56 protein-coding genes and 1 tRNA gene (1 of these 57 only partly in view) are annotated in these 56,805 nt (G+C 67.5%); 37 read left to right on the top strand and 20 right to left on the bottom strand.

Annotated features, from left to right (window positions below; all coding sequences use genetic code 11):
- Positions 1–95, top strand: partial view of a phosphoketolase gene (locus tag ACFVWR_RS05205; RefSeq protein WP_387208716.1) — the end only. 2,338 nt of this gene lie to the left of the window's left edge; the window shows 95 of its 2,433 coding nt (coding positions 2,339–2,433); its start codon lies off the left edge, out of view; it ends in the stop codon at positions 93–95.
- A 58-nt stretch (positions 96–153) separates the two neighbouring features.
- Here ACFVWR_RS05205 and ACFVWR_RS05200 read toward each other — a convergent pair whose 3' ends face one another.
- A complete protein-coding gene (locus ACFVWR_RS05200) occupies positions 154–951 on the bottom strand; it encodes an SGNH/GDSL hydrolase family protein (RefSeq protein ID WP_387208714.1) in 798 nt (265 codons plus the stop codon).
- Between the two features lie 57 nt (positions 952–1,008).
- Here ACFVWR_RS05200 and ACFVWR_RS05195 point away from each other — a divergent pair, with 57 nt between their 5' ends.
- Positions 1,009–1,482, top strand: a complete 474-nt coding sequence (locus ACFVWR_RS05195; protein WP_387208712.1) for a VOC family protein — start codon at positions 1,009–1,011, stop codon at positions 1,480–1,482.
- 76 nt (positions 1,483–1,558) lie between these two features.
- Here ACFVWR_RS05195 and ACFVWR_RS05190 read toward each other — a convergent pair whose 3' ends face one another.
- From ACFVWR_RS05190 to ACFVWR_RS05175, 4 genes are all read right to left on the bottom strand, one after another.
- Positions 1,559–2,044, bottom strand: coding sequence for a GyrI-like domain-containing protein (locus ACFVWR_RS05190; RefSeq protein WP_387208710.1), 486 nt, complete (start codon positions 2,042–2,044; stop codon positions 1,559–1,561).
- Between the two features lie 122 nt (positions 2,045–2,166).
- Positions 2,167–3,096, bottom strand: coding sequence for a hypothetical protein (locus ACFVWR_RS05185; protein WP_387208708.1), 930 nt, complete (start codon positions 3,094–3,096; stop codon positions 2,167–2,169).
- Positions 3,097–3,201: 105 nt separating this feature from the next.
- Positions 3,202–4,224, bottom strand: a complete 1,023-nt coding sequence (locus ACFVWR_RS05180) for an LLM class flavin-dependent oxidoreductase (RefSeq protein WP_387208706.1) — start codon at positions 4,222–4,224, stop codon at positions 3,202–3,204.
- A 63-nt stretch (positions 4,225–4,287) separates the two neighbouring features.
- Positions 4,288–5,088, bottom strand: a complete 801-nt coding sequence (locus tag ACFVWR_RS05175) for an alpha/beta hydrolase (protein ID WP_387208704.1) — start codon at positions 5,086–5,088, stop codon at positions 4,288–4,290.
- 133 nt (positions 5,089–5,221) lie between these two features.
- Between ACFVWR_RS05175 and ACFVWR_RS05170 the strand changes: the two genes are divergently transcribed.
- Positions 5,222–6,043 carry a hydrolase gene (locus tag ACFVWR_RS05170; RefSeq protein ID WP_387208702.1) on the top strand — a complete coding sequence of 274 codons (822 nt, stop codon included), beginning with the start codon at positions 5,222–5,224 and terminating at the stop codon, positions 6,041–6,043.
- Positions 6,044–6,059: 16 nt separating this feature from the next.
- Here ACFVWR_RS05170 and ACFVWR_RS05165 read toward each other — a convergent pair whose 3' ends face one another.
- Positions 6,060–6,386: a thioredoxin family protein gene (locus tag ACFVWR_RS05165; RefSeq protein WP_387208700.1), complete on the bottom strand. Its 327-nt coding sequence runs from the start codon at positions 6,384–6,386 to the stop codon at positions 6,060–6,062.
- A gap of 68 nt (positions 6,387–6,454) precedes the next feature.
- On the opposite strand from ACFVWR_RS05165, the gene ACFVWR_RS05160 reads away from it, so the two are divergent.
- Positions 6,455–6,955, top strand: a complete 501-nt coding sequence (locus ACFVWR_RS05160) for an FBP domain-containing protein (protein WP_387208698.1) — start codon at positions 6,455–6,457, stop codon at positions 6,953–6,955.
- A 76-nt stretch (positions 6,956–7,031) separates the two neighbouring features.
- Positions 7,032–7,436, top strand: a complete 405-nt coding sequence (locus tag ACFVWR_RS05155) for a DUF6855 family protein (protein ID WP_387208696.1) — start codon at positions 7,032–7,034, stop codon at positions 7,434–7,436.
- A 23-nt stretch (positions 7,437–7,459) separates the two neighbouring features.
- Here the strand turns inward: ACFVWR_RS05155 and ACFVWR_RS05150 are convergent, their stop codons facing one another.
- Both ACFVWR_RS05150 and ACFVWR_RS05145 read right to left on the bottom strand, forming a co-directional pair.
- A complete protein-coding gene (locus ACFVWR_RS05150) occupies positions 7,460–9,139 on the bottom strand; it encodes an HAD family acid phosphatase (RefSeq protein ID WP_387208694.1) in 1,680 nt (559 codons plus the stop codon).
- Between the two features lie 129 nt (positions 9,140–9,268).
- Positions 9,269–9,351, bottom strand: a tRNA-Leu gene (locus ACFVWR_RS05145).
- A 38-nt stretch (positions 9,352–9,389) separates the two neighbouring features.
- On the opposite strand from ACFVWR_RS05145, the gene ACFVWR_RS05140 reads away from it, so the two are divergent.
- On the top strand, positions 9,390–9,995 hold the full coding sequence (locus tag ACFVWR_RS05140) for an ANTAR domain-containing response regulator (RefSeq protein WP_223690610.1): 606 nt from the start codon (positions 9,390–9,392) through the stop codon (positions 9,993–9,995).
- 103 nt (positions 9,996–10,098) lie between these two features.
- Here the strand turns inward: ACFVWR_RS05140 and ACFVWR_RS05135 are convergent, their stop codons facing one another.
- Positions 10,099–10,506 (bottom strand): hotdog fold thioesterase, encoded by a 408-nt coding sequence (locus ACFVWR_RS05135; RefSeq protein WP_387208692.1) that lies wholly within the window; start codon positions 10,504–10,506, stop codon positions 10,099–10,101.
- Positions 10,507–10,574: 68 nt separating this feature from the next.
- Between ACFVWR_RS05135 and polA the strand changes: the two genes are divergently transcribed.
- From polA to ACFVWR_RS05115, 4 genes are read left to right on the top strand one after another with little or no spacing between them, the layout of a single operon-like run.
- The gene (polA, locus tag ACFVWR_RS05130; protein WP_387208690.1) at positions 10,575–13,247 is read left to right on the top strand and encodes a DNA polymerase I; all 2,673 of its coding nucleotides are present in this window, start codon (positions 10,575–10,577) and stop codon (positions 13,245–13,247) included.
- Positions 13,248–13,295: 48 nt separating this feature from the next.
- On the top strand, positions 13,296–14,969 hold the full coding sequence (locus ACFVWR_RS05125) for a DUF885 domain-containing protein (RefSeq protein WP_387208688.1): 1,674 nt from the start codon (positions 13,296–13,298) through the stop codon (positions 14,967–14,969).
- On the top strand, positions 14,970–15,581 hold the full coding sequence (locus tag ACFVWR_RS05120; RefSeq protein WP_387208686.1) for a DUF4166 domain-containing protein: 612 nt from the start codon (positions 14,970–14,972) through the stop codon (positions 15,579–15,581).
- Positions 15,578–16,561, top strand: a complete 984-nt coding sequence (locus ACFVWR_RS05115) for an epimerase (RefSeq protein WP_387208684.1) — start codon at positions 15,578–15,580, stop codon at positions 16,559–16,561. The genes ACFVWR_RS05120 and ACFVWR_RS05115 overlap by 4 nt, the downstream gene beginning before the upstream one ends.
- A gap of 9 nt (positions 16,562–16,570) precedes the next feature.
- On the opposite strand, the gene ACFVWR_RS05110 is transcribed toward ACFVWR_RS05115, so the two are convergent.
- Positions 16,571–16,663 (bottom strand): hypothetical protein, encoded by a 93-nt coding sequence (locus tag ACFVWR_RS05110; protein WP_387208682.1) that lies wholly within the window; start codon positions 16,661–16,663, stop codon positions 16,571–16,573.
- Positions 16,664–16,670: 7 nt separating this feature from the next.
- Between ACFVWR_RS05110 and rpsA the strand changes: the two genes are divergently transcribed.
- From rpsA to ACFVWR_RS05020, 18 genes are all read left to right on the top strand, one after another.
- The gene (gene rpsA, locus ACFVWR_RS05105; protein ID WP_387208680.1) at positions 16,671–18,143 is read left to right on the top strand and encodes a 30S ribosomal protein S1; all 1,473 of its coding nucleotides are present in this window, start codon (positions 16,671–16,673) and stop codon (positions 18,141–18,143) included.
- Positions 18,144–18,311: 168 nt separating this feature from the next.
- On the top strand, positions 18,312–18,911 hold the full coding sequence (gene coaE, locus ACFVWR_RS05100; RefSeq protein ID WP_387208678.1) for a dephospho-CoA kinase: 600 nt from the start codon (positions 18,312–18,314) through the stop codon (positions 18,909–18,911).
- 96 nt (positions 18,912–19,007) lie between these two features.
- Positions 19,008–21,074, top strand: a complete 2,067-nt coding sequence (uvrB, locus tag ACFVWR_RS05095; RefSeq protein WP_387208676.1) for an excinuclease ABC subunit UvrB — start codon at positions 19,008–19,010, stop codon at positions 21,072–21,074.
- Positions 21,075–21,166: 92 nt separating this feature from the next.
- Entirely contained in the window at positions 21,167–21,871 is a 705-nt protein-coding gene (locus ACFVWR_RS05090) for a DUF4129 domain-containing protein (protein WP_387208674.1), read from the top strand.
- Positions 21,868–22,494 (top strand): hypothetical protein, encoded by a 627-nt coding sequence (locus tag ACFVWR_RS05085; protein ID WP_387208672.1) that lies wholly within the window; start codon positions 21,868–21,870, stop codon positions 22,492–22,494. The genes ACFVWR_RS05090 and ACFVWR_RS05085 overlap by 4 nt, the downstream gene beginning before the upstream one ends.
- The gene (locus ACFVWR_RS05080; RefSeq protein ID WP_387208670.1) at positions 22,484–23,521 is read left to right on the top strand and encodes an AAA family ATPase; all 1,038 of its coding nucleotides are present in this window, start codon (positions 22,484–22,486) and stop codon (positions 23,519–23,521) included. The genes ACFVWR_RS05085 and ACFVWR_RS05080 overlap by 11 nt, the downstream gene beginning before the upstream one ends.
- Positions 23,518–24,858, top strand: a complete 1,341-nt coding sequence (locus tag ACFVWR_RS05075; RefSeq protein WP_387208668.1) for a DUF58 domain-containing protein — start codon at positions 23,518–23,520, stop codon at positions 24,856–24,858. The genes ACFVWR_RS05080 and ACFVWR_RS05075 overlap by 4 nt, the downstream gene beginning before the upstream one ends.
- The gene (locus tag ACFVWR_RS05070) at positions 24,855–25,385 is read left to right on the top strand and encodes a hypothetical protein (protein ID WP_387208666.1); all 531 of its coding nucleotides are present in this window, start codon (positions 24,855–24,857) and stop codon (positions 25,383–25,385) included. Before ACFVWR_RS05075 ends, ACFVWR_RS05070 begins: the two co-directional genes overlap by 4 nt.
- A 166-nt stretch (positions 25,386–25,551) precedes the next feature.
- On the top strand, positions 25,552–28,437 hold the full coding sequence (gene uvrA, locus ACFVWR_RS05065; RefSeq protein ID WP_387208664.1) for an excinuclease ABC subunit UvrA: 2,886 nt from the start codon (positions 25,552–25,554) through the stop codon (positions 28,435–28,437).
- A 25-nt stretch (positions 28,438–28,462) separates the two neighbouring features.
- Complete coding sequence (gene uvrC / locus ACFVWR_RS05060; RefSeq protein WP_387208662.1) at positions 28,463–30,442, top strand: excinuclease ABC subunit UvrC; 1,980 nt, start codon at positions 28,463–28,465, stop codon at positions 30,440–30,442.
- A 37-nt stretch (positions 30,443–30,479) separates the two neighbouring features.
- Positions 30,480–31,355 carry an RNase adapter RapZ gene (gene rapZ / locus ACFVWR_RS05055; RefSeq protein WP_387208660.1) on the top strand — a complete coding sequence of 292 codons (876 nt, stop codon included), beginning with the start codon at positions 30,480–30,482 and terminating at the stop codon, positions 31,353–31,355.
- A gap of 56 nt (positions 31,356–31,411) precedes the next feature.
- The gene (gene whiA / locus ACFVWR_RS05050) at positions 31,412–32,392 is read left to right on the top strand and encodes a DNA-binding protein WhiA (protein WP_387208658.1); all 981 of its coding nucleotides are present in this window, start codon (positions 31,412–31,414) and stop codon (positions 32,390–32,392) included.
- A 109-nt stretch (positions 32,393–32,501) separates the two neighbouring features.
- On the top strand, positions 32,502–33,128 hold the full coding sequence (locus tag ACFVWR_RS05045) for a superoxide dismutase (protein ID WP_387208656.1): 627 nt from the start codon (positions 32,502–32,504) through the stop codon (positions 33,126–33,128).
- Positions 33,129–33,245: 117 nt separating this feature from the next.
- A complete protein-coding gene (gap, locus tag ACFVWR_RS05040) occupies positions 33,246–34,256 on the top strand; it encodes a type I glyceraldehyde-3-phosphate dehydrogenase (protein WP_387208654.1) in 1,011 nt (336 codons plus the stop codon).
- A gap of 15 nt (positions 34,257–34,271) precedes the next feature.
- Positions 34,272–35,489 carry a phosphoglycerate kinase gene (locus tag ACFVWR_RS05035; protein ID WP_387208652.1) on the top strand — a complete coding sequence of 406 codons (1,218 nt, stop codon included), beginning with the start codon at positions 34,272–34,274 and terminating at the stop codon, positions 35,487–35,489.
- Positions 35,477–36,280: a triose-phosphate isomerase gene (gene tpiA / locus ACFVWR_RS05030; RefSeq protein WP_387208650.1), complete on the top strand. Its 804-nt coding sequence runs from the start codon at positions 35,477–35,479 to the stop codon at positions 36,278–36,280. The genes ACFVWR_RS05035 and tpiA overlap by 13 nt, the downstream gene beginning before the upstream one ends.
- Before the next feature lie 100 nt (positions 36,281–36,380).
- Complete coding sequence (gene secG, locus ACFVWR_RS05025; RefSeq protein WP_387208648.1) at positions 36,381–36,632, top strand: preprotein translocase subunit SecG; 252 nt, start codon at positions 36,381–36,383, stop codon at positions 36,630–36,632.
- A 42-nt stretch (positions 36,633–36,674) separates the two neighbouring features.
- Complete coding sequence (locus ACFVWR_RS05020) at positions 36,675–37,043, top strand: RNA polymerase-binding protein RbpA (protein WP_387208646.1); 369 nt, start codon at positions 36,675–36,677, stop codon at positions 37,041–37,043.
- Between the two features lie 79 nt (positions 37,044–37,122).
- Here the strand turns inward: ACFVWR_RS05020 and pgl are convergent, their stop codons facing one another.
- Genes pgl through tkt form a run of 6 tightly spaced genes read right to left on the bottom strand, consistent with a single transcriptional unit; the run spans position 37,123 to position 45,288 of the window.
- Positions 37,123–37,893, bottom strand: coding sequence for a 6-phosphogluconolactonase (gene pgl / locus ACFVWR_RS05015; RefSeq protein ID WP_387208644.1), 771 nt, complete (start codon positions 37,891–37,893; stop codon positions 37,123–37,125).
- Positions 37,890–38,855 carry a glucose-6-phosphate dehydrogenase assembly protein OpcA gene (locus tag ACFVWR_RS05010; protein ID WP_387208642.1) on the bottom strand — a complete coding sequence of 322 codons (966 nt, stop codon included), beginning with the start codon at positions 38,853–38,855 and terminating at the stop codon, positions 37,890–37,892. The genes pgl and ACFVWR_RS05010 overlap by 4 nt, the downstream gene beginning before the upstream one ends.
- Positions 38,852–40,393, bottom strand: coding sequence for a glucose-6-phosphate dehydrogenase (zwf, locus tag ACFVWR_RS05005; RefSeq protein ID WP_387208640.1), 1,542 nt, complete (start codon positions 40,391–40,393; stop codon positions 38,852–38,854). The genes ACFVWR_RS05010 and zwf overlap by 4 nt, the downstream gene beginning before the upstream one ends.
- A gap of 28 nt (positions 40,394–40,421) precedes the next feature.
- Entirely contained in the window at positions 40,422–42,032 is a 1,611-nt protein-coding gene (locus ACFVWR_RS05000) for a glucose-6-phosphate isomerase (RefSeq protein ID WP_387208638.1), read from the bottom strand.
- Positions 42,029–43,141: a transaldolase gene (tal, locus tag ACFVWR_RS04995; RefSeq protein ID WP_387208636.1), complete on the bottom strand. Its 1,113-nt coding sequence runs from the start codon at positions 43,139–43,141 to the stop codon at positions 42,029–42,031. Before tal ends, ACFVWR_RS05000 begins: the two co-directional genes overlap by 4 nt.
- 53 nt (positions 43,142–43,194) lie before the next feature.
- Entirely contained in the window at positions 43,195–45,288 is a 2,094-nt protein-coding gene (tkt, locus tag ACFVWR_RS04990; protein ID WP_387208634.1) for a transketolase, read from the bottom strand.
- 282 nt (positions 45,289–45,570) lie between these two features.
- Between tkt and ACFVWR_RS04985 the strand changes: the two genes are divergently transcribed.
- Together ACFVWR_RS04985 and ACFVWR_RS04980 are read left to right on the top strand one after the other, a co-directional pair.
- The gene (locus tag ACFVWR_RS04985; RefSeq protein WP_387208632.1) at positions 45,571–46,491 is read left to right on the top strand and encodes a heme o synthase; all 921 of its coding nucleotides are present in this window, start codon (positions 45,571–45,573) and stop codon (positions 46,489–46,491) included.
- A gap of 9 nt (positions 46,492–46,500) precedes the next feature.
- Positions 46,501–47,049 carry a GNAT family N-acetyltransferase gene (locus ACFVWR_RS04980; protein ID WP_387208630.1) on the top strand — a complete coding sequence of 183 codons (549 nt, stop codon included), beginning with the start codon at positions 46,501–46,503 and terminating at the stop codon, positions 47,047–47,049.
- On the opposite strand, the gene ACFVWR_RS04975 is transcribed toward ACFVWR_RS04980, so the two are convergent.
- The gene (locus ACFVWR_RS04975) at positions 47,023–47,976 is read right to left on the bottom strand and encodes a heme A synthase (protein WP_387208628.1); all 954 of its coding nucleotides are present in this window, start codon (positions 47,974–47,976) and stop codon (positions 47,023–47,025) included. The two genes, ACFVWR_RS04980 and ACFVWR_RS04975, sit on opposite strands and share 27 nt — an antisense overlap.
- A gap of 298 nt (positions 47,977–48,274) precedes the next feature.
- Between ACFVWR_RS04975 and sufB the strand changes: the two genes are divergently transcribed.
- The 6 genes from sufB (at position 48,275) to abc-f (ending at position 54,073) form a co-directional block, all read left to right on the top strand.
- Positions 48,275–49,693: a Fe-S cluster assembly protein SufB gene (gene sufB, locus ACFVWR_RS04970; protein ID WP_387208626.1), complete on the top strand. Its 1,419-nt coding sequence runs from the start codon at positions 48,275–48,277 to the stop codon at positions 49,691–49,693.
- Positions 49,694–50,875, top strand: a complete 1,182-nt coding sequence (gene sufD / locus ACFVWR_RS04965; protein WP_387208624.1) for a Fe-S cluster assembly protein SufD — start codon at positions 49,694–49,696, stop codon at positions 50,873–50,875.
- Entirely contained in the window at positions 50,875–51,201 is a 327-nt protein-coding gene (locus tag ACFVWR_RS04960; protein ID WP_387208622.1) for a non-heme iron oxygenase ferredoxin subunit, read from the top strand. Before sufD ends, ACFVWR_RS04960 begins: the two co-directional genes overlap by 1 nt.
- Before the next feature lie 5 nt (positions 51,202–51,206).
- Positions 51,207–52,001, top strand: coding sequence for a Fe-S cluster assembly ATPase SufC (sufC, locus tag ACFVWR_RS04955; protein WP_387208620.1), 795 nt, complete (start codon positions 51,207–51,209; stop codon positions 51,999–52,001).
- A 9-nt stretch (positions 52,002–52,010) separates the two neighbouring features.
- Positions 52,011–52,340 (top strand): metal-sulfur cluster assembly factor, encoded by a 330-nt coding sequence (locus ACFVWR_RS04950; protein ID WP_223690573.1) that lies wholly within the window; start codon positions 52,011–52,013, stop codon positions 52,338–52,340.
- A gap of 134 nt (positions 52,341–52,474) precedes the next feature.
- Positions 52,475–54,073 (top strand): ribosomal protection-like ABC-F family protein, encoded by a 1,599-nt coding sequence (gene abc-f, locus ACFVWR_RS04945; RefSeq protein WP_387208854.1) that lies wholly within the window; start codon positions 52,475–52,477, stop codon positions 54,071–54,073.
- Between the two features lie 12 nt (positions 54,074–54,085).
- Here abc-f and ACFVWR_RS04940 read toward each other — a convergent pair whose 3' ends face one another.
- The 3 genes from ACFVWR_RS04940 to ACFVWR_RS04930 are packed head-to-tail and all read right to left on the bottom strand — an operon-like array spanning position 54,086 to position 55,580.
- A complete protein-coding gene (locus tag ACFVWR_RS04940; RefSeq protein ID WP_387208617.1) occupies positions 54,086–55,006 on the bottom strand; it encodes an SURF1 family protein in 921 nt (306 codons plus the stop codon).
- Positions 55,003–55,227: a hypothetical protein gene (locus ACFVWR_RS04935; protein WP_387208615.1), complete on the bottom strand. Its 225-nt coding sequence runs from the start codon at positions 55,225–55,227 to the stop codon at positions 55,003–55,005. Before ACFVWR_RS04935 ends, ACFVWR_RS04940 begins: the two co-directional genes overlap by 4 nt.
- Entirely contained in the window at positions 55,224–55,580 is a 357-nt protein-coding gene (locus tag ACFVWR_RS04930; protein WP_387208613.1) for a DUF3099 domain-containing protein, read from the bottom strand. Before ACFVWR_RS04930 ends, ACFVWR_RS04935 begins: the two co-directional genes overlap by 4 nt.
- A 110-nt stretch (positions 55,581–55,690) precedes the next feature.
- Here ACFVWR_RS04930 and fabG point away from each other — a divergent pair, with 110 nt between their 5' ends.
- Complete coding sequence (fabG, locus tag ACFVWR_RS04925; RefSeq protein ID WP_387208611.1) at positions 55,691–56,401, top strand: 3-oxoacyl-ACP reductase FabG; 711 nt, start codon at positions 55,691–55,693, stop codon at positions 56,399–56,401.
- The last annotated feature ends 404 nt before the right edge of the window (positions 56,402–56,805 follow it).

Here is a 56,805-nt window from a genome sequence, read left to right as displayed (position 1 = left end):
AACACGGCGAGGACATCCCTGTCGTCGCCGAATGGACGTGGGCCGGCGGCGAGCGCACCACGCGGCTCGACACCACGGGCGGCGACAACGACTGACCGGCTCGCCGGTCGAGACCCGAACGCGGCAGCGTCAGGGTCAGCGTCAGCGTCAGCGTCAGACGGGCGTGACGGAGGTGGGGTCGACGGGGGTGAGTGTGGCGATCTTTGCGACCCGGCCGTCGCCGGAGGAGCGGCCGGTGAGTCGCCGGCCTATCCAGGGCAGCACGTAGCGCCGGTAGTACTCCGCTGTGCGGCGGGAGCGCTGACCGGGCGGCGCGGCGGCGACCTCCTCGACACCCCATTCCGCGGGGACCGGCACCCCGAGCGCGGTCAGCACGTTGCTCGCGACGCGGGCGTGGCCGGTGGCGTTCAGGTGCAGACGGTCGGCCGACCAGTAGCGGAGGTCGCGCAGCACGGGGTCGGCCCAGTTGTCGACGAACGTCGCTTTCTCGCGGGGGAAGAGCTTGTGGGCGGCGGCGTCGAGTTCGTCGCCACGGCGTGAGACGAGGTTGCCCATCGGCAGGTGGTCGCTGGGGTTGGCGCCGCTCAGCAGCAGCATGTGGATTCCGGCGGACGTCACGCGCTCGGTCGCCTCTTCGAGCTGCCGCACGACCGACTCGGTCGACACCTTGGGGCGCATGATGTCGTTGCCGCCGCCGTTCAGGCTGATGAGTTCGGGTCGTTGCGCGATGGCGGGCTCCAGCTGCTCCGCGAGCAGGGGCCCGAGCTTGCGGCCGCGGATGGCGAGGTTCGCGTACGTCACCGGTTGCGCTCCCGAAGCGGCTGAGGAGGAGGCGGCCATCGCGAGGCCGAGGGCGACGAAGTCGGCCCAGCCGCGAACACGTCCATCGGGAAGATCGTCGCCCACCCCTTCGGTGAAACTGTCGCCGATGGCGATGTAGCTCGAGAACATGGTCTTACGCTACTCGCGCTCGATACTCTGGTCGCAACCGAACGAAGGAGTTCCCTCATGCCGAGAATCACCCCGTTCCTGTGGTTCGACGACCAGGCCGAGCAGGCGGCCGAGTTCTACGTCTCGCTGTTCCCGAACTCGCGCATCCTCGATGTCGTCCGCTTCGGGAGCGACGCTCCCGGGCAGGCCGCCGGTGTCACGACCGTGCGGTTCGTGCTGGACGGCTTGGAGTTCGAAGCCCTGAACGGTGGGCCCATCTTCCCGTTCACCGAGGCGTTCTCGCTCTACACGGAGGCGAACACGCAAGCCGAGATCGACCGGCTCTGGGATGCCCTGATCGCCGACGGCGGCGAGCCGAGCCAGTGCGGCTGGCTCAAAGACCGCTGGGGGCTGTCGTGGCAGATCGTGCCCGCCCGGCTCGGCGAACTGCTCGCCGACCCGGACCCGGAGCGCGCCCATCGGGCGATGCAGGCGATGCTCGGGATGGGCAAGCTCGACATCGCCGCGCTCGAAGCGGCCGCCGACGGCTGAGTTCGGCGGGTCTATTGCTCGCGCGCTCGACTGAGTCGAGGATCGATCTGGCCGAGCTAGCCGTAACATCGCGCGGCTAGCTTGTGAGAAGAGCGAGCTCTGTCTCCCAGCGGCTCTTGCGTGGCTGGGTTCGCGGGTCGGTGACGTAGATCTCGAGTCGCCCCGCCCAGTCGACGCCCGCATCCGTCTCTTCGGTGTCGAACTGGATCTGCCGGGCTTCCGCCCACTCGAAAAGGAGCTTGTGGGCGCGGAGCGAGTGATTGATGTAGCGCAGCACAACGTAGCGGCCGCCCGGTACGACCCCCTCGGTCACTTCGTCATCGCCCACCCCTGTCACGAACGCGCCAACTTCGATATCCATATCGCCGGCCATGTCAACGGTGTGCAGCCGCAGGTAGAACGCACCGTCCGGCTCAACCTCGTTGGTCTGCATCCAAGCGATCAGAACAGCGAGTAATCGATCGCGTTCCGCCAGCATCCCGCGAAAAGGCGTGCGAGTTCGGATGCCGAGCGTCGGGCGCGCAAGGCGATCCTCGACACGGGGGCCGTCCACCACTTCCACCCCCCACTCCCTTCGTCACTGCGTACGACAACGTTGACTCACGGGTCTTTCTGGGTTTCCCCCCGCCCAGGGCAGCTGGTTTACCGTGCCATGTCGAGGCCCGGCGAGTGGGCGCTGGGCGGCTACTGACCCAGCAGGGTTCGCCAGGCGCTGAGGTGCTCGACCGTCACGCCGCGGTATCCGGTCGTTGCACCGAAGGCGGACCGCACGAGCGCGGTCTCCGTCTCGAGTGCCGCGGCGCTGTCGTCACCGAACGTGTACTGGGCTCCGCCCGCGACCGCCGGGGTGTCGGTCTCCACGCCGACGGTGAACGGCAGGTTCGCCGCGGCTGCCTCGGACACGGCCGGCGACGCGAGAGCGACGATGCCGTCGGAGCCGGCGGCGTGGTCGGCGAAGGCGACGATGGCCACGCTCTGGGCGTGCGCGACGATGGCTCCGAACGCGGTTCCGCTGCCGACGGGCTTCACCGCGAGCCACCAAGGCAGGTCGACGCCGATCGGCACGTCGCCGGCGGCCGTCGTCGCCGCATCCAGCATCGCCGTGTACTGAGTGACGATGGTGCCGAGATCCGCGTCGGGCACTCCCGCCCACGGTTCGACGTCGAACTGCACGGCGTCGAACGGCGCCGTCGCGAGCGCGTCGGACACCCACTGAGCCGCGAGCGCCGGCTGACTCGCCCACGACGCGTCTCCGCCGAGGGCCGACACCTCGATGCCGGCCGCGTGCAGCGCGCTCACGGCCTCCGGCAACCAGACCGCGAATGCGCCCTGGTTGGCGGCCCACGGCACCGAGAGGTAGACGGAGTGCAGACCGTGCGCCTGCGCGAAGGCGACCAGCGCGGCGGGCTCGAACTCGGCCTGGCCGCGACCGCGCGCATCCGTCGCCGGATCGATCGGGTTGCCCCACGCCCACATGCTGGTGATCGCCGACGGCGCAGAGCCCTCGGTGGAGTGCACGACGGCGTCTGCCGGGGATGCCGCGATCCCTGTTGTGACGATCACCGCGGCCAGGCCGACGCCCACGAGTGCTGATGCTCTGCTGATTCTCGGCACGGCGATCTCCTCATCGAAACAGTGGAGCTGCCGAGTCGGGTGTGCAGCCCGCCCAGTTTGTCAGGCTTCCGCCGTCTCACGCTAGAGAGGACGCAGAGGTGGAGCTCAGTCGCGCCAGCCCAGTTCGGGGGCTATCCGCGTCACGATCGTCTCGAGCAGGTGGGCGTTGTAGTCGACGCCGAGCTGGTTGGGAACGGTCACGATCACGGTGTCGGCCTCGCGCACCGCGGCGTCGTCCTTGAGCTCTGCGACGATCTGCTCGGGCTCCCCAACGTACGACTTGCCGAAGCGGGCGACGCCTCCGTCGAGGTAACCGATCTGGTCCTCCCGCTCGCCGAGGGCCGATGCGCCGAAGTACTTGCGGTCGAGGTCGGAGACGATCGGCAGGATGCTGCGGCTCACCGACACCCGCGGCTCCCGCTCCCAGCCGGCCTTCTTCCACGCCTCGCGGTACAGGGCGATCTGTTCGGCCTGGAGGTCGCCGAACGGCACCCCGGTGTCTTCGGTCAGAAGCGTCGAACTCATCAGGTTCATGCCCTGTTCGGCCGTCCACACGGCCGTCTGCCTGGTGCCGGAGCCCCACCAGATGCGCTCGGAGAGCCCAGGGGACTGGGGCTGGATGGCGAGCCCGCCGGTCGTGCCGGTCATCTGGGGGTTCGCGTTCGCGACCGCTGCGCCCTCGATCGCCGCTCGGAACAGCGCCGTGTGGGCGCGGGCGAGGTCGGCATCCGTCTCGCCGTCGCCGGGCACGTAGCCGAACGCCTCTGAGCCGCGCAGAGCTGTCTCGGGTGATCCTCGGCTCACGCCGAGCTGCAGGCGGCCGCCGCTGATCAGGTCGGCCGCCGCTGCCTCCTCGGCCATGTAGAGCGGGTTCTCGTAGCGCATGTCGATCACGCCGGTGCCCAGCTCGATCCGGCTCGTGCGGGCGGCCATGGCGGCCAGCAGGGGAAAGGGCGACGCGAGCTGACGAGCGAAGTGGTGAACACGCACATAGGCGCCGTCGACCCCGAGCTCCTCCGCCGCCACGGCGAGGTCGATCGTCTGCAGGAGAGCATCCGCGGCGGTTCGTGCCACCGATCCGGGGATCGGTTGCCAGTGGCCGAAGGAGAGAAAGCCGATACGTTTCACGGTGACCTCAAGCGTGACGGTGGATGCGGTATTCCGCCCGGCACCGCATCCACCGACCCGACATCATTCGTTCGCGTGCACCTGGTCGAGCCAGACGAGGATCTCGGTGGCGACGTCGCGCCAGCCGTGATCGATGGTCAGGGAGTGCCCGCGGCCCTCGAACTTGATCAGCTCGGTGACGGCGTTCGAGTCGCGGTACTGCTTGAGCGTCGCGTCTGTGATCACCGCGGGCGCCGTGTGATCGGCCGAACCCGAGATGAGGAGCAGCGGACCGCGGTCCTCGTTCTTCGTGTCGACCGCGGCCTGCGAATGCATGGTGAAGTTGGCGGCAGCAGCCTGGAAGATCGGGCGCACGGTGGAGGGGATCGTCCACTTGTCGTACAGCTCTTTCGCTTCCTCGTCGCTGAGCTCGTTGGCGAAGCCGAACTTGAACTCCTTCTCGGTCAGCGACACGGCCTTGCCGATGTTCGTGGGGTTGCCGAGCGCCGGCAGCGACGACCGCAGCTGCGCCAGCGGAAGCGGCAGCACGCCTTTGATCTGAGCCGGATCGATCGCGACCGCCGCATTGCCGTAGCCCTGCCCGAGCAGCTTCTCGGTGATCAGTCCGCCGAACGAGTGACCGATGATCACCGGCGGCTCGTCGAGGCCTTCGATGATCTTCGCGAAGTGCGCGGTGACCTCGTCGATGCTCGTGCCCGCGACATCCTCCGGATGCGCCCGGGTCTCGGCCACGGTGTCGCGCTCGCCGGGCCAGGCCGGCGCGATCGGGTCGTACCCCTCGTTGCGGAACAACTCGGCCCACGGTTCCCAACTCGTCGCGTGGAGCCAGAGACCGTGGATGAAGACGACAGGCTGATTCGCCATGGCACGTACCTTTCGATGGGATGTCACTGATCGATGGATATCGAGGATTCCGCTGAGAAGATCACGGTGCTGCAGGCACAGGCTATTCCTCGCGGGGGAGCGGGAGCAATGGTGGCGGGAGTATGGTCGCGGCATGGTCGATTGGTTGTGCGCCGCCTGTGCCGTCGAGTATCCGCCGGGGGAGGAGCATCCGGTCTCGTGCGCGATCTGCGATGACGAGCGACAGTATGTTCCGCGCGACGGTCAGCAGTGGACGTCGCTGCAGCGGCTGGCGGAGTCGGGCGAGCGGATCGTCGTCACCGAGCTCGAGCCCGATCTGTACGGGCTGCGCTCAGAACCGAAGGTCGGCATCGGGCAGCAGGGCATGCTGCTGCGGACGCCCGCGGGCAACCTTCTGTGGGATCCGCCGGGCTACGTGGATGCCGCCGCTGCCGACCGCGTTCGTGAGCTGGGCGGCGTCGCGGTGATCGCCACCAGTCACCCGCACATGTTCGGAGCGCAGAGCACCTGGTCACGACTGCTCGGCGACCCGCCCGTGCTCGTGCACGCGGCCGACCTCTCGTGGGTGCAGCGCCAGCAACCGAGCCTGCAGACCTGGTCGGGCGAGCGCCAGATCCTGCCCGGCGTGACGCTCCGCACGGTCGGCGGTCACTTCCGCGGGAGTGCGGTCGCGCACTGGGATCGCGCCGGGGAACACTCCGTGGTGCTCTCCGGCGACTCGGTGTTCCCCGGCCCGAGCGGCCGGTGGGTGACGTTCATGCGCAGCTATCCGAACGACATCCCCCTGTCGGGCGCCGTCGTGCGTCGAATCGCCGACCGGGTGTGCGACCGGCCGTTCGAGCGGCTCTACGGCAACCTCGGCAACGCGGTGCTGGAGGATGCGCGCGGGGTGGTGCTGCGCTCGGCCGACCGCTACATCGGCTGGGTCACCGGGGCGTTCGACGCGCTGACGTGACGACGCCTCCGCGCCGTCACCCGATGAATGCCGCGAGTTCCATCTCCATCGCCGGCTTGGGCTTCGCGCCGATGATCGTCTTCACGACCTCGCCGTCACGGAACACCTTCATCACGGGGAGAGCCATGGCGCGGTAGCGGGCGGTCGAAGCGGGGTTCTCGTCGGCGTTGATCTTCACGATGCGCAAGGAATCCGGATGCTCGGCGGCGAGTTGTTCGAGGATGGGCGACAGGGCACGGCACGGGCCGCACCATTCGGCCCAGAACTCGACGACGGTGGTGCCGGATGCGGCGAGCACCGCATCCTCGAACGTTGCATCGGTTACAGAGGTGAGAGTGGTCATGCCGTGAGGTTAAGCCTTGACCTCTGGGGCAAGGTCAAGCTGTGACAGCATTGAATGAGGAGGAGATCATGGACATTCTTTCGCAGGAGGAGATCCGGGACGCCTTCGTCAACTGTTCCCGGGGCGAGGCGGCAGACATTCCGATGCCTCCCGGACTCCACGAGGTGGACTGGGCCCGCCGCGAGTACCTCGGCTGGCGCGACTCGCGCTCGCCGCAGCGCGGGTTCGTGGTGATCCCCACGGAGAGCGGGCCGGTCGGGATCGTGCTTCGTGCGTCCGACGCGTCGATGCGGGCGTCGGCGCCCGCGATGTGCGGATGGTGCCAGGATGTTCTGCTGCCCAATGACGTGTACCTCTATGTCGCCCGGCGAGCGGGTCAGGCGGGCCGCAACGGCGACACCGTCGGCACGATGCTCTGCGGCGGCTTCGAGTGCTGCGCGAATGTGCGCCGGCAGCCGCCTGTGTCGTACGTCGGATTCGATGCCGACGCGGTGATCGCCGACCGCATCGCCGGACTCGCCGAGCGGGCGCGACGGTTCGCCGCGACGGTGATCGGCGCGCGGATCTGACGATTCGGGTCGCTGGGCACGCCCGAGTGCCAGACTCTCAGTAAGAGAGCTGACGCGATCGCGAAGGAGCGCTGCCATGGCCGCTGGAACGAAGGACGATCCGTGGGTGCTGAAGACGGCGCCGGGATCGTCGGAGTACACGATGTGGCGAGACGAAGACGCCGATCCGCCCACCCTGGTCTGTCAGGTCGGCACGACGACGTTGCGGTATCAGCTGCGCGCCATCGACGACCTCGCCGCCTGGCTGCGAGAGCAGGGTGACTGGGTCCCGCTCGGCGCCGCCGACGAGCAGAAGCCCGCTGCAGCGGGAACCGTCGAGGCGTGGGGCCGCGACGAGGCGAACCCCGTCGGCGGCTGGTACGGCTTGCGCAAAGGGTACCGAGGCCGCTTCGGGATGTACCTCCCGCCCCTGCTCGAAGCCCTCGGACTCGCCGAACTCACCCACGACGCGCGCAACAACCGGGCGCGCGCCGCGGGCTGAGCGGCTGATGCTCGCCGAACGGACTAGGGCAGGTAGTAGGTGGGGTTGGGGAGCTTGACGGCACGGTCGGCCGAGCCGCCGATCAGATCGCTGAACTGGTCGCCGTAGTTGGCGACGATGTCGTACCGGCCGCCGGACTTCGACTCGATGTGGGCTCGCGTCTGCGACTTGTACTCGATCGTCGTGCACTTCGCCGTCGCGCACGTGATGTACGAGGGCTGCTGCGACGCTCCGACGCCCGTCCACTTCGTGTAGTAGTTCTGCGAGGTGAAACCGGTGTACCCGACCTTGGCGAGGTTGCCGAGGGTCGCGGCCTTCTGGTCGTCGTTGCGGCCGGTCAGACCGATGATCGTGCAGCCCGACTTCTTGGCCACGGAGGCGAGGCTCACCATGCCGGGAGTGGCGGGGAAGCGCTGCTCCTGCACCCACACATCCTGTTCGGCCGGGTTGAAGGTGAAGTGCATGTCGGCCACCTCCATGTCGTACGTCCACAGGGAGGTGTCGTCGGCGTCGAGCACGATCGCCGGGTTCTTATGCAGCTTCTTCTCGACGAAGCAGGTGAGGGCGAGCTGGGGGAGTTGCCTGGCGACGAGCGTGCGCATCTCGCGGATGTAGGGCGAGTCGGTCTTGTTCGCGATGCCCGTTCCCGGGTCGCCGTAGTAGGTCGCGATCGTCGACTTGACCGAGTCGATGTTCGGGATGCCTTCGCCGCCCTGCGTGGCGCCGCTCGATCCATCCGGGGCCATGGTGAAGTGCGTGCGGGGTGCGAGCGCCGGCTCGGTCACCCCGGGCAGGTTCGCCGACGGAAGGTAATACGTCGGGTTGGGCAGCTTCAGCGCGCGCTCGGCGTATCCGCCTTGCAGATCCGACCACTGGTCGCCGACATTGAGGGTGACCGTGTATCCCAGGGCTTCGATGTGCTTGCGGGTGAGTGCCTTGTACTCGACGGTCGTGCACTTCGCGGTGGCGCAGGTGACGTACGACGGCTGCTGGGAGGCGCCGACCCCCGTCCATTTCGTGTAGAAGTTCTGCTGGGTGAAGGGCGTGTAGCCGACCTTCGCGAGGTTGCCGAGGGTGGCCGCCTTCTGGTCGTCGTTGCGTCCCGTGAGGCCGAACACCGAGTACCCCATCGCCGCAGCCGTGTTCACGAAGTCGACCATGTTCGGCGTCGCGGGGAAGCGCTGACCCTGCACCCACACATCCTGCTCGGCCGGGTTGAAGGTGAAGTGCATGTCGGCGACTTCCATGTCATACGTCCACAGGGTCGTGTCGTCGGCGTCGAACACGATCGCGGGCTTCTCTCCCTTGCTCTTGGCCGCCTCGTAGCCGGTCTGAAGCTTCGCCTTCTCGTCGGCGACGATCGCGGCCAGTTCGCTGATGTACGGCGAGGCGGTCTTGTCCGCGATGCCCGTGCCCGGGTCGCCGTAGTAGGTCGCGATGGTCTTCTTCACCGAGTCGATGTTCGGGATGTTCTCGCCACCGACCGTCGAGCCGCTCGACCCGTCGGGTGCCATGGTGAACTGCGTCTTCGGAGCAAGGGTCTGCGACCCGTGGCCCGGACCGGGATCCCACGCCTGCGCACTGGAGACACCCGCGAGGCCGAGGCCCAGCACGAGGGCGACGACGCCGGCTGTACCGGCGAGGAGACGGCGCGCGCGGCGGGGTGCATCCGTCGGCGGGATCGAGACAGTCGTGGGCAACATCGCATCACCGTTCGCTCAGGGATGGCCCTCGAATGGGGGTCTTCGAGCACCCTAGCCGCGTCGGCGGGCCGTGCGCTACCTCTGGGGAGAAGGGGGACGGAGTGAGATCTCAGGACCTCGAACGGGTTGTGCCGGTGGTGGGACTCGAACCCACACGCCCTCTCGGACAAAGCATTTTGAGTGCTCCGCGTCTGCCATTCCGCCACACCGGCGCACAACAACCATTGAAGAATACCGTAGGCTTTTACCCGTGACTGACCAGGAAGCTACCCCAACCGCACCGCGACGCGTCGTCGTCGCGGAAGACGAATCGCTGATCCGGCTCGACATCGTCGAGATCCTCCGCGACAACGGCTTCGAGGTGGTGGGCGAAGCCGGCGACGGCGAGACGGCTGTGGCCCTCGCCACCGAGCTGCGACCCGACCTGGTGATCATGGACGTCAAGATGCCCCAGCTCGACGGCATCTCCGCGGCCGAGCGCCTGTCGAAGGGGCACATCGCTCCCGTCGTGCTGCTGACCGCGTTCAGCCAGAAGGAACTCGTCGAGCGCGCGACCGAGGCGGGCGCCCTCGCCTACGTGGTCAAGCCGTTCACTCCGAACGACCTGCTGCCGGCGATCGAAATCGCCCTGGCCCGCTACGCGCAGATCATCGCGCTCGAGGCCGAGGTCTCCGACATGGTCGAGCGCTTCGAGACCCGCAAGCTCGTCGACCGGGCGAAGGGGCTCCTCAACGAGAAGATGGGCCTGTCCGAGCCAGAGGCCTTCCGCTGGATCCAGAAGGCGTCGATGGACCGCCGCCTCACTATGCACGACGTCGCCCAGGCGATCATCGAGCAGCTCGCCGCCAAGAAGTAGCCCTTCCCCTCCCAGGCGTAGCCACCCCGTTCATTCGTGCGAAAAGCGCGGCCCGATCTGTGCGGACCGCGCTTTTCGCACGAATGGAGCCAGCGGGTCGGAGCTAGCGGATGTCTTTGATCAGGTTGGTGATGCGGATGGTTGAGCAGCGTCGGCCCTGATCGTCGCTGACCGCGATCTCGTGCGTGGTCAGCGTGCGACCGAGGTGGATGGGCGTGCACACGCCGGTGACGTAGCCGCTCGTCGCCGAGCGGGTGTGCGTCGCGTTGATCTCGATGCCCACGGCCAGCCGGCCGGCTCCGGCGTGCAGGTTGGCGGACATCGACCCGAGGGATTCGCCGAGCACCACGTACGCGCCGCCGTGGAGGAGGTCGGCCGGCTGCGTGTTGCCCTCCACCGGCATCCGGGCGACCGCCCGGTCGATGGTGAACTCGAGCATCTCGATCCCCATCTTCTCGGCCAGGCTGCCGAGCCCTCTCTCGTTCACGTAAGCGAGCGCGTCCTCGGTCATTCTCGGCCTTTCTCGGCGTCGTCCATCGACGCAGTTCCGGTGTCGCAGGTGCCTTGTAGGCTGTCCTGGTGTCAGACTCCGAAAAGCCTACCCTCCTGATCATCGACGGCCATTCGCTCGCTTTCCGGGCCTTCTACGCGCTCCCCGTCGACAGCTTCGTCAACCGGGAAGGCCAGCACACCAACGCCATCCACGGCTTCATCGCGATGCTGATCAACCTGCTCACGCAGCAGCGGCCGACCCACATCGCGGTGGCGTTCGACATCTCGCGCTACTCGTTCCGCACGCGCGAGTACCCGGAGTACAAGGGCACGCGCGGCGAGACCCCGTCCGAGTTCGTCGGGCAGATCCCGCTGCTCGAAGAGGCCCTGCACGCCATGAACATCACCACCGTCACCAAGGAGGACTTCGAGGCCGACGACATCCTCGCGACGCTCTCCAGCCGGGGTGCGGCCGAGGGTTACCGGGTGCTGATCGTCTCCGGCGACCGCGACACCATCCAGCTCGTCAACGACGACGTGACGCTGCTCTACCCGAACGTCCGTGGCGTCTCCGAGCTGAAGGTGTACGACACTGCCGCCGTGCGCGAGCGCTACGGCATCGAGCCCTACCAGTATCCCGAGATCGCCGCGCTCGTCGGCGAGACGAGCGACAACCTCATCGGCATCGACAAGGTCGGCGAGAAGACGGCCGTCAAGTGGGTGCAGCAGTACGGCACGGTCGACGAGCTCATCGCGCACGCCGACGAGATCAAGGGTGTGGTCGGGCAGAACCTGCGCGACCAGAAGGAGAACGCACTCCGCAACCGCCGGCTCAACAAGCTGCTGACCGACGTCGACCTCCCCGTCGGCCCAGGCGACCTCGAGCGTCGGCCGATCAACGAGTCGGCGGTGCGCGACATCTTCGCCCGGCTGCAGTTCAAGACACTGCTCGATCGTCTGCTCAAGACCTCCGCCGAAGAGGGGATGCTCGACGGCGCCGCGGGGTTCAGCGAGGGCGTCGAGACGGGAGCCGTCGCAGCGCCTCCGGTGCGCACGATGGTGGACGAAGAGCTCGGCAACTGGCTTGCGAAAGCGTCTGCCGACGGCAACGCGATCGGCGTGCAGGTCGAGCTCGGGCCGGCGGGGCTCACGGGCTTCGGCCTCGCGACCGACGACGACACGGTGTACGTGCCCTGGGCGGCGGGCCGCAAAGACTACGCGGCCTTGGAGGAATGGCTGTCCAGCCCGGCTCCCAAGTACTTCTTCCACGCCAAGCCGCAGTTCAAGGCGCTGAGCCGCACGGGGCTGATCGTCGACGGTCTCGCCTTCGACACGAGCGTCGCCTCCTGGCTCGTGCGACCCGGCGGTGCCACGCAATCGCTGGCCGAGCAGGTCTACGAGGTGCTCGGCGAGACGCTTCCCGTCTCCGACCCGAACCAGCTCGTTCCGCTGACGGATGCGGTCAGCCCGGCCACGGAGGCCTGGTACATGCGCCGTGTCGCCGAGGCCCAGATGCTCGCGCTCGACGATGGAACCCGCAAGGTGCTCGACGACATCGAGCTTCCGCTCGTCGCCGTTCTCGCCGAGATGGAGCTGAACGGCGTGAGCATCGACGGCGAGGTGCTCGCCCGTCTGCGCGGCGAACTCACCGACAAGGCGAACGATTACGCCGCCCGGGCGTACGCCGAGATCGGGCGCGAGGTGAACCTCGGCTCGCCGAAGCAGCTGCAGCAGGTGCTCTTCGAAGAGCTGCAGATGCCCAAGACGCGTGCGACGAAGACGGGATACTCCACCGACGCCGGATCGCTCGCCGACCTGCAGGAGAAGAACCCGCATCCGTTCCTCGACCTGCTGCTGCAGCACCGCGACGCGACCAAGCTGAAGCAGATCGTCGAGACGCTGGAGCGTTCGGTGCAAGCGGATGGGCGCATCCACACCACCTACGACCAGACCGGAACGAGCACCGGCAGAATCTCGTCGAACGATCCCAACCTGCAGAACATCCCTGTGCGCACGGAGGAGGGGCGGGAGATCCGTTCCGCGATCCGCAGCAGCGACGAGTTCGAGACTCTGCTGACGGCCGACTACTCGCAGATCGAGATGCGCATCATGGCGCACCTCTCCGAAGACCCGGGGCTGATCGAAGCGTTCCGGGTCGGGGAAGACCTGCACCGTTTCGTCGGCGCCCGCATCTTCGGCGTGACGCCGGCGGAGGTCAGCCCGGCGATGCGCACCAAGGTGAAGGCCATGTCGTACGGCCTCGCCTACGGTCTGAGCCCCTTCGGCCTGTCGAAGCAGCTCCGTATCGAGACCGCCGAGGCGAAGCAGCTGATGAGCGACTACTTCGCCCGGTTCGGCGCCGTGCGCGACTACCTCCGTGGGGTCGTCGAGCAGGCGCGGGTCGACGGCTACACGGAGACGATCTTCGGTCGCCGCCGTCCGTTCGCCGACCTCACGAGCACGAATCGCGTGCTGCGCGACAATGCGGAGCGGGCGGCGCTGAACGCGCCCATCCAGGGGTCGGCCGCCGACATCATGAAGATCGCCATGCTCGGCATCGCCGGCGACATGATCGACCAGAAGCTGAACTCCCGGATGCTGCTGCAGGTTCACGACGAGCTGATCTTCGAGGTCGCCCACGGCGAGTGGGACGCGCTCGAAGCGATCGTGCGCGACCGCATGTCCCACGCAGCAGACCTCGCGGTGCCTCTCGAGGTGCAGGTCGGCCGCGGCCCCAACTGGGACGCCGCCGCGCACTGACCGGGCGGGGAGTGGTGGCGGCAGCATCCCGGCCAATAGGGTCGGGGTATGACGAACGCAGAGAAGCGCGACGCCACTCCCATCGACACGATCGCCGAGGAGTGGGTCGACACCCAATTGGAGTTGTACCCGGAGTTCCACGTCTGGCTCGGTCGGCCTGGGCGTGAAGGCGAGTACGGAGACTATTCGCCCGCCGGAGCGGAGACCGCTGTGGCGAAGGTCAAAGAGGCCCTCGCGAAGGTCGAGGCCGCTGAGCCGGTCGACGACATCGACCGCGTGACCAAGATGGACCTCGCTCGCGATCTGCAGCTTCAGGTCGAGAAGCACGAGGCCGGGTTCGGCCAGCGCGACCTGAACGTGATCGCCTCCCCGGCCCAAGAGCTGCGGGACATCTTCGATCTCGTTCCGACCGACACCGAAGAGGACTGGTCGAACGTCGCGAAGCGTCTGCACAACCTGCCGGCGGCGATGGACGGCTACATCGAGACGCTGCGCAGCGGCATCGCATCCGGCAATGTGCCGGCGATCCGTCAGGTGCGCGAGGTGCTGGCGCAGGCGCAGAAGCAGGTGGCCGGCACGGGGTTCTTCTTCGAGTTCACGGGCGGTGCGACGGTCGCCGACGGGTCGCTGCCCGACTCGCTGACCTCCGATCTCGCGGCCGGGGCCCAGGAGTCGGCCGACGCGTACGCGAAGCTCGCCTCCTTCCTCGAGAACGAGCTCGCACCGCACGCTCCTGAGAAGGACGCCGTGGGCCGTGAGCTCTACCAGCTCGCCTCCCGCGACTTCCTGGGAGCGACGGTCGACCTCGACGAGACCTACGAGTGGGGCATCGAAGAGCTGGCCCGCATGGTGGCCGAGCAGGAGGCGATCGCCCGCGAGATCAAGCCCGGCGCATCCGTGCACGAGGCGATCGAATTCCTCGACGGCGACGCCTCCCGCAAGCTGCACGGCACCGATGCTCTGCAGCGCTGGATGCAAGAGACGAGCGATCGGGCGATTGAGGAGCTCGGCAAGTCGCACTTCGACATCCCGCAGGAGATCCGCCGTCTGGAGTGCATGATCGCCCCGACGCAAGAGGGCGGCATCTACTACACGGGACCGAGCGACGACTTCGCGCGCGCCGGTCGCATGTGGTGGAGCGTTCCCGAGGGTGTGACCGAGTTCGACACCTGGCGTGAGCTGACGACGGTCTACCACGAGGGCGTTCCCGGTCACCACCTGCAGATCGCGCAGGCGACGTACAACAAGGCGCAGCTGAACTCGTGGCGGCGCATCGCCGGCACGAGCGGCCACGCCGAGGGCTGGGCGCTCTACGCCGAGCGCCTGATGCAGCAGCTCGGCTACCTCGACGATCCGGCCGACAGGCTCGGGATGCTCGACGGACAGCGGATGCGCGCTGCCCGCGTCGTGCTCGACATCGGCGTGCACCTGGAGAAGCAGCTGCCCGACGGTTCCGGCCCGTGGACGGGCGAGTACGCGTTCGGGTTCCTCGCCCAGAACGTGAACATGAACGAGGGCTTCGTGCGCTTCGAGGTGAACCGCTACCTCGGCTGGCCGGGGCAGGCTCCGTCGTACAAGATCGGTCAGCGCATCTGGGAGCAGCTGCGCGACGAGTACGCGAAGCGCGAGGGCGCATCCTTCGACATCAAGGCGTTCCACAAGAAGGCGCTCGACATCGGCGGCGTCGGCCTCGACACCCTGAAGTCGGCTCTTCTCGACTGAGTGCCCTCGCCTTACGAGGCGGTGCTGGGGGAGCGGCTCACCGAGCTGCACCCCCGGCTCGCCCCCTACTTCCGTCAGCTCCCGCCGGGTAGTCACGGTGTCGGGATCGGCGTGTTCGACACCGTGGGCACACCGCGACGATGGCTGTGGCCCCTGCTCGCCCTGGTCGCTCCCGCCCACGTCGCCTTTCCCGTCTGGGAGAGGGATGTGCCGTTCACGGTTCTGAACAGTCCGCATCCCGCTGGGGTGCGCGCGGAGCGGGTGTTCCGGTTGCGGTCGGGGGAGCGCACGATGGTCGACCTCATCTCGGCCGAATCAGACGCACTCGTCGACCGGCTGGGCGCGCCCGTCCGCTTCGAGACGCGGCTCAGGGCGTTCGTCGTCGACGGCGGGCTCCGCCTGGAGTCGATCGCGTCGGCCGTGCGGTTCAGGCGGGTGCGCGTCCCGCTTCCGAGGTTCGCCGGGCCGCGCATCACCCTGACCGAACGATACGACGCGGTTCGGGATGCGCAGCGCGTCGAGATCGCCGTCGTCGCGCCCGTGATCGGTAGGCTCTACGAGTACGCGGGCACCTTCCGCTACGAGATCCGAACGGGGGAGCGGAGAGCGTGAGCGAGCGCATCGTGCTGGCCGGAGCATCCGGGTTCATCGGCACTCATCTTGCGGAAGCCTTCCGGGAGCGGGGCGCGGAGGTCGCGGTGATCGGCCGCTCGGGCCCCGACGCCGCTTGGGGCGACGCTGCGACGATCACACGGCTGGTCGACGGCGCCGACGTCGTGATCAATCTGGCCGGCAAGAGCGTGAACTGCCGGTACAACGACGCGAACCGCGCCGAGATCTTCCGGTCACGGCTCGACACGACGAGAGAGCTCGCGGCGGCGATCGCCGCCAGTGACGCCCCGCCGCCGCTGTGGATCAACTCGTCGACGGCCACGATCTACCGGCACGCCGAGGACAGGCCCATGACCGAGTCGACCGGTGAGCTCGGCACGGGCTTCTCGGTGAACGTGGCCACGTCGTGGGAGCGCGCCTTCTTCGAAGCCGATCTCCCGCAGACGCGCCGCGTCGCGCTGCGGATGGCGATCGTGCTCGGCGACGGCAGCGCCCTCGTTCCGCTCATCCGCCTCGCCCGGTTCGGCCTCGGCGGCGCTCAGCGCGACGGGCGCTGGTTCGCGACGACGGCCCGCCGCAACGCGGGCACGTTCCACGAGTTCGGCGCCCGGGGCGGGCGCCAGCGGTTCAGCTGGGTGCACATCGACGACGTGCTCGGGGCGATCGAGTTCGTGCGCGAGCATCCGGAGCTCGACGGAGTCGTGAACGTCTCGTCGCCGCATCCGGTCGACAACCGTGCGTTCATGGCGACGGTTCGCCGCGTGCTGGGAATGCCGATCGGTCTTCCCGCGTTCCGCTGGATGCTGGAACTGGGATCGGCGGTCATCCGCACGGAGACCGAACTCGTGCTGAAGAGCCGCTGGGTCGTTCCCGAGCGACTGCTGGCGGCGGGATACGAATTCACGCAGCCGGAGCTCGAACCGGCGCTGCGCGACATCGTCGCTCGACGCGGGTTGCCGCCCGCCTCCATCCACAGCTAGACTGGACTGTCACATTTGTGGCATTCTCATCCACTCGCCGTTTCGCGGATCGTAACAACGCACCACTCGCGACCGGCCCGAATCATGTCCATAACGGAGCACTCACTACATGACAACCGCAACGACCGACAAGGCACCCAAGCAGGTCGCCGTCAACGACATCGGATCTGCTGAAGACTTTCTTGCCGCGGTCGAAAAGACGCTGAAGTTCTTCAACGACGGTGACCTCATCGAAGGTACCGTCGTCAAGATCGACCGCGACGAGGTCCTCCTCGACGTCGGTTACAAGACCGAGGGTGTCATCCCCTCGCGCGAGCTTTCCATCAAGCACGACGTCGACCCCACAGAGGTCGTCGAGGTCGGCGACACCGTCGAGGCGCTCGTTCTCCAGAAGGAGGACAAGGAAGGCCGCCTCATCCTGTCCAAGAAGCGTGCGCAGTACGAGCGCGCGTGGGGCGACGTCGAGAAGATCAAAGACGCCGACGGCGTCGTCACCGGTACGGTCATCGAGGTCGTCAAGGGTGGCCTCATCGTCGACATCGGTCTTCGTGGCTTCCTCCCGGCTTCGCTCATCGAGCTCCGCCGCGTTCGCGACCTCACGCCGTACCTCGGCCAGGAGATCGAGGCGAAGATCCTCGAGCTCGACAAGAACCGCAACAACGTCGTGCTGTCGCGTCGTGCGCTTCTCGAGCAGACCCAGTCCGAGAGCCGCACCACGTTCCTGAACAACCTGCACAAGGGTCAGGTCCGCAAGGGTGTCGTGTCGTCGATCGTCAACTTCGGTGCGTTCGTCGACCTTGGCGGCGTCGACGGTCTCGTCCACGTCTCCGAGCTCTCCTGGAAGCACATCGAGCACGCCTCCGAGGTCGTCGAGGTGGGCCAGGAGGTCACCGTCGAGATCCTCGAGGTCGACCTCGACCGCGAGCGCGTCTCCCTGTCGCTCAAGGCCACTCAGGAAGACCCGTGGCAGGTGTTCGCCCGTACCCACGCGATCGGTCAGGTCGCACCAGGCAAGGTCACGAAGCTGGTTCCGTTCGGTGCGTTCGTTCGCGTCGCAGACGGCATCGAGGGCCTCGTGCACATCTCGGAGCTGTCGGGCAAGCACGTCGAGCTCGCCGAGCAGGTCGTTTCGGTCGGCGACGAGGTCTTCGTCAAGGTCATCGACATCGACCTCGAGCGTCGCCGCATCAGCCTCTCGCTGAAGCAGGCGAACGAGGGCGTCGACCCCGAGGGCACCGAGTTCGACCCGGCGCTCTACGGAATGCTCACCGAGTACGACGACCAGGGCAACTACAAGTACCCGGAAGGCTTCGACTCGGAGACCAACGAGTGGAAGGAAGGCTTCGACGCCCAGCGCGAGAAGTGGGAGCAGGACTACGCTGCAGCCCAGGCTCGCTGGGAGGCGCACAAGAAGCAGGTTGCGAAGGGTCTCGAAGAGGCTGCTTCGGAGTCGACTTCTTCGTCGTCCTCGTCGCCGTCCACCGGTGGTTCGACCTTCTCGAGCGAGACCGCCGGCGGCGGAACCCTCGCCGACGACGAGTCGCTCGCCGCTCTGCGCGAGAAGCTCAGCTCGAACAACTAACTGTGTTCCACGAACGGCCGGCCCCTCGGGGCCGGCCGTTCGGCCGTTAACCGGCGTTCGGTTCGCCGGACATCCGATGACGTTGCCGCGATCTGACCGTCATGACGGAGACTCTGACGGCGCGTCGCGCGATTCCTCCGTCATTCCCGCCGCCGATAGGCTGAGCGGGTGCAGCTGATCGGACTCACCGGAGGAATCGCATCCGGCAAATCGACAATCGCCCGCCGACTCGCCGAGCACGGCGCCGTGGTGGTCGACGCCGACAGGATAGCCCGCGAGGTCGTCGAGCCGGGGGAGCCTGCTCTCGCCGCGATCGCCCAGCGCTTCGGCCCGAGCGTGCTTAGCGCCGACGGGAGCCTCGACCGGCCGGCCCTCGGTGCGATCGTCTTCGGCGATCCGGATGCGCTGCAGGCGTTGAACGGCATCACGCACCCCGCTGTGCTGCGCACTTCGACCGCTCGGTTCGAGCAGGCGGCGGCCCAGAACCCGGATGCGGTCGTCGTCTACGACGTGCCGCTCCTGGTCGAATCGGCGAACGCGTACCCGTTCGACCTGGTCGTGGTGGCGCACGCGGCTGCGGACACCCGCGTCCGCCGTCTGGTGGAGTTGCGCGGGATGGAGCAGGCGGAGGCCGAGCGCCGCATCCGGTCGCAGGCCACCGATGAGGAGCGGCTGGCCGTGGCGGATGTCGTCATCGACACCGACGGTTCGCTCGAGCAGACGCTCGCGCAGACCGATGCCCTGTGGGAGCGCTTGTCGGGCTCGTGACCAGCGGGTTCGGCCTGACGTGATCGGGCGGTGCGTCGCGTTCCGCCGAGAGCGCACACCGGCCTCAGTGTCAGTGGTGCTGCCTAGACTTGAACCATGCAACCCACGCGCGCCGTCCGTCCGTTCGAGGTCGTCAGCGAATACAAGCCCAGCGGTGACCAGCCGCAGGCGATCGCCGATCTCGCCTCCCGAATCAACGCGGGTGAGACGGATGTGGTGCTCCTGGGGGCGACAGGCACCGGCAAGTCGGCGACCACGGCCTGGCTGATCGAGCAGGTGCAGCGCCCGACCCTGGTGCTGGCGCACAACAAGACGCTGGCGGCCCAGCTGGCCAACGAGTTCCGCGAACTGCTGCCCAACAACGCCGTCGAGTACTTCGTCTCGTATTACGACTACTACCAGCCCGAGGCCTACGTGCCGCAGACAGACACGTTCATCGAGAAAGACTCCTCGATCAACTCCGAGGTAGAGCGGCTCCGCCACTCGACGACCAACTCGCTTCTCAGCCGCCGCGACGTCGTCGTGGTGTCGACTGTCTCCTGCATCTACGGCCTCGGTGCGGCCGAGGAGTATCTGGAGGCCATGGTCGCCGTGCAGGTCGGCGAGAACGTCGGTCGTGACAAGCTCATCCGTCGCTTCGTCGGCATGCAGTACGAGCGCAACGACGTCGACTTCTCGCGCGGCAAGTTCCGGGTTCGCGGCGACACGATCGAGATCATCCCGGTGTACGAAGAGCACGCCGTGCGCATCGAGCTCTTCGGCGACGAGGTCGAGGCGATCTACACCCTGCACCCGCTCACCGGCGAGATCATCTCCAAGGTCGACGCGGTCTCGGTCTTCCCGGCGACGCACTACGCGGCGAGCCCTGCCACGATGCAACGAGCCATCGGCACGATCCAGACCGAGCTGCACGACAGGCTGGTGGAGCTGGAGCGCGAGGGCAAGCTGCTGGAGGCCCAGCGGCTGCGGATGCGCACGCAGTTCGACATCGAGATGATGGAGCAGATCGGCTTCTGCTCGGGCATCGAGAACTACTCGCGCCACATCGACGGCCGGCAGCCGGGTGAGGCGCCCAACTGCCTGCTCGACTACTTCCCCGACGACTTCCTCGTCGTGATCGACGAGTCGCACGTGACCGTTCCGCAGATCGGCGCGATGTACGAGGGCGACTCGTCCCGCAAGCGCACCCTGGTCGAACACGGCTTCCGACTGCCCAGCGCGCTCGACAACCGGCCGCTGCGCTGGAACGAGTTCAAAGACAGGGTCGGTCAGACCGTTTACCTCTCGGCCACCCCCGGCCGCTACGAGATGGGGATCGCCGACGGCATCGTCGAGCAGATCATCCGCCCCACCGGGCTCATCGACCCGGAGATCGTGGTGAAGCCCACCAAGGGCCAGATCGACGATCTTCTGGAAGAGATCCGGCTGAGGGTCGAGCGAGACGAGCGCGTGCTGGTCACGACGCTCACCAAGAAGATGGCGGAGGAGCTCACCGACTTCCTCGCGGAGGCCGGCGTGAAGGTGCGCTATCTGCACTCCGACGTCGACACACTGCGCCGTGTCGAACTACTGACCGAACTGCGCGCGGGGCTCTACGACGTGCTCGTCGGCATCAACCTGCTGAGAGAGGGTCTCGACCTGCCGGAGGTGTCGCTCGTCGCCATCCTCGATGCAGACAAAGAGGGATTCCTGCGCTCGTCGACCTCGCTCATCCAGACCATCGGTCGCGCGGCTCGCAACGTCTCTGGCCAGGTGCACATGTATGCGGATGTGCTCACCGACTCGATGAAGAACGCGATCGAGGAGACCGACAGGCGACGCGAGAAGCAGGTCGAGTACAACCGGGTGAACGGAATCGACCCGACGCCGCTGCGCAAGCGGATCGCGGACATCACGGATGTGCTGGCCCGCGAGGGCGCAGACACGGCCAAGATGCTCGCGGGGCGGGAGGCGCGCAAGAAGAGCCCGACGCCGAACCTGCGCAAGGGCGGCATCGCCGCGAACGGCGCCAACGAACTCGAGTCGCTCATCGCCGACCTCAACGAGCAGATGCTGCAGGCCGCGGGCGAACTCAAGTTCGAGTTGGCCGCCCGGCTGCGCGACGAGCTCGGTGATCTGAAACGCGACCTTCGGCAGATGGAGAAGGCCGGCCACCTGGGCTGACAGGTGCCGGGCGGGCCACCGGGCGAGCGCTTCACCGCGACAGCGCTACGGTGGTCGTGTGGGCTCGATGACGGTGGCAGAACGGTGACGCGGTGAAGCGACACCGCACAGTTCTGGTCTGCTCGGGCCTTCTGCTGATCGCCGTCGTGGCGATCGCGGTGCAGGGCGCGCCCCGGTTCGGGCGCATGGTGTGGGTCCCGCAGTGGACGCAGCCGACCGCACCCGCGGTGGTCGACACGAACGGGGCCTCGGCGACACCCGCTCCGCTGTCACGTCCGCACACGACGGTGCTCGACCTCTCCTGGGTGTTCCTGCTGGCTGCGGTGGTCGTGATCACCGTGGTGGCGCTGCTGATCTGGCGTGCCGTCCGCAAACGTCTCGCCCAGGCCGACCGGGAGATCGTGGTGGCCGAGGTCGATGGGCTCGGCGAGACGGTTCCCCTTCCCGAGGAGCCTGATGCGCCGCAGGTGCGGCGCGGTCTCGACCGCGCAATCGACATCCTGGACGAAGAACGCGTTCCGCGCGATGCGATCGAACAGGCGTGGCTCGGTCTGCAAGAGGCGGCGGAGGAGTCCGGCGTCCGCCGCTTGGCAGCGGAGACACCGAGCGAGTTCACGGCGCGCATCCTCGTGCGGGTGGGCGCGGACAGTGGGGCGGCGAAGACCCTGCTCGACCTTTACCTCAGAGCGCGCTTCGGAGACGCTCCCGTCACCGCCGGGCAGGTGGACACCGCGCGCCGGTCGCTCGAATCGTTGCGCGCATCCTGGACGACCAGTGATCGTCGGGGTGGCGCGTGAGCGCGCGCGACGGCCGGCTTTCCCTCTTCGTTCCGCCCCGGAGGCGGCGCACCATCCTGTGCGTGCTGGCCGGGGTCGTGGTCGGCGTTGCCGGCTGGTTCTTCGGAATGGATGTCGCCCACGCCATCGGACTCGGCGCGGTCGTGGCCGCGCTGGCGTTGGGGCTGGCCCTCGTGGGCGACCAACCGCGCGTCGACTGGGCGCCCGCGGCGATCGAGCCGCGCGACGGCGCCCGGCGGGATGTCGTGCAGCTCGGCTGGGCGTTGCACTCCCGGCGGCGTGGTGTCGCCCCGGAGGCCGTGCGGAGACTGCGAACGGTCACCGCCCAAGCGCTGGAGCTGCATGGTCTGGAGCTCGAGAACGACGCACACCGTCGTGAGATCGAACGCGTGCTCGGCGCGACGGCTCTGCGGGCGATCCGGCGCGGTGCGGAGTCGCCGACACCGGCGCTGTACGAATCCGCGGTGCGCGCGCTCGAAAGAATCGCCGCGGCGCCCGCCGGGCCGCTGGCGTCGGCGCCCGATGCCCCCACGCCCGATGCACCCACGCCCGATGCCCCGGCGCGCGCCGCCGTCGCGCCCCTGAACGACCCACCCGAGAAGGAGCCCTCCGATGCCCGCTGACACAACCGTCGATTCGTCCGAGATCCGTGCACTTCCCGTCGCCGAGATCGAGCGGCTGAGCGAAGCCATTCTGCACCGGGTGTCGACTGTGGTCGTGGGGATGCGCCCGGCGCTCGATCTCGCCCTCGCCGCTATCCTGGCCGGCGGCCACGTGCTGTTCGAGGATGTGCCCGGGCTCGGCAAAACCCTCGCCGCGCGGAGCATCGCCTCAGCGATCGGCCTCGACTTCCGCCGGCTCCAGTGCACGCCGGATCTGCTGCCCGCCGACATCACGGGCTCGTACGTGTACGTTCCGGCGTCGAGCGAGTTCGTGTTCCGACCCGGGCCCGTGTTCACCGGGCTGTTCCTCGCCGACGAGATCAACCGCACGTCGCCCAAGACGCAGTCGGCTCTGCTCGAGGCGATGGCGGAGGGGCAGGTGACTGTCGAGGGCCAGAGCTTCCCGCTCCCGCGGCCCTTCCACGTCGTCGCGACCTCGAACCCGATCGAGTACGAGGGCACATACGCTCTGCCCGAGGCGCAGCTTGACCGGTTCATGGTGCGGCTGGCCGTCGGGTATCCGGATGCGGCCGGCGAGAGTCAGGTGCTCCTGGCGCGGGTGAGCCGGCGTCGGGAACGGGCCACCGTCGAACCGGTCATCGACGCGTCGACCCTGCGGGCGATGCAAGCCGGCGTCGAAGCGGTGGACGTGGATCCGGACATCGCGGCATACTGCGTCGCCATCGCCGCGGCGACCAGACGCCACCGCTCGGTCGAGGTCGGAGCTTCGCCGCGCGGGTCGCAGGGCCTCCTGCTCATCGCGCGTGCGCGGGCGGTGATGTCGGGTCGCGATTTCGTGATCCCCGACGACGTGAAGTCCGTCGCCGTGCCTGTGCTGGCGCACCGGCTCACGCTCACCGTTCAGGCCTGGACGAGCGGCTTGCAGGCGAGCCAGGTCGTGACCGAGGTGGTCAACTCCGTGCCCGGGCCGCCGGTCGTCGGCTCGCGGAGCGCCTCCCAGCAGCCCGAGCGCGCCGCGGGCGTGTGATCGTCGTGAGTGGCCAGGCCGACCCCACGGCTCCGAATGCTCCGGCCGAGCCGCTGACCCCGGTCCATCGTCGGTGGCTCCTCAGCCCCGCCGTGACGGCCGGGGTCATCGTCGCAGTCGCCTGTCTCGGCGTCGGCTTCGTGACGGCCAGGATCGACCTGGCTCTCGTCGGCGTGCCTCTTGTGGTTGCGGCGGCCTGGGCCTGGGACAGGCGGCCCGGCGAGACCGTCGGAGTCGACGTGAGCACCACCGCGACGACCGATGGCGCCGATGCGACGGCCGAGGTGCGGGTCGCCGCGACGACGAGGGCGGATGCCGTCGAGCTCCGGCTGGCCCTCCGTGGGCAGGCACCGCAGCACGCCTTCGTCTCCGTGGCAGCGGCGCGGCGGATCGCGGGACGAGTGCGGCTCGCCCACTCCGGGCCGCAACAGCTGGTCGCCGCCGAGGTGCGCATACTGGGGGCCGACGCCTCGATCGTGAGTGACCCGACGCCGCCGAGCGTCGCCTCACGGGTCGTTCGCCCGCGAGTCGTTCCGGTGCGCAGCCTTCCTCTTCCGGCGAGGCTGATCGGCCTCACGGGACAGCACGGCTCGGCCCGCGCGGGAGACGGCGGCGAGTTCCGCGATGTGGACCGCTTCACCGCGGGGGATCGGCTCCGGCGCATCGACTGGAAGGCGACGGCGCGTCGCGGTCAGTCGCCGGGAGACCTGTTCGTGCGGCGCACGATGGCGACATCGGATGCGGCCGTGCAGTTCGTCTTCGACAGTCGTGACGACCTCACGGGCCGCGTCGCCGATTGGGCTGCGCAGTATCCCGAACTCGGTGTCGGTTCGCAGGACCTGGCCCGCGAAGCGGCGGTCTCGCTGGCGACAGCGTATTCAGCGGCGGGGGACAGGGTGGGATTCGACGATCTTGCTTCCGTCGCCCGGCAGATCCCGCCGCGCGCCGGCGGACGTCATCTGCAGCGGGTGCTCCGCGCGGTGTCGCTCACCGGCCCGAACGGCGCGGCGGGAGACCGGGTTCGAGCGCCCGTGCTCGCTCCGGGCGCCCTCGTGTATGTGCTGTCGACGTTTCTCGACGAGCAGGCTCTGCGTCTCGCGCTCGTGTGGCGGGCGGCGGGGCACCGGGTGATCGCGGTGGATGTGCTTCCGACGGTCGACGACGGCGGTCTCAGCACCCGGGAACGCTCCGCGCTGCGTGTCGTGCTGCTCGAGCGGGAACTGCGCTTCCGCCGCCTCACTGCTGCGGGCGTCGATCGTCTGCGCTGGCAGACCGGCGGGGGAGAGCACCGCGACACGGCGCTTCGCGTGCTGAGCCGACCGAGGAGGCCCCGATGAGCGCCGTGCCGCCGGCGAGGCCCGAACTCGGGACCGCCGTTCCGGGCTGGAGCGTGCGAGTGCTGTTCGCGGCCATCGCCGTCGCGCTGTGCATCGGCCTCGCGCAGCCGGGCTTCTGGCTCGCGGTCTCGCTCCTGCTGGTCGCGGCCGCGGTGGTCATCCCGCGCTGGCTGACGGCCTGGTTCCTGATCGGCGCTCTCGCGCTGACCGCGCTCGGGCGGGATCCGTCGGTGCTCGACTGGCGGATCTACGCGCTGATCGCCGGCGCCAACGCGCTGCACGTGCTCGCATCGTGGATGCTCGTCATCGGTGCCTCTGCGACGGTGCAGCCCTCGGCGCTGTGGCCGAGCGCGCGACGATTGCTGCTCGTCCAGGCCGCAGTGCAGCCGGTGGCCGTCGGCGCGCTGGCGCTGACGAGCGCCAGCACCGGCCGCTCGCTCGCCGTCTTCGCCGTGGTCGGCGGGCTGAGCGTCGCCGCCCTCGTCATCGTCCTGGCCGCTCCGTTGGTGCGGCGACAGGAGCCCTGAGCTTGCAATGTCGGTGGTGCGGCATAGACTCGCCGCGTGCCGGGAGAGCCCTCGATCATGGTCGAGCGCAGCGGTCGATGGGGAGCCGCTACAATCGAACATATCTTCGATGCGCGGTGGGCGAACACGAGCCGGCATCGTCAACGAATAGCGGAGAATTGATCGAGTGAGTATCAAAAAGGTGACCGGGTCCCACCTCAGTGTCCGGGGCGCGCGCGTGCACAATCTGCACAATGTGGATCTCGAGATCCCGCGTGATTCGATGGTCGTCTTCACCGGGCTCTCAGGCTCCGGCAAGTCGTCGCTCGCATTCGACACCATCTTCGCCGAAGGGCAGCGGCGTTACGTCGAGTCGCTCTCGGCATACGCCCGGCAGTTCCTCGGCCAGGTCGACAGACCCGATGTCGATTTCATCGAGGGCCTCAGCCCCGCGGTGTCGATCGACCAGAAGTCCACGAACCGCAACCCGCGCTCGACCGTCGGAACGATCACCGAGATCTACGACTACATGCGCCTGCTGTGGGCGCGCATCGGGGTGCCGCACTGCCCCGTCTGCGGCGAGCCCATCCAGCGCCAGACCGTTCAGCAGATCGCCGACCAGCTCATGGAACTCGAGCAGGGAACGCGCTACCAGATCGTCAGCCCCGTCGTGTCGCAGAAGAAGGGCGAGTTCGTCGACCTCTTCAAGGAGCTCGCGGCGTCGGGCTTCTCGCGCGCCCTGGTGGATGGTGAGCAGATCCAGCTCAGCGAGCCCCCGACGCTCAAGAAGCAGTACAAGCACGACATCTCGGTGGTGGTCGACCGCCTGGTCGCCGGCCCCGACATCCTCGGTCGTCTGACGGATTCGCTGGAGACCGCTCTGCGACTCACCGATGGCCTGGTGCAGGTCAACTACGTCGACCTCGAGGGCCCGGATGCCTGGCGCAACTTCAGCGAGAAGCTGTCGTGCCCGAACGGTCACCCCATCCAGCTCACCGAGATCGAGCCGCGCACGTTCTCGTTCAACGCCCCCTTCGGCGCCTGCCCCGAGTGCTCCGGACTCGGCACGCGCATGTCGGTCGACGAAGACCTCCTCCTCGGTGACTCCGACCTCAGCATCGCCGAGGGCGTCATCGTGCCATGGACGACCCAGGGCAAAGGGCTGTTCCAGTACTACGAGAAGCTGCTCGACGGGCTCGCCCGCGACCTCAAGTTCTCGCTGAAGACACCTTGGAAGAAGCTCAGCCAGGAGGTGCGCGACGCGGTCATGCGCGGCGACAACTTCGAGGTCAAGGTCAAATGGAAGAACCGCTACGGTCGCGAGATGAGCTACACCTCGGGATTCGAGGGCGTGGTTCCGTACATCGAGCGCCAGTACGTGCAGGCGGAGACCGACACCCAGCGTGCGCGCTGGGCGGAGTACCTCCGCGAGGTGCCGTGTCCTGTCTGCGGCGGAAAGCGACTGAAGCCCGAGGTCCTCGCCGTGCTGGTGCATGGCGCGAGCATCGCGGATGCGGCAGAGCTGAGCCTCTCCGACGCGCGTTCCTTCATGGAGAAGCTGCACCTCACCCCGCGTGAGGAGAAGATCGCCGCGCAGGTGCTGCGCGAGATCAAGGTGCGACTCGACTTCCTCATCCAGGTCGGGCTGAACTACCTCAACCTGTCTCGAGCCGCGGCGACGCTCTCCGGTGGAGAGGCCCAGCGCATCCGGCTGGCGACGCAGATCGGCTCGGGGCTCACCGGCGTGCTGTACGTGCTCGACGAGCCGAGCATCGGTCTGCACCAGCGCGACAACCGGCGCCTCATCGAGACCCTCATCGCGTTGCGCGACCTGGGCAACACGCTCATCGTCGTCGAGCACGACGAAGACACCATCCGCACCGCCGACTGGATCGTCGACATCGGTCCGGGAGCGGGTGTCAACGGCGGGCACGTGGTCCACTCCGGTTCCTACGACGACCTCCTCGACAACACCGACTCGCTCACGGGTGACTACCTCGCAGGGCGCCGTGAGATCGAGATCCCGTCGAAGCGCCGCAAGATCGACAAGAAGCGCATGATCTCGGTGGTCGGCGCCGAGGCGAACAACCTCAAGAAGGTGACGGTCGACTTCCCGCTCGGCACGTTCGTCGCCGTCACCGGCGTCAGCGGCTCGGGCAAGTCCTCGCTCGTCAACGACATCCTCTACCGGGTGCTGGCCAACAAGCTCAACGGGGCCCGCAAGCTGCCCGGAAAGCACAAGGTGGTCACCGGTCTCGACAACCTCGACAAGGTGGTGCACGTCGACCAGGCGCCGATCGGGCGCACGCCGCGCTCGAACCCGGCGACGTACACGGGAGTGTTCGACCGCATCCGTACCCTGTTCTCGGAGACGATGGAGGCCAAGGCCCGCGGCTACCTGCCCGGCCGGTTCAGCTTCAACGTCAAGGGCGGTCGCTGCGAGGCGTGCGCCGGCGACGGAACCATCAAGATCGAGATGAACTTCCTGCCTGACGTCTATGTCGCTTGCGAGGTGTGCGGGGGAGCACGGTACAACCGCGACACCCTGTCGGTGCACTACAAGGGCAAGAACATCGCCGAGGTGCTCGACATGCCGATCAGCCAGGCGGCCGTGTTCTTCGAGCCGATCTCGGCCATTCACCGGTTCCTGAAGACGCTGGTCGACGTCGGCCTGGGCTACGTCCGCCTCGGCCAGAGCGCCACGACGCTCTCCGGCGGCGAGGCGCAGCGCGTCAAGCTGGCCACCGAGCTCCAGCGTCGTTCCAACGGTCGAAGCGTCTACGTTCTCGACGAACCGACCACGGGCCTGCACTTCGAGGATGTGCGCAAGCTTCTCCTCGTGCTGAACGGCCTGCTCGACAAGGGCAACACCGTCATCGTGATCGAGCACAACCTCGACGTGATCAAGTCGGCCGACTGGATCATCGACATGGGACCCGAGGGCGGCGCCGGAGGCGGAATGGTCATCGCGACAGGCACACCGGAGCAGGTCGCCGAGTCTCCAGACAGCCACACCGGCTACTTCCTCAAGGAGATCCTGCAGGGGGCCGACAGCGCCCGGGGCGCCGCGTAGATGCGCAGGCTGGGAGACTAGGGCCGTGGCCGACACCGTCAGTTACCGGCCGAAAGCCGGGGAGATCCCGACGCAGCCGGGCGTGTATCGCTTCCGCGATCCGAACCGCCGGGTGCTGTACGTCGGGAAGGCGAAGAACCTCCGCGCGCGACTGAGCAACTATTTCCAGCCGCTGCGGAGCCTGCACGAACGCACCCGGCGCATGGTCACGACGGCGGCCTCGGTCGAGTGGACGGTCGTCGCGAGCGAGTTCGAGGCGCTGCAGCTCGAATACACCTGGATCAAGGAGTTCAACCCGCCGTTCAACGTGCAGTTCAGGGACGACAAGTCGTACCCGTACCTCGCGGTGACGCTGGGCGACCGCATCCCGAGGGTGATGGTCACGCGAAATCGGGGGCAGAAAGACGCGCGCTACTTCGGCCCGTACACGAAGGTGTGGGCGATCCGCGACACCGTCGATCTGATGCTCAAGGCCTTCCCGATGCGCAGCTGCTCCGACGGCGTGTACCGGAGGGCCGAGCTCACCGGCCGCCCGTGCCTCCTCGGCGACATCGGCAAGTGCGCGGCGCCGTGCGTCGGCCGCATCAGCCCGGAAGACCATCGCGAACTGGCCGAAGACTTCGTCTCGTTCATGGCGGGCAACGACACCCAGTACATCCGGGTGATGACCGACCGCATGAAAGACGCCGCCGGCAAGCAGGATTACGAGGCCGCGGCGCGTCACCGAGACGCGATCCAGGCCCTCGAGGCCGCGATGGGCAAGAGCGCTGTCGTGCTGCCCGACAACGTGGACGCCGACGTGTTCGGCATCGCCCACGACGAGCTCGCGGCGGCCGTGCAGCAGTTCATCGTGCGCGGCGGTCGTATCCGCGGTGTGCGCAGCTGGGTGGTCGACAAGGAGCTCGACGTGTCTCTGGGCGAGCTGGTGGAGACGGTGGTGCAGAACGCCTACGAGGGCTCGGACGCACCGCCCCGGGAGATCCTGGTGCCCGAGCTCCCCGACGATGTGGTCGAGTTGGAGGAATGGCTCACCGAACGTCGCCGTGAGATCGGTGATCCGTCCGCACCGCGGGGCGTTCTCTCCGGTCGCGTCGCCATGCGGGTGGCCCAGCGGGGCGACAAGGCCGCTCTCGTGCAGACGGTCGAGATGAACGCCAAGAACGCGCTGGTGCTCTACAAGACGCGGCGCAGTTCCGACTTCGTCGCTCGTTCCAAGGCGCTCAACGACATCCAGGATGCCCTCGGCATGACCGACGCGCCTCTGAGGATGGAGTGCTACGACGTCTCGCACCTGAGCGGCACCAACATCGTCGCGTCGATGGTGGTGTTCGAAGACGGTCTGCCCCGCAAAGACCAGTACCGCCGGTTCAGCATCCCCGAGTCCACCGACGACACCGAGTCGATCTATCAGGTGATCACCCGACGCCTCGCGTATCTGAAGAATCCGGAGCTCGACGCCGAGTCAGACACCCCCGAGTCGGTCGCGCCCAGCGCCGAGGGCGGCGACGATCCCTCCGTCGACGTCGATGCCGAGGTGGAGGCCGCGGCCGAGAAGAGGCGCAAGAAGTTCTCGTACCCGCCGAACCTGCTCATCGTCGACGGCGGGCAGCCGCAGGTGGCGGCCGCCCGGCGCGCGCTCGAAGAGTCGGGGGTGCAGGGCATCCAGCTCGCCGGCATCGCCAAGCGCCTTGAAGAGATCTGGCTTCCCGACTCCGACTTCCCGGTCATCCTGCCCCGCAACAGCGACGCGCTCTTCCTCATCCAGCGCATCCGAGACGAGGCGCACCGCTTCGCGATCACCTACCAGCGCACCCGGCGCCGGCGCGACATCACCTCGGTTCTCGGGGAGATTCCGGGTCTCGGTCCGTCGCGCGTGAAAGAGCTGCTGAAACACTTCGGCTCCGTGACACAGTTGCGAAAGGCGACCCCGGAGGAGATCACCGAGGTTCGCGGCATCGGCCCCGCACTTGCGCAGACCATCCACGAGCGACTCGCCAGTCGATAGGCTTGGGCCACACCCGGCTAGCTGAGGAGCGAAACCCATGACGACCGACAACGAGCAGCAGGAAGTGCTGATCGTCACTGGGATGTCGGGGGCGGGCCGCTCGACGGTCGCCAACGCGCTCGAAGACCTCGACTGGTACGTGGTCGACAACCTGCCGCCGCAGATGCTCCGCCCCCTCATCGAGCTCGCGAACCGGGCCGGGTCGACCCTGCCGCGGATCGCAGCAGTGGTGGATGTGCGCGGTCGCAACTTCTTCACCGACCTTCGCGACATGATCCAGAGCCTGCGCGAGGGGACCAAGGTGCGCGTGCTGTTCCTCGAGGCGACCGACGCGGCCCTGGTGCGGCGTTTCGAGGCGGTGCGCCGGCCGCATCCGCTGCAGGGCGACGGCACCATCCTCGACGGCATCGTCTCCGAGCGCTCACGGCTGCGGGAGATCAGGGAGGCGAGCGACATCATCGTCGACACCTCCGACCTGAACATCCACCAGCTCGCCACGAACATCACGGAGACCTTCGCCGCCGAGAACACGGCCGGCGTGCAGGTCACCCTCATGAGTTTCGGCTTCAAGTACGGCCTGCCGCCCGACGCCGACATGGTCGCCGACGCCCGGTTCCTGCCGAACCCGTTCTGGAATCCGGAGCTCCGGCCGTTCACCGGGCTCGACGACGTCGTTCGCGACTACGTGCTCGAACAGAACGGTGCGACCGATTTCATCGAGGCGTACGTCGCCGCGCTCGCTCCCGTCATCGCCGGCTATCAGCGCGAGAACAAACGGCACGCTCTGTTCGCGGTAGGCTGCACGGGCGGAAAACACCGCTCCGTGGCGATTGCGGAAGAGCTCGCCACGCGTTTGTCAGATCTCCCAGGGATAGCGGTGAACACCAAACACCGCGATCTCGGCCGTGAATGATGCCGGCCAGACACACATCCGGCCCCACCTAGGCCGACGACAGAAAAGGAACCCGATTGGCTCTCACCGCCGACGTCAAAGACGAACTCACGAAGGTCGAGGTCAGCAAGACCACGGTCCGGGCAGCCGAACTCGCGACGATCCTCCGGTTCTCCGGCGGTCTGCACCTGATCAGCGGCCGGATCGCGGTGGAGAGCGAACTCGACACCCCTGAGCTCGCCCGGCGCGTCCGTAAAGACCTGGCGGAACTGTACGGAGTGCGCAGCGAGGTGTCCGTGATCTCGGCATCCGGTCTCCGCCGCACCAGTCAGTACCTCGTGCGTGTGCTCGACGGCGGAGAGACCCTCGCTCGTCAGACGGGGCTCCTGGATGCGCGCCGCCGGCCGATCCGCGGCCTCCCGAATCGCTTGACCACGGGTTCCCGGGAAGAGCTCGCCGCTGTCTGGCGCGGTGCCTTCCTCGCGCACGGCTCGCTGACCGATCCCGGCCGCTCCGCCGCCCTCGAGGTCACCTGCCCAGGCAACGAGTCGGCCATGGCGCTCGTCGGCGCCGCAGGACGCCTCGGTGTCGCGGCGAAGGCGCGGGAGGTGCGCGGGGTTCACCGCGTGGTCATCCGCGACGGCGACGCGATCAGCGCGATGCTCGTGAACATGGGCGCCAAGCAGACCGTCGAGAACTGGGAGCAGCTGCGTCAGCGCCGCGAGGTGCGTGCGACGGCGAACCGCCTGGTGAACTTCGACGATGCGAACCTCCGCCGGTCGGCCCAGGCCGCCGTCGCCGCGTGCGCCCGCGTCGAGCGTGCCCTCGAGATCCTGGGTGACGACGTGCCGGAGCACCTGCGCTATGCGGGCGCGCTTCGTCTCAACTTCCGCGATTCGAGCCTCGACGAACTGGGCCACCACGCAGACCCGCCGATGACCAAGGATGCTGTGGCGGGCCGCATCCGCCGCCTGCTGGCCATGGCGGACAAGAAGGCCGTCGACCTCGGCATCCCCGGCACCGAAGCGAACCTCCCCGCAGACCTCGACGAGGTGTAGCGTCCGGGAAGCAACCGCTCGTCTCTGCGGTTGCGATCAGTAGACTGGACAAGTCGCTCGAAGCCCGGCTCGAACCGCTCGCGCCGGGATCCATATGAGGAGATGAGTAATGGCTGACTACACGCTCGCAGACCTTCCGTACGATTACTCGGCGCTTGAGCCGAACATCAGCGGAAGGATCATGGAGCTGCACCACGACAAGCACCACAAGGCCTATGTCGACGGTGCCAACACCGCTCTCGTCAAGCTTGCCGACGCTCGGGATGCCGACGACCTCGCCAATGTCAACAAGCTGCAGAAAGACCTGGCGTTCAACCTCGCCGGTCACGTGAACCACACCGTGTTCTGGAACAACCTCTCGCCCGACGGCGGCGACAAGCCCACGGGCGAGCTCGCGGCCGCGATCGACGAGTTCTTCGGATCGTTCGACAAGTTCCGCGCGCACTTCACCGCGTCGGCTCTGGGCATCCAGGGCTCCGGCTGGTCGATCCTCGCCTGGGACTCGCTGGGCCAGAAGCTCATCATCGAGCAGCTCTACGACCACCAGGGCAACCTCGCGGCGGCCACGGTTCCGCTCCTGCTGCTCGACATGTGGGAGCACGCGTTCTACCTCGACTACGTGAATGTGAAGGCAGATTACGTCAAGGCGTTCTGGAACATCACCAACTGGGGCGACGTGCAGAAGCGCTTCGAGACGGCGCGCGAAAAGACCTCGGGCCTGCTGCTACTGTCTTAGCGGGTGCGGTGTCCCGGCTGGGAACCCCGCTCGGGACACCGCTGTCCGGTTCCATTCCACAAAGCATTCAAAGAAAAACTGCGCCGTCGGCGCCTGATGAAGTAACAGGAGACATCTGTGTCCGTAAAGATCGGAATCAACGGGTTCGGCCGTATTGGGCGTAACTTCTTCCGCGCGGCTCTCGCCAAGGGAAGCGACCTGGAGATCGTCGCGGTCAACGACCTCACCGACAACAAGGCGCTGGCGCACCTGCTGAAGTACGACTCGATCACGGGCCGTCTGGATGCGACCGTCGAGCTCGACGGCGACAAGATCGTCGTCAACGGCAAGCCCATCATCGTGCTCGAAGAGCGCGACCCCGCCAACCTGCCGTGGGGCGAGCTGGGCGTCGACATCGTCATCGAGTCGACCGGCCGTTTCACCAAGTCGGAAGACGCTCGCAAGCACATCGCCGGCGGCGCCAAGAAGGTCATCGTCTCGGCTCCTGCCTCGGGTGACGACGTCGCCACCATCGTTCTCGGTGTGAACGAGGAGACCTACGACAGCGCGGTCAACGACATCCTGTCGAACGCCTCCTGCACCACCAACTGCCTCGCGCCGCTCGCCAAGGTGCTGCTCGACAACTTCGGCATCGCTCGCGGTCTGATGACGACGGTGCACGCGTACACCGCCGACCAGAACCTGCAGGACGGCCCGCACAGCGACCTGCGCCGTGCGCGCGCCGCCGCGGCGAACATCATCCCGACCTCCACCGGTGCGGCCAAGGCTCTCGGCCTGGTCATCCCGGAGCTCGTCGGCAAGCTCGACGGCTACGCCCTCCGCGTTCCGGTCATCACCGGCTCGATCACCGACCTGACCGTCGAGCTCGAGAAGTCGGCCACGGTCGAGGAGATCAACGCCGCCTACAAGGCCGCCGCTGCCGAGGGCAAGCTCAAGGGCATTTTGAAGTACACGGAAGACCCGATCGTCTCCACCGACATCGTCAGCGACCCGCACTCGTCGATCTTCGACGCCGGTCTGACCAAGGTCATCGGCAACACGGTCAAGGTCGCGTCGTGGTACGACAACGAGTGGGGCTACTCCAACCGTCTCGTCGACCTCACCGAGTACGTCGCCGACCGCCTCTAACGATTGGGAACCGACGTGACGCTCCGCACACTCGACTCACTCGGTTCGCTCGCCGGCAAGCGTGTCATCGTCCGCTGTGATCTGAACGTCCCTCTGAAAGACGGCAAGATCACAGACGATGGCCGTGTGCGAGCGTCGATTCCCACTCTGAACGCCCTGATCAATCAGGGCGCGCGCGTGGTCGTCGTGTCGCATCTCGGTCGCCCCGAGGGCGCTCCCGATGCGAAGTACAGCCTGGCCCCGGTTGCCCAGCGGCTCTGCGAGCTGCTGGGCAAGCCGGTGACGTTCGCCCGCGACACCGTGGGCTCCGCCGCCGAAGATGCCGTGGCCGGCCTCGGCGACGGTGACGTCGCGCTGCTCGAGAACCTCCGGTTCAACCCGGGGGAGACGAGCAAAGACGAGGCCGAGCGCGAATCGTTCGCGGCGAAGCTCGCCGCCTTCGGCGACGCGTTCGTCTCCGACGGCTTCGGTGTCGTGCACCGCAAGCAGGCGAGCGTCTACGAGCTGGCGAAGGCTCTGCCGAGCGCCGCCGGGTTGCTGATCTCGACCGAGCTCGACGTGCTCGACCGGCTCACCGAGAACCCGGAGCGGCCGTACGCGGTCGTGCTGGGCGGTTCGAAGGTCTCGGACAAGCTCGGCGTCATCGGCCACCTTCTGCCGCGGGTGAATTCCCTGCTGATCGGCGGCGGGATGCTCTTCACCTTCCTTGCAGCCCTGGGGCACAAGGTCGGTTCGAGCCTGCTCGAGGCCGACCAGATCGACACGGTGAAGGGATACCTCGCGAAGGCGGAGGAGCTCGGCGTCGAGATCGTGCTCCCGCGCGACGTCGTCGTCGCCTCGAAGTTCGGCGCCGACGCGGAGCACGCGGTGCGCCCGATCGACGGCATCGAAGACACCGACTGGGGCGCGAACGGTCTCGGTCTCGATATCGGACCGGAGACGGCGCAGCTCTTCTCGGAGTACGTGCGCTCGGCACGCACGGTCTTCTGGAACGGTCCCATGGGCGTGTTCGAGCTCGCGCCGTTCGCAGCGGGAACCAAAGCCGTCGCACAGGCCCTCGCCGAGGTCGACGGTCTCGCCGTCGTCGGTGGCGGTGACTCGGCGGCCGCCGTTCGTGCGCTCGGGTTCTCTGACGACCAGTTCGGTCACATTTCTACTGGTGGCGGCGCGAGCCTCGAGTTCCTCGAGGGTAAGCGACTGCCGGGACTGGAGGTCCTCGGATGGCAGCAGTGAGCCCCTCGGTGCGGCGGACGCCGCTCATCGCAGGCAACTGGAAGATGAACCTCGACCATCTGCAGGCGATCGCCTTCGTGCAGAAGCTGGCCTGGAGTCTGAAAGACGCCGGCCACGATTTCAACACCGTCGAGGTCTCGGTCTTCCCGCCGTTCACCGACCTGCGCAGTGTGCAGACCCTGGTGTCGGCCGACAAGCTGCCGATCGCGTTCGGCGGCCAGGACGTCTCCGAGCACGAGTCGGGTGCCTTCACCGGCGAGATCTCGGCGTCTTTCCTCTCCGCGCTGGAGTGCCGCTACGTGATCATCGGTCACTCCGAGCGTCGCACCCTGCACGGCGAGACGGATGAGCAGGTCGCGGCCAAGGTCGCAGCGGCTCTCGCGCACAACCTGTCGCCGATCATCTGCGTCGGCGAGACGGCGGAAGATCTCGAGGTCCACGGCGCCAGTGCCGTTCCCGTCGCCCAGCTGCGCGCCGCGCTCGCGAATGTCACCTCCGCGGCCGACATCGTGGTCGCCTACGAGCCCGTCTGGGCGATCGGGTCGGGCCAGGCGGCGACACCGGAGCAGGCCGAGCAGGTGGCTGCGGCCCTCCGCGCCGTTCTCGTCGAGACCCTCGGCGAAGATGTGGCCGCCAAGACGCGCATCCTCTACGGCGGCTCGGTGAAGTCGGGCAACATCGCGAGCTTCATGCGCGAGCCCAACGTCGACGGTGCTCTCGTCGGTGGCGCGAGCCTCGACGTCGCGGAGTTCGCCGCCATCGTCCGCTACCAGAAACACGTCGGACTCTAGCCACGCGATAACCGTGGGCGGCTCGGATGGGCCGCCTACGGTTATACTGGTCGTTGGTCTTCCCAGGCGTTCTGCCTGGTCGCATTCCGAAAGGTTTCCCGTGGCAATTCTCACCGTCGTCCTGCAGGTGCTCCTCGGCATCACCAGCCTCCTGCTGACGCTGCTCATCCTCCTCCACAAGGGGCGTGGCGGCGGCCTGTCCGACATGTTCGGCGGCGGCGTGACCTCCAACCTCGGTGCGTCGGGAGTTGCCGAGCGCAACCTCAACCGCATCACCGTGATCCTCGGCCTGGTGTGGATCGTCTGCATCGTCGTGCTCGGCCTGATCACCAAGTTCGATACCGGCGCGTAAGCGCCACTGCAGTAAGACAGCGTCAACACAGCGAGGAGCAGCATGGCATCCGGAGGAAGTGCAATTCGGGGTTCGCGCGTCGGCGCGGGCCCGATGGGGGAACAGGACCGCGGTTTCCACGCGGAGCGCATCTCGGTCTCGTACTGGGATGCTCTCGGTAACGAGACGGTACGGCACTTCGCCGCCAACCTGCCCGATGAGGAGATCCCCGACGTCATCGACTCGCCGTCGTCGGGTCTGCCCGCCGGCCGCGACAAGGAGAACCCGCCCTCGGTGGCGAAGCTCGAGCCGTACAAGACGCACCTCGCGTATGTGAAAGAGCGTCGCACCGAAGAAGAGGCCGAGCAGCTCCTCGAAGACGCGCTCAACCAGCTCCGCGCTCGTCGTGGCAAGCTGAGCGCAACGAGCTAGCAACCGCAAGCACCCAGAACACACGAGAAAGGCCCCGGAGCGAATCCGGGGCCTTTCTCGTGTGTACTGCGAGCAGAGATCAGTAGCTCGGCGCGATGAGGTTCTCGGGAACCTCGGCAGCGGCATCCTTGTCCACGAAGAACACGGTGCGCTTGCGGCCCTTGGCGCCGGCCACTGGAACCTCGGTGTAGCTCGCTCCCGCAAGCGCGAGACCGAGCGCGGACGCTTTGTCGGCGCCGGCGAGCACGAGCCAGATCCGGTCTGACGCGTTGAGCACCGGGCGGGTGAGGCTCAAGCGCTCCGGCGGCGGCTTCGGGGCGTCGCGCACCGCGACGACCGTCTTCTCGGTCTCCCGGATGCCCGAACGGTCGGGGAACAGGGAGGCGATGTGGCCGTCAGGGCCGACACCGAGGAACGTGATGTCGAATCGCGGCGTGCGAGCGCCCTCCGGGGCGAACGCTTCCAGCTCGGCCGCGTAGACGGCGGCTGCCTCGTCGAGATCGGCGATCTCGTCGGACGCGGGGAACGGGTGAACGTTCTCCGCCGGAACGCCGATGTGGTCGAGCAGAGCCTTGCGAGCCTGACGGTCGTTGCGGTCTTCGCTGTCTTTCGGCACGAATCGCTCGTCACCCCACCAGAAGTGCACCTTCGACCAGTCGACGCTGTCGCGTGCAGGCGACTCGTTCACTGCCGCGAGAACCGCGATGCCGACGGTTCCTCCGGTGAGCGCGACGTTCGCCTCACCCAGATCGTCGAGGATGTCGACGGTCTTGGTGAGGAAGCGAGCTGCGACCGAACCGGTGAGCGCTTGTTTGTCGGGGTGAACAAGCACCCGTCGTTCGTTCGTCATGCGTTCGTGCCCACTCCCGTGTCGGCGGCCTCGAGCTGGTCGAGACCTTTGGTGATCACCTCACCGAAGAGATCATCGGGGTCCAGCCTACGCAATTCTTCGGCCAGGCAATCCCGCAGGCTGCGCCGAGGCAGCGAGAGGTCGTGCGTCGGCTGGTTCGGCTGCGAGAGACGGGCGACATCCGGGATCTCGCGCTCGAGCTCGATGACGCCGGAGGCGCGACCCATGCGCACCCCGTGGATGCCGCTCGAGCCGGTGGCGCGCGACGTGAGGTCGTGCTGCACCGGCACCTGGAGCTGCAGCGACAGCCAGGCGGCGAGCAGGAGGGTGGAGGGGGAGTCGGCGGCGCCGGCCACCTCCACGTTCTCGATCGGCTCGTACGGCGGCTGGTCGAGAACGGCGGCGAGCTGGGCGCGCCACAGGGTCAACCGGGTCCAGGCGAAGTCGGTGTCGCCGGGCGCATACGTGCGCGAGAGGTGACGCAGCGCCTCCTGCGGGTCGGGCTGTGCCGACGCATCGGTGATGCGGCGCGTGGCGATGCGACCGAGCGGCGACTTGGAGACGACCTCGGGGGCGACTCCGGGCCACCACACGACCACAGGCGCGTCGGGGAGCAGCAGGCCGGTGACCAGCCCTTCCTCGTCGCTCGCGGTCTCACCGTAGGCGCGGAGCACGATGACCTCGCTGGCGCCGGCGTCGCCGCCGACACGGATCTGCGCGTCGAGGCGGGCATCCGCCTCATCGCCGGAGCCCTCCTCCTCGGTCGACACCACGATGACGCGCATCGGGTGCTCGCGGGAGGCGTCGTTGGCGGCCTCGATGGCCTCCTCCTCCTGGCCGAGGTGGGTGGCGATCACCAGGGTGAGCACACGCCCGAGAGCGACGGCGCCACCCTCTTCGCGGATCTTGACGAGGGCCTTCGAGACCTTGCTCGTCGTGGTTGCGGGAAGGTCGACAATCATGGGCGTCTCCAAACTCGGCCGTCGCGGGCGAGCAGTTCGTCAGCGGAGCTCGGTCCCCACGTTCCGGGGCGGTACTGCTCGGGCTGGCCCTGCGTGGTCCAGAACTCTTCGATGGGGTCGAGGATCTTCCAGGAGAGCTCGACCTCTTCGTGACGGGGGAACAGCGGCGGGTCGCCGAGGAGCACATCCAGGATGAGTCGCTCGTAGGCCTCCGGGCTGGCCTCCGTGAACGCGTGGCCGTAACCGAAGTCCATGCTCACGTCCCGCACCTGCATCCCGGCACCGGGGACCTTCGAGCCGAAGCGGATGGTCACACCCTCGTCGGGCTGCACCCGGATGACGAGGGCGTTCTGGCCGAGGGCCGAGGTCTGGCTCTCGGCGAACAGCTGCTGCGGTGCGCGCTTGAAGACCACGGCGATCTCGGTCACACGACGTCCCAGGCGCTTGCCGGCGCGCAGGTAGAACGGAACTCCCGCCCAGCGGCGCGTGCCGATGTCGAGCTTGATGGCCGCGTACGTCTCGGTCGTCGACTCGGGGTTCATCCCGTCCTCTTCGAGGAAGCCGACGACCTTCTCGCCGCCCTGCCAGCCGCTCGAGTACTGCCCGCGGGCCGTCGCCGTGCTCAGGTCTTTCGGCAGGCGGACAGCGGCGAGCACCTTCTCCTTCTCGGCGCGCAGATCGGCCGCGTCGAACGAGATCGGCTCCTCCATCGCCGTGAGCGCGAGGAGCTGCAGCAGGTGGTTCTGGATGACGTCGCGCGCAGCGCCGATGCCGTCGTAGTATCCGGCACGCCCGCCGACACCGATGTCTTCTGCCATCGTGATCTGCACGTGGTCGACATAGTTGGCGTTCCAGATCGGCTCGTACAGCTCGTTGGCGAAGCGCAGCGCCAGGATGTTCTGCACCGTCTCCTTGCCGAGGTAGTGGTCGATCCGGAACACCGAGTCGGCCGGGAAGACCGACTCGACCACGGAGTTCAGCTCGCGAGCGCTCTGCAGGTCGTGGCCGAACGGCTTCTCGATGACGACGCGACGCCAGCCGGTGCCGTTCTGCTCGGCCAGTCCCGAGCGACGGAGCTGCTCGGTGACGATCGGGAACGCCTTCGGCGGGATCGACAGGTAGAACGCGTGGTTTCCCATCGTTCCGCGCTCTTTGTCGAGCGTGTCGACCGTCTCTTTGAGGCGCTCGAACGCCTCGTCGTCGTCGAACTCGCCGGGCACGAAACGGATGCCCTGGGCCAGCTGCTGCCACACCTCGTCCTGGAACGGGGTGCGGGCGTACTGCTTGACCGCGTCGTAGACGACCTTCTCGAAGTCCTGATCCTCCCAGTCGCGGCGGGCGAACCCGACCAGCGAGAAGCCAGGGGGAAGCAGGCCGCGGTTGGCCAGGTCGTACACGGCCGGCATCAGCTTCTTGCGGGACAGGTCGCCCGTCACGCCGAAGATGATGAGGCTGCTCGGACCCGCGATGCGGTTCAGGCGGCGATCGGAGGGCAACCGCAACGGGTTGAACTCCGGGGTGATTTCCACCGGGGACATGAAGCTCCTTGGATGCGTGCGGACGCGGCTAGTTGAGGGCCTCGAACAGCGGGACCAGGTCGGCCTCGGGGTTCGTGAGGTTCAGCGTCAGAACAGGGCGTCCGTGCTCGCCGAGCACGCTCGCGTCGCCGGCGGCCTGAGCCTGGATCAGCTGGCCGAAGGTGAACGGGCGGTCGGGGATCGCGAGGTCTTCCTTCGCGTTCTCCGTGATCTGGAGGAACACGCCGACGGCGGGGCCACCCTTGTGGAACTGACCGGTCGAGTGCAGGAAGCGCGGTCCCCAGCCGAACGTGACGGGACGGCCCGCTTTGGCGGCCAGCAGGTCGCGGAGGCCCGCGAGCTGCGGCAGCGCGATGCGGTCGACGTACGCCTGGATGGAGACGTACCCGTCGGGCCCGAGCTGAGCCAGCAGGGCGTCGACTGCGGCGCTGAGCGTCTTGGCGTCACCGAGGAACGAACCGGTGGTGCGCACCTCGATGCCGTCGGCGACGAACGCCGGGTCGACGGGCTCCGGCCGGTTGTCGAGCAGCGCGCGAGCGGCGACCTTGGCGGCCTCCACATCCGGCTGGTCGAACGGGTTGATGCCGAGCAGGCGACCGGCGACGGCGGTGGCGAACTCCCAGACCAGCATCTGTCCGCCGAGGCTGCCCGAGACGAGGATCTCGCCCTCGTGACGGTCGGCCGGGAACAGGTGGTGCGCTTCCGCGTTGTCGACCAGGCGGACGATCTGCAGGTCGGGCAGGTTCTCGGTGACCTCGGCCGCCAGCGGGTCGAGCACGACGGGCAGCAGCCCGGTGCCCTGCTTGCCGGTCGATTCTGCGATCAGCTGTTCCGCCCAGTCGGCGAAACCGACGATGTGCGTGCCGTCGGAGATGATGCCGAGCTTGTCGCGCAGGGGAGTGGTGCCGGCGATCGCCGCTCCGAGGATGAGCCCCGGGTTGGTCGGGTCGTCGATGGCGAGCTCGAGAGACATCGTCTCCGCCTCTTCGAGCAGCTCTTCCAGGTCGACGCCGGCGAGGCCGGAGGGGACGAGGCCGAAGGCCGTGAGAGCGGAGTAACGGCCTCCGACGTTCGGGTCTGCGTTGAAGACGCGGTAACCCGCCTCACGGGCCGAGACGTCGAGCGGAGATCCCGGGTCGGTGACGATCACGATGCGCTGCGTCGGGTCGATCCCGACTTCGCGGAACGACTGCTCGTAGATGCGCTTCTGGCTGTCGGTCTCGAGCGTCGAACCCGACTTGCTCGAGATCACGACCGCGGTCGTCTCCAGGCGGTCGCGGAGGGCGGAGAGCACCTGGCCGGGCTCGGTCGAGTCGAGCACGGTGAGCTCGACACCGGCCGTGCGCGTGATGACCTCGGGAGCGAGCGACGAGCCGCCCATCCCGCCGAGCACGATGTGGTTGACGCCCTGGGCGCGCAGCTCATCGCGCACAGCGACGATCTCGGGGATCAGCGGGCGCGAGATGGAGACAGCCTCTGTCCAGCCGAGGCGCTTCGACGCCTCGGCCTCGGCATCCGGACCCCACAGCGCGGGCTCCTGCGCTGTGATGCCCGAGGCGACCAGGTCTGCGACCAGCTGAGGGACGACCGTCTTGACGGCTTCCTCAGCTGCGCCGCTCACATGGATGCGGAAACTCACTTGGCGGCCTCCAGAGCCTTCGTGACGGTCTCGAGCAGCTCGTTCCAGGAGACGATGAACTTCTCGACGCCCTCCTTCTCGAGCAGCTCGGTGACCTCGTCGTACGAGATGCCGAGCGCGTCGATGGCGTTCAGGACCTCGTTGGCCTCGGCGTACGAGCCGGTGACGGTGTCGCCGGTGATCACACCGTGGTCGAAGGTGGCGTCGAGCGTCTTCTCCGGCATGGTGTTGACCGTGTTCGGAGCGACGAGCTGGGTGACGTAGAGGGTGTCGGGCAGGCTCGGGTCCTTGACGCCGGTGGAGGCCCACAGGGGACGCTGCTCGTTGGCGCCGGCGGCGACGAGGGCCTTGGCCCGCTCGGTGGCGAACTGCTCCTCGTACACCTGGTAGGCGAGCTGCGCGTTGGCGATGCCGGCCTTGCTCTTGAGGGCGAGGGCCTCGTCGGTGCCGATGGCCGTCAGGCGCTTGTCGATCTCGGTGTCGACGCGCGACACGAAGAACGATGCGACCGACTGGATGCCCGACAGGTCGATGCCCGCGGCCTTGGCCTTCTCGAGACCGGTGAGGTACGCGTTGATGACGCCGCGGTAGCGCTCGAGGCTGAAGATCAGGGTCACGTTGACGCTGATGCCGGCCGCGATCGTCTCCGTGATGGCCTCGAGGCCCTCGACGGTCGCCGGGATCTTGATGAGCACGTTGGGCTTGTCGACCTTGGCGGCCAGCTTCTTGGCCTCCGCGATGGTGCCCGCGGCGTCGTGCGCCAGGCCCGGCTCGACCTCGATCGAGACGCGTCCGTCGACGCCGTTGGTCTTCTCGAAGACCTCGTTGAAGATGTCGCTCGCCTGGGCGACGTCATCGGTGGTGATCTCGAAGACCGCGTCGGTGACGTTCGTGCCGGCGGCGGCGAGCTGCTTGACCTGCTCGTCGTAGGCCTCGCCCTTGGAGAGGGCGGTTGCGAAGATCGTCGGGTTCGTCGTGACGCCGACGACGTTCTTCTCGGCGATGAGCTTCTGGAGCCCGCCGGTGTTGATGCGCTCGCGCGACAGGTCGTCGAGCCAGATGCTGACGCCGGCTGCGGACAGCTGGGCGGTGGGGGTGGAGTCTGTCATTTTCTTCTTATCTCCTCGTACTGCTGAAACTTGGTGGTCGGTGTCGGGGCTGCTCAGAGAGAAGCGAGCGACTCCTTGGCGGCGGCGACAGTGTGCTCGGTGGTCATGCCGAACTCGCGGTACAGCGTCTTGTAGTCGGCCGATGCGCCGAAGTGCTCGATCGAGACGCTGCGGCCGTGGTCGCCCACGTATGCGCGCCAGCTGAGCGCGAGGCCGGCCTCGATGGAGACGCGTGCCTTGACGGACGACGGCAGCACCGACTCCTTGTACTCGTCGCTCTGCTCTTCGAACCACTCGAGGCTCGGAGCCGAGATGACGCGGGCGTTGATGCCTTCGCCCTTCAGCACCTCGCGCGCGTCGACGGCGATCTGAACCTCGGAGCCCGTCGCGATGAGCAGCACGTCCGGCGTGCCGTTCGGAGCCTCGGCGAGCACGTACGCGCCCTTGACGACGTTCTTCGCGGATGCGAACGTCTCACCGCTCGCGTCGCCGTCGCCGCGCTCGAACACCGGGATGTTCTGACGGGTCAGGGCGATGCCGGCGGGGCCTTCACGTCGCTCGAGGATGGTCTTCCACGCGTAAGCGACCTCGTTGGCGTCGCCGGGGCGCACGACCGAGAGGTTCGGGATGGCGCGCAGAGCGGAGAGCTGCTCGATCGGCTGGTGCGTCGGGCCGTCTTCGCCGAGGGCGACGGAGTCGTGCGTCCAGACGAAGATCGACGGGATGTTCATCAGAGCGGCCAGACGAACCGCGGGGCGCATGTAGTCGCTGAAGATCAGGAACGTTCCGCCGAACGCGCGCGTCGGGCCGTGCAGAACGATGCCGTTCAGGATGGCCGCCATGGCGTGCTCGCGGATGCCGAAGTGCAGAACGCGACCGTACGGGTTGCCCGTCCACTCGTGCGTCGAGTGCTCGACGGGCACGAACGACGCCGCACCCTCGATGGTCGTGTTGTTCGACTCGGCGAGGTCGGCGGAGCCGCCCCAGAGCTCGGGGATGACGGCGCCGAGCGCGTTCAGCACCTTGCCGCTTGCGGCGCGGGTGGAGACGTCCTTGCCGGCTTCGAACACGGGGAGCGCCTCTTCGACGCCCTCCGGGAGCTCGCCGGTCAGGAGGCGGTCGAGGAGCTGCTTGCGCTCGGGGTTGGCCGCGGCCCACTCGTCGAAGCCGACTGTCCACTCGGCGCGCTGCTCGGCGCCGCGCTCGACGGCCTTGCGGGTGTGCTCGATGACGGCGGGCTCGACCTGGAAGGTCTGCTCGGGGTCGAAGCCGAGAACCTCTTTGACGCCGCGCAGTTCGTCGGCGCCGAGGGCGGAACCGTGGATCTTGCCCGTGTTCTGCTTCTTGGGCGACGGCCAGCCGATGATGGTCTTGAGGATGATGAGCGACGGCTTGTCGGTAACGGCCTGGGCCCCGAGGATCGCCTCGTGCAGTTCCTGCACGTCTTCCTCGTAGACGCCGGTCTTCTTCCAGTCGACGACCTGCACGTGCCAGTGGTACGCCTCGTAGCGCGCCTTGACGTCTTCGGTGAAGGCGATGTTGGTGTCGTCTTCGATGGAGATCTGGTTGCTGTCGTAGAACGCGATGAGGTTGCCGAGCTGCTGGTGGCCGGCGAGCGAGGACGCCTCGCTGCTCACGCCCTCCTGCAGGTCGCCGTCGCCGGCGATCACGTACACGAAGTGGTCGAACGGGCTGGTGCCGGGCTCGGCATCCGGGTCGAAGAGCCCGCGCTCGAAGCGGCTCGCATACGCGAAACCGACGGAGGAGGAGATTCCCTGACCGAGAGGTCCGGTGGTGATCTCGACGCCGTCGGTGTGGCCGTACTCGGGGTGGCCCGGTGTGAGCGAGCCCCAGGTGCGGAGCGCCTTGAGGTCGTCGAGCTCGAGGCCGTAGCCGCCGAAGTAGAGCTGGATGTACTGCGTCAGCGAGCTGTGACCCGCAGAGAGGATGAAGCGGTCCCGGCCCAGCCAGTGCTGGTCATGGGGATCGCGGCGCATCACCTTCTGGAAAAGCAGGTAGGCGAGCGGGGCGAGGCTCATGGCGGTTCCGGGATGCCCGTTGCCCACCTTCTCGACCGCGTCGGCCGCGAGAACGCGAGCTGTGTCTACTGCCTTGTTGTCAATGGGATCCCATTGCAGAGCTGCCACGTGAAAACTGACCCTTCGTAGAGATGGTGAGGGCCGTCTAAATGTCCCGCACCGATTGAGGTAGTGCGCGCCGTGGACGTCATCGGCACCGAGATCGCACCCTTTTCGGTTCTCCGAGAGAACACGGTGTGAGGCGGCTTCGGCTGGCGAGCATCTCCAAGTATAGGTAACACGCAAGAAACGTGGAGTGTTCCCGCTGCTGGTTGCCTAGATCGGAGGGAAGGGGTAGCGCGGGGAACGGTATCGTAGACTGTCGGGGATCACCGAGCTGTTAGAGGAGCAATGGACGTCGCTGTAGAGAGCCTGGTCGAATCGAGCCGCATCGGCTTTCGTCGCAAGCTGAAGGCGTACATCTCGCTCACGAAGCCGCGCGTCGTCGAGCTGCTGCTCGTCACCACGGTGCCGACGATGATCCTCGCCGAGCGCGGCATCCCCAACCTCTGGCTCGTTCTGGCCACCGTCATCGGCGGCTACATGAGCGCGGGCTCCGCCGGAGCGTTCAACTGCTACATCGATCGCGACATCGACCGCGTCATGAAGCGCACCAGCAAGCGGCCCCTCGTCACCGGCGAGCTGAGCGACCGCGAAGCCCTCGTGTTCGCGTGGGCGCTCGGCGTCGCGTCCATCCTGGTGCTCGGCTTCTTCGCCAACTGGGTCGCGGCCGGCCTGTCGCTGGTGGCCATCCTGCTCTACGTGGTCTTCTACACGCTCATCCTGAAGCGCCGCACTCCGCAGAACATCGTCTGGGGCGGCATCGCCGGCTGCATGCCGGTGCTGATCGGCTGGGCGGCCGTCACCGGCTCGCTCGACTGGGCGCCATTCATCCTGTTCGGCGTCATCTTCCTCTGGACGCCGCCGCACTACTGGCCGCTGTCGATGAAGTACCGCGACGATTACAAAGACGCGGGTGTCCCGATGCTCGCCGTGGTGCGCGGACGCGCGGTGGTGGGCCTCCAGGTCATCCTGTACGCGTGGGCCATGGTCGCCTGCTCGCTGCTGCTCATCCCCGTCGCGCCGATGGGGCTGTTCTACACGGTGGTCTCCGTCGCCGCCGGTGGCTGGTTCCTCTACGAGTCGCACCGCCTCTACAACCTGGCGATCCGCCACGAGAAGGTGTCGCCGATGCGCGTCTTCCACGGCTCGATCGCATACCTCACGCTCATCTTCCTCGCCGTCGCCATCGATCCGCTGCTCCCGTTCTGATCCACCGTCATGATCGCGCTGCGTTCCGCCCGGTTGGTGCTGGATGCTCCGCGTGAAGCGGATATCGACGCTGTGCTCCGCGCGTGTCAAGATCCGGAGATCCTCCGGTGGATCCCGCTGCCGCATCCGTACACCCGGGAGAGCGCCGAGTTCTTCGTGCGCAGCTACGGTCCCCACGGCTTGGCCAGCGGAAGCTACACGGTGTGGGCTCTCCGCCCGAGCGTGACCTCGCTACTGGTGGGCGTGATGGAGGTGCGTAAAGACGAGGCGCCGGGTTCGGCGTCCATCGGCTGCTGGCTCACGCCCGACGCCCGCGGCGCGGGCTACATGCGCGAGGCGCTCGCCCGGGTCGTGCAGCACGCGTTCGACCCGGCGGGTCTCGCGCTCACCCGCCTGCGGTGGGAGTCGCTCATCGGCAACGGAACGAGCAGGCGGCTCGCCGAGTCGGCGGGCTTCGCCTTCGATCCCGCAGCCGAGCACACGGTCGACTTCCTCGGTGAGCCGATGCCGGCCGAGGTCGGCGTGCTCGACTCAGCCGGCCGAGCGGGCGGCGACTGACTCCGACGCCGGGGGCGCCGCATCCGGGAGCGCGGCCGCGGGGGCCTTGAGCGACAGCACGACGGCGGTCATCGCCGCTGCGAGCATCGCCGCCAGCATCATGTGGATTCCGACCAGCACGCCCGGGAGCCCGGTGTTCGCCTGGATCAGGCCGACGGTGATCTGGAGCACCTCGACGACGAGCAGGCAGATCGCGTACCGCCGCACGGGTGTGGTGCGGATGCGCACCGACGCGACGACGAGCACGAGCGTGAGCCCGAAGGTCAGATACGCGGGGATGGCGTGCACGTGCTGCAGGATTTCCGGGTTCAGGCCGTTGCGCGGCGCGTTCGCGTCGCCGGCGTGCGGTCCGGAACCCGTGGTGGCGATGCCGACCAGGATGGTGACGGCCACCACGACCGTCGTGATGTGGGTGACGACGGCGAACCACGATGGAACGGCGAGCACACGCGGGCCCGGAACGGCGTAGAGACGCACCACGAAGGCCGCGCACAGCGCCACGAGCACCATCGACACGACGAAGTGGAGGCCGACGACGTACGGGTTCAGCCGGGTGAGCACACTGAGACCGCCGATGACGGCCTGCATGGGGATGCCGAGGCCGGCCAGCAGGGTCAGCCAGAACAGTTCGGGCCGCTGCTTGCGCAGGCGGAGGATCGCCAGGAATGCGACGATGGCGATGAGCCCCAGCACGACGCCGAGCAAGCGGTTGCCGAACTCGATGATCCCGTGGATGCCCATCTCCGGCGTGTTCACGAGCGAATCCGCCGTGCACTTCGGCCAGGTGGGGCAGCCGAGCCCGCTCGAGGTGAGGCGAACGAGACCGCCCGTGCCCACGAGCACGATCTGTGCGACGAGGTAGACCCAGGCGATCACCTTGAGTCTGGTGTCGACGCGGTCAGGCAGCCAGTCGATGATTCGCTTCATTCTCGGTGGTCTTTTCCTTGGTTCTGGATCGGATACTCGGCCAACGTGCAGGCGCGCCTCTACTATTACCGCTCACCACCTGTAGAATTGGTGAGTTCGGGGAACGCGTAACCACGCGTGCCCGTAAAGCATTCTCGCTTTGCAGCCGGGGCACCGTCGCCCGTGTCCTCGAACAGTTTAGGTACGCACACCAGCCACTCGCACAATCGTGATCCGAACTAAACGACGCCCGTCGTGAGGTTTCGGGGAATGGGCCGGAATGATAGCCGGTTACGTGTGGTAGGAAACGAGGTTGAATATGTCAGACATCCTGATCGACCGCCCCGAACTCAACAGCCTTGGGCAGTATGAGTTCGGCTGGGCGGATTCCGACGCAGCGGGTGCCTCCGCCCGTCGAGGAATCTCGCCGGAGGTGGTGACAGACATCTCCAACCTCAAACAGGAGCCGGAGTGGATGCTCCAGCGCCGTCTGAAGGCGTTGCAGCTGTTCGAGCGCAAGCCGATGCCCGCTTGGGGCGCCGACCTGTCGGAGATCGACTTCGACAACATCAAGTACTTCGTGCGGTCGACGGAGAAGCAGGCCCAGACCTGGGAAGACCTGCCCGAAGACATCAAGAACACGTACGAGAAGCTGGGCATCCCGGAGGCCGAGCGTCAGCGCCTCGTCGCCGGTGTCGCGGCCCAGTACGAGTCCGAGGTGGTGTACCACCAGATCAACGAGGAGCTCGAAGCTCAGGGCGTGATCTTCATGGACACCGACACCGCGCTGCGCGAGCATCCTGAGTTCTTCGAGGAGTACTTCGGCACGGTCATCCCCTCGGGCGACAACAAGTTCGCGGCGCTCAACACGTCCGTGTGGTCGGGCGGATCGTTCGTCTACGTACCGCCCGGCGTGCACGTCGACATCCCGCTGCAGGCCTACTTCCGTATCAACACGGAGAACATGGGCCAGTTCGAGCGCACGCTGATCATCGCCGACGAGGGCAGCTACGTGCACTACATCGAGGGCTGCACCGCCCCGATCTACAAGTCCGACTCGCTTCACTCGGCCGTGGTCGAGATCATCGTGAAGAAGAACGCCCGCGTTCGGTACACGACGATCCAGAACTGGTCGAACAACGTCTACAACCTCGTCACCAAGCGGGCCACCGCCGCCGAGGGAGCCACCATGGAGTGGATTGACGGCAACATCGGCTCCAAGGTGACGATGAAGTACCCGTCGATCTACCTGATGGGGGAGCACGCCAAGGGCGAGACCCTCTCCGTCGCGTTCGCCGGCCCCGGCCAGCACCAGGACGCGGGCGCAAAGATGATCCACATGGCGCCGTACACGCAGTCGTCGATCGTCTCGAAGTCGATCGCGCGAGGGGGCGGCCGGGCCGGTTACCGCGGTGAGGTGCGGGTGGATGCGAACGCGCACCACGCCGCGAACACCGTGCGGTGCGACGCGCTGCTGGTCGACTCGATCTCGCGCTCCGACACCTACCCGGCGATCGACATCCGGGTCGACGACGTTCAGCTCGGCCACGAGGCCACCGTGTCGCGCGTGAGCGAAGAGCAGCTCTTCTACCTCATGTCGCGGGGGCTCCCGGAAGACGAGGCCATGGCGATGATCGTGCGTGGCTTCATCGAGCCCATCGCCCGTGAGCTCCCCATGGAATACGCACTCGAACTCAACAAGCTCATCGAGATGGGCATGGAAGGCTCTGTCGGCTAAATGACCCCCGCCACCGCTCAGACCGTCGGCACCGAGCAGGCAGCTCCGCAACACATGCGCAGCGCTGTGCCCGTGCAGACCCGCTCCGACCGTTTCCACTCGACCGAGGTCGCCGATTTCCCGGCGGTCACCGGCCGTGAACCGGCTTGGAAGTACACGCCCGTCGCCCGCATCGCCGACCTGATCTCGGGGGAGCTCGACGGCGCGCCTTACATCTACGACGCGACGACCGCATCCGGTATCAGCACCGCCTGGGTCGGTCGCGACGACCGCCGCGTCGGCAGCGCCGGCAAGCCGGAGGACCGCGCGTCGGCCAACGCCTGGACGGCGTTCGAGCAGGCGCTCCTGGTCTCCATCTCGGGCGAGGAGCCCAAAGAGGCGACCATCACCCGGTCGGCCCTCGGACCGGCCGCCCGTGGCGCGCACATGATCATCGAGACGGCGCCGCACAGTGTCGCGACCCTCATCCTGCAGAACAGCGGACAGGCGAACCTCACCGAGAACGTCGAGATCGTCGTCGGCGAAGGCTCGCAGCTCACGCTCGTGACGGTGCAGGAGTGGGACGACGACGCCGTTCACGTCGCCACCCACTTCGCCAGCATCGGCCGCGACGCCCGCCTCAAGCACGTCGCCGTCACCCTCGGCGGCGGCATCGTTCGCCTCAACCCGGCCGCGCACCTCGCCGGCACCGGTGCGGACGCCGAGCTGCTCGGGGCGTATTTCGCCGACGCCGGGCAGCACCTCGAACAGCAGGTCTACGTCTTCCACGACGCCGCCAACACGCGCAGCCGTGTGACGTACAAGGGCGCGCTGCAGGGCGAGGGTGCACGCACCGTGTGGATCGGCGACGTGCTGATCGGCCCGGATGCGGTCGGCACCGACACCTACGAGCAGAACCGCAACCTCGTGCTTACCGACGGCGCGCGCGCCGACTCGGTGCCCAACCTCGAGATCGAGACCGGCGACATCGTCGGCGCCGGTCACGCCAGCGCGACCGGACGCTTCGACGACGAGCAGCTCTTCTACCTGCAGTCCCGCGGCATCAGCGAAGACGAGGCACGCCGCCTCGTCGTGCGCGGCTTCCTCGCCGACATCGTTCAGCAGATCGGTTCCCCGGCACTGCAGGAGCGGCTCCAGGCCGCCATCGAGGCGGAGCTCGAACCCGTCACGGTGGCCGGCTGATGGCGGCGACGCGAGTCTGCTCGGCCGGTGAGCTCGTGACCGATCAGGCGTCCCGCGTGGTGGTCGACGGCATCCCGATCGCGCTCGTGAAAGACGCCGCCGGCGACATCCACGCCATCGGAGACACCTGCACGCACGGCGAGATCTCGCTGTCCGAGGGGTTCGTCGAGGGCGAGACGCTCGAGTGCTGGGCCCACGGGTCGCAGTTCTCCCTCCTCACGGGAAAGCCCATCAACCTTCCGGCGTACGAGCCGGTCCCCGTCTTCCAGGTCGACGTGATCGACGGAGACGTCTACATCGACCCGAACGCAACGAAAGAGATTTGAGAGTCATGTCAGTTCTTGAGATCCGCGACCTCCACGTCACCGTCGAGACGGACCAGGGCGTCAAGCCCATCCTGAACGGTGTCGACCTGACCATTCGCGAGGGCGAGATCCACGCGATCATGGGCCCGAACGGATCGGGCAAGTCGACGCTGGCTTACACGATCGCCGGGCACCCGAAGTACACGGTCACCCAGGGGAGCATCACCCTCGACGGCGCCGACGTGCTCGCCATGACGGTCGACGAGCGCGCCCGTGTCGGGCTCTTCCTCGCCATGCAGTACCCGGTGGAGATCCCCGGTGTGACCAACACCAACTTCCTGCGCACCGCCAAGACGGCGATCGACGGCGAGGCGCCGTCGATCCGCAGCTGGGTGAAAGATGTGCGCGAGTCGATGGACAAGCTGCGCATGGACAAGTCGTTCGCCGAGCGCAACGTCAACGAAGGGTTCTCGGGCGGCGAGAAGAAGCGCAACGAGATCCTTCAGCTCGAACTGCTGAAGCCCCGGTTCGCGGTGCTTGACGAGACCGACTCCGGTCTCGACGTCGACGCGCTGAAGATCGTGTCCGAAGGCGTCAACCGGGCCAAGGCGAACACCGGGCTCGGCATCCTGCTCATCACGCACTACACGCGCATCCTGCGCTACATCCAGCCCGACTTCGTGCACGTGTTCGTCGCAGGCAAGGTGGCAGAGCAGGGCGGCCCCGAGCTCGCCGAGCGTCTGGAAGAAGAGGGCTACGACCGCTATGTGGACGCTCCGGAACCGGCCAAGGCCGATGCCGCAGAGTTCACCGAGGCGTAGGCTTCGAACATGCCAGCGACACTAGCGCCCGCGCTCTTCGACCAGGTCGAAGAGGCGCTGAAGAACGTGATGGATCCCGAGCTCGGGATCAACGTCGTCGACCTCGGCCTGATCTACGACCTGGCCTGGGACGACGAGAACAACGCGCTCATCATCTCGATGACGCTCACCTCTGCCGGCTGCCCGCTCACCGACGTGCTCGAGGAGCAGACCGCCGAATCGCTCGACGGCATCGTGGAGGCTTTCCGCATCAACTGGGTGTGGATGCCGCCGTGGGGCCCCGAGCGCATCACCGATGACGGCCGCGACATGATGCGGGCTCTCGGCTTCGCCATCTAGCTGTACCCATCGAAGGGTCTCGACACGCCGCGCCGGCTTCGGCCGACACGGCGTGTCGAGACCCTTCGTCTGCGTGAAATAGACTGAACGCTTCCCCCTCACGACCCACACCCCGAACGAATTGGATGACGCCTGTGCTCAACGTGCAAGACCTTGAGCTCAGAGTCGGCGCACGCCTCCTGATGGAGAACGTGAGCTTTCGGGTGGCCGCGGGAGACAAGATCGGGCTGGTCGGGCGCAACGGCGCAGGCAAGACCACGCTCACCAAGGTGCTTGCGGGCGACCTGATGCCCTCGGGCGGCAAAGTCGATCGCAGCGACGAGATCGGCTACCTGCCGCAGGACCCGCGCTCGGGCAACCTCGACGACCTGGCGCGCACCCGCATCCTCGACGCCCGCGGGCTCGGATCGACGGTGCTCGGGATGCAGCAGGCGACCATCGACATGGCGAGCCCCGACGAAGCGGTCTCCGCGGCGGCGATGAAGAGCTACGGCCGGCTGGAGGAGCGCTTCCACATGCTCGGCGGCTATGCCGCCGAGGCGGAAGCGGCGTCCATCGCGAGCAACCTGAAGCTCCCCGACCGCATCCTCGACCAGCCGTTGAAGACCCTCTCGGGTGGTCAGCGCCGCCGCATCGAGCTGGCCCGCATCCTGTTCTCCGACGCCCAGACGCTCATCCTCGACGAGCCGACGAACCACCTCGACGCCGACTCGGTCGTCTGGTTGCGCGAATTCCTCAAGGGATACCCGGGCGGGTTCATCGTGATCTCGCACGACGTGGAGCTCGTGGGCGAGACCGTGAATCGCGTGTTCTACCTCGATGCGAACCGTCAGGTCATCGACATCTACAACATGGGCTGGAAGAACTACCAGCGGCAGCGCGCGGCTGACGAGGAGCGCCGCAAGAAGGAACGCGCCAACGTCGAGAAGAAGGCCGGCGTGCTGCAGCTGCAGGCGGCCAAGTTCGGTGCGAAGGCGTCGAAAGCGGCGGCCGCGCACCAGATGGTGGCGCGCGCCGAGAAAATGCTCTCCGGTCTCGAGGAGGTGCGGGCCGTCGACCGCGTCGCCAAGCTCCGCTTCCCGACACCGGCGCCGTGCGGCCGCACCCCGCTGCAGGCGAGCGACCTCTCCAAGAGCTACGGCTCCCTCGAGATCTTCACCGCCGTCGACCTGGCCATCGACCGCGGCTCCAAGGTCGTGGTGCTGGGACTGAACGGTGCGGGCAAGACCACGCTGCTCCGGATGCTCGCCGGCGTCGACGCGCCCGACACCGGCCAGATCGAGCCGGGCCACGGGCTCCGCATCGGGTACTACGCGCAGGAGCACGAGACGATCGACGTGAACGCCTCCGTGCTGCAGAACATGGTCTCGTCGTCGCCGAACCTCACGGAGACCGAAGCGCGACGCGTGCTCGGCTCGTTCCTGTTCACGGGCGACGACTCCCACAAGCCGGCCGGTGTGCTCTCCGGTGGCGAGAAGACGCGTCTCGCGCTGGCGATGATCGTCGTCTCCGGCGCCAATGTGCTGCTGCTCGACGAGCCGACCAACAACCTCGACCCAGCCAGCCGCGAAGAGATCCTCGACGCGCTCGCGCACTACGAGGGCGCCGTCGTTCTGGTGAGCCACGACGAAGGGGCGGTCGAAGCGCTCAACCCGGAGCGCGTGCTGATCCTGCCCGACGGCGTCGAAGACCACTGGAACAGGGACTACCTCGACCTGATCTCGCTGGCGTAGCGGATACCCGCGTCAGCGGGCGGCGTCGACGAGGTCGTCCTCCACGTCGGCGTCGGTGCGCTTGAGCGCGCGTTTGCGTCTGCGCTCCTCGGCGCGGGCGCGCTCCTCCGGGTCGTCCTCGTTGCGCTTGCGGTACTCGGTGAGCAACGCGTAACCCAGACCGAAGAAGCCGATGAGAGCGAAAATGATCCACTGGATCATGTACGACCAGTGCAGGCCCTCGTCTTGCGTGGGCGGATCGGTGACGGTGAGGGTCGGCGCCTCCGCCGGTGCCGGCTTCTCGGAGTCGAGCAACCCGTAGGCGCCGGTGTAGACGTCGGCACCGCCGAGCTTTTCCTTCACGACGGAGAGCTGGATGGTGCCGACCTGGTTTCCGCTCGCCGTGCGCCCGGCGATGCCAGGCTCGCTCGGCTTGAGTCGCGCCACGACGGTGACCGTGCCCGCCGGGGCCGCCGGCACGGATTCGGGGGAGTCCTCCGAGTTGCCGGTGGGGACCCATCCGCGGTCGACGATGAAGAGCGCGCCGGTCTCGGTGCGCAACGGGGTCAGCACCTCGAAGCCGGGGCCGCCGTTGAAGGGACGATTGCGTACGAGGAGCTGCTTTTCGCGCTCGTAGGTTCCGGTCATGGTGACGCGCGTCCACTGCTGGTCGGCGTCGAACGACGTCAGCGTCGGCAGCTCTTCGCTCAGAGGCACCGGGTGCGAGTTGAAGTTCGCGGCGATCACCGCGTTCGCTGCGGCCGCCTCCTTGCTCCGCGCCAGCTGCCACGCCGACAGACAGCCGCAGGCGATGGCGAACACGATCGCGAAGGCCAGGTAGCCCAGCCAGCGGCGCGAGAAGGCGAACCGCCAGCCGGCACTCGCGGGACTTGCGCCGGTGTCGCTGGCGTCGCTCGGCCCGCTGCTCTCGTTGTCGGGAAGAGGGGTGTTCATGCGCTGTCCCGCGCATCCTCGATCGCGACGACGGCGACCGGAAAGTCACGAGCGGCCAGAAACTCGCGCAGATAGTCGACGTGCTCGCTGCAGGCCAGCCAGACCTTCACCCGGTCGGCGGAGTGGATCTTCGGGTTGCGCCACTCGATCCGCCAGCCGGCCGTTTCGCGGCACCCGGCACGCGAACAGGTCAACGGCTCCGGCTCACCGAAACCGATCACTCGTCTGGGCCTTTCGTAGGGGTGTCATTCGTCTCCGTGCCGGCGGCGCCGTTCGCGTCGCGAGGCTCTGAGGGCTGTCCCGGCTGCGGAGGCGCCATGGGCAGGATAATGCCCGGACGCTGAACGTCGTCTCTGCGTCCCTCGGTCGAAACGTTGGCGAGCACGACGGCGAAGTAGGGGAGGAAGATCGCGCCGATCGCCGGGATCACGGCCCACCAGCCGGGAACGAACAGGATCGCGATGATGCAGAGCACACGGATGCCCATCGCTACCGAGTATTTGATCATCCGGTGGCGTCGCTCTTCGTCGGGCGAGAGCGGGAGATTCGTGATCGACTGCTGCTGATGCTTCATGGGCGTTGCGATAAGCCTACGTCCATCCGAAACGCGCGGAGGGGCGTGCCCATAAACTGGGACGCGATCGTTTTCCGGGCACACCGCCCGGCAGTGTGAGAGGACACCGGATGACAACCCCACGAACCGTGCTCGTAACGGGCGGAAACCGCGGAATCGGCTACGCGATCGCGGAGGAGTTCGTCGCCCAAGGGCATCGGGTGGCTGTCACCGCGCGTTCGGGAGAGGGTCCTGAAGGAACTCTCACCGTGCGCGCAGACGTGACCGACAGCGCATCCATCGACGCGGCCTTCTCGGAGATCGAGGAGAAGCTCGGTCCGGTGGAGGTCGTCATCGCGAACGCCGGTATCACGCGCGACACCCTGCTCATGAGAATGAGCGACGACGACTTCGACACCGTCGTCGACACGAACCTCGGCGGTGCGTTCCGCGTCGTCAAGCGCGCGTCGAAGGGGATGCTCAAGGCGCGCTACGGTCGAGTCGTCCTGATCTCGAGCGTCGTCGGCCTCTACGGTTCGGCCGGCCAGGTCAACTATGCGGCGTCGAAGGCCGGCCTTGTCGGCATCGCACGGTCGCTCACGCGCGAACTCGGCGCCCGCGGAATCACGGCGAACGTCGTGGCTCCGGGCTTCATCGAAACTGATATGACGGCGGCGCTGCCCGACACCCAGCAGGCTGAGTACAAGAAGAACATCCCCGCCGGACGTTTCGCGACCGCCTCCGAGGTCGCGAAGGTCGTCGCCTGGGTGGCCGGCGACGACGCCGGCTACATCTCTGGCGCGGTCATCCCCGTCGACGGCGGCCTCGGGATGGGCCACTAGCCGCACCCCGCCCGTCCCGTCCCGTCGCTGCCGGTCGCGGCCCGTCCCCTCCCGTCGCTGCCGGTCGGCTTGAGTGTGGCTGCTGCGGTCGAGTGTGCCCGCTGTACCGGCCACATCCGACCGCTCCGGCCACGCTCGTCGCGAACGGTCCATCTCGTCGCGAATGGTCCATGTCGTCGCGAACGGTCCACTTCGTCGCGCGCGGGGTGCGCACTACCCGGCCGGCTCGCCGAGTGTGGCGACTGCGGTCGAGTGTGCCCGCTGTACCGGCCACATCCGACCGCTCCGGCCACGCTCGTCGCGAATGGCCCATGTCGTCGCGAACGGTCCACTTCGTCGCGCGCGGGGTGCGCACTACCCGGCCGGCTCGCCGAGTGTGGCGACTGCGGTCGAGTGTGCCCGCT

Origin of the sequence: Leifsonia sp. NPDC058292 (assembly GCF_042880955.1) — a bacterium.
Lineage (GTDB): Bacteria > Actinomycetota > Actinomycetes > Actinomycetales > Microbacteriaceae > Leifsonia.
Note: the sequence above shows the minus strand (reverse complement) of the source record. Positions and strands in the feature narration are given on the sequence as shown.

Coding starts and splice junctions, on each gene's coding strand:
- sufD (WP_387208624.1), top strand. CDS start 49,694: ATGACCCCCGCCACCGCTCAGACCGTCGGCACCGAGCAGGCAGCTCCG.
- ACFVWR_RS05175 (WP_387208704.1), bottom strand. CDS start 5,088: ATGGCGAATCAGCCTGTCGTCTTCATCCACGGTCTCTGGCTCCACGCG.
- ACFVWR_RS05195 (WP_387208712.1), top strand. CDS start 1,009: ATGCCGAGAATCACCCCGTTCCTGTGGTTCGACGACCAGGCCGAGCAG.
- ACFVWR_RS05155 (WP_387208696.1), top strand. CDS start 7,032: ATGGCCGCTGGAACGAAGGACGATCCGTGGGTGCTGAAGACGGCGCCG.
- ACFVWR_RS04985 (WP_387208632.1), top strand. CDS start 45,571: ATGGACGTCGCTGTAGAGAGCCTGGTCGAATCGAGCCGCATCGGCTTT.
- ACFVWR_RS05200 (WP_387208714.1), bottom strand. CDS start 951: ATGTTCTCGAGCTACATCGCCATCGGCGACAGTTTCACCGAAGGGGTG.
- rapZ (WP_387208660.1), top strand. CDS start 30,480: ATGACGACCGACAACGAGCAGCAGGAAGTGCTGATCGTCACTGGGATG.
- uvrB (WP_387208676.1), top strand. CDS start 19,008: ATGCAACCCACGCGCGCCGTCCGTCCGTTCGAGGTCGTCAGCGAATAC.
- sufC (WP_387208620.1), top strand. CDS start 51,207: ATGTCAGTTCTTGAGATCCGCGACCTCCACGTCACCGTCGAGACGGAC.
- ACFVWR_RS04975 (WP_387208628.1), bottom strand. CDS start 47,976: ATGAAGCGAATCATCGACTGGCTGCCTGACCGCGTCGACACCAGACTC.
- tal (WP_387208636.1), bottom strand. CDS start 43,141: ATGACAGACTCCACCCCCACCGCCCAGCTGTCCGCAGCCGGCGTCAGC.
- ACFVWR_RS05160 (WP_387208698.1), top strand. CDS start 6,455: ATGGACATTCTTTCGCAGGAGGAGATCCGGGACGCCTTCGTCAACTGT.
- ACFVWR_RS05020 (WP_387208646.1), top strand. CDS start 36,675: ATGGCATCCGGAGGAAGTGCAATTCGGGGTTCGCGCGTCGGCGCGGGC.
- ACFVWR_RS05135 (WP_387208692.1), bottom strand. CDS start 10,506: ATGACCGAGGACGCGCTCGCTTACGTGAACGAGAGAGGGCTCGGCAGC.
- ACFVWR_RS05045 (WP_387208656.1), top strand. CDS start 32,502: ATGGCTGACTACACGCTCGCAGACCTTCCGTACGATTACTCGGCGCTT.
- ACFVWR_RS05010 (WP_387208642.1), bottom strand. CDS start 38,855: ATGATTGTCGACCTTCCCGCAACCACGACGAGCAAGGTCTCGAAGGCC.
- tpiA (WP_387208650.1), top strand. CDS start 35,477: ATGGCAGCAGTGAGCCCCTCGGTGCGGCGGACGCCGCTCATCGCAGGC.
- ACFVWR_RS04980 (WP_387208630.1), top strand. CDS start 46,501: ATGATCGCGCTGCGTTCCGCCCGGTTGGTGCTGGATGCTCCGCGTGAA.
- pgl (WP_387208644.1), bottom strand. CDS start 37,893: ATGACGAACGAACGACGGGTGCTTGTTCACCCCGACAAACAAGCGCTC.
- rpsA (WP_387208680.1), top strand. CDS start 16,671: ATGACAACCGCAACGACCGACAAGGCACCCAAGCAGGTCGCCGTCAAC.
- ACFVWR_RS05080 (WP_387208670.1), top strand. CDS start 22,484: ATGCCCGCTGACACAACCGTCGATTCGTCCGAGATCCGTGCACTTCCC.
- ACFVWR_RS04960 (WP_387208622.1), top strand. CDS start 50,875: ATGGCGGCGACGCGAGTCTGCTCGGCCGGTGAGCTCGTGACCGATCAG.
- ACFVWR_RS05150 (WP_387208694.1), bottom strand. CDS start 9,139: ATGTTGCCCACGACTGTCTCGATCCCGCCGACGGATGCACCCCGCCGC.
- ACFVWR_RS05165 (WP_387208700.1), bottom strand. CDS start 6,386: ATGACCACTCTCACCTCTGTAACCGATGCAACGTTCGAGGATGCGGTG.
- ACFVWR_RS05170 (WP_387208702.1), top strand. CDS start 5,222: ATGGTCGATTGGTTGTGCGCCGCCTGTGCCGTCGAGTATCCGCCGGGG.
- zwf (WP_387208640.1), bottom strand. CDS start 40,393: ATGTCCCCGGTGGAAATCACCCCGGAGTTCAACCCGTTGCGGTTGCCC.
- sufB (WP_387208626.1), top strand. CDS start 48,275: ATGTCAGACATCCTGATCGACCGCCCCGAACTCAACAGCCTTGGGCAG.
- ACFVWR_RS04940 (WP_387208617.1), bottom strand. CDS start 55,006: ATGAACACCCCTCTTCCCGACAACGAGAGCAGCGGGCCGAGCGACGCC.
- fabG (WP_387208611.1), top strand. CDS start 55,691: ATGACAACCCCACGAACCGTGCTCGTAACGGGCGGAAACCGCGGAATC.
- ACFVWR_RS04930 (WP_387208613.1), bottom strand. CDS start 55,580: ATGAAGCATCAGCAGCAGTCGATCACGAATCTCCCGCTCTCGCCCGAC.
- ACFVWR_RS04950 (WP_223690573.1), top strand. CDS start 52,011: ATGCCAGCGACACTAGCGCCCGCGCTCTTCGACCAGGTCGAAGAGGCG.
- ACFVWR_RS05125 (WP_387208688.1), top strand. CDS start 13,296: ATGACGAACGCAGAGAAGCGCGACGCCACTCCCATCGACACGATCGCC.
- ACFVWR_RS05070 (WP_387208666.1), top strand. CDS start 24,855: ATGAGCGCCGTGCCGCCGGCGAGGCCCGAACTCGGGACCGCCGTTCCG.